Origin of the sequence: Burkholderia sp. MSMB1826, assembly GCF_001526325.1 — a bacterium.
Taxonomy (GTDB): Bacteria; Pseudomonadota; Gammaproteobacteria; order Burkholderiales; family Burkholderiaceae; genus Burkholderia.
In genome coordinates this window covers 57,672-111,716 of record NZ_LOYN01000033.1, presented here as the reverse complement: position 1 = coordinate 111,716, position 54,045 = coordinate 57,672, and the positions used below count along the sequence as shown (strand labels likewise).

Here is a 54,045-nt window from a genome sequence, read left to right as displayed (position 1 = left end):
ACTACCTGTCGCCAGCAGAGTTTGCTGCGAAACACCGAGCAACAGCGGATGCTCCCGCCGCTTTCCAGGAGCTGGTTTAAAGGGACTTTGCTAGAAGCCCATCGGCCCTATTGAAGGGGGCAGGTCAGGAACTGCAGGCTGGAATGCCGGCGCAGCATGGCTCGCGCAAAGGTTCGGCTGCCGCCTACAGTCTGAAGAGTGTCCGTCAGCAAGAGCGAGCCGTGGCTGAGCAGTCTGAGCGAACTTATCAAAGACTGTTTAACCGGTGGAAGCAGTCGCGCCCCAAATCAGACAGCGCGCCGATACGGTGGCCTGAGGCGCGAACATAGCGAACGAGCGAAGCGCGGTGCGGGACTTGTGCATTTCATCCGTCGTGTAGATAATCTTGCGCACACCCGGCGGAAACGCAAAGAACGGGATCACCCGATCCCAGGCGTTGCGCCACGCGCTGCTGACGGTCGGGAATTTCTGGCCCCACGGGCCATCCGCAAACGCATCGAGTTCGGCCTGAGCGGCTTCCGCGCTGGGCGCGGCGTAGATCGGTTTGATCGCGGCGGCCAAGCCTCGGCGGTCCTTCCAACTGGCGTAATCGAGGCTGTTGCGGATGAGGTGGACGATGCAGGTCTGCAGCGTGGTGGCCGGGAACACGGCGGCCAGCGCTTCGGGCATGCCCTTGAGCCCGTCCGTGACGGCAATCAGGATGTCGTGAACGCCGCGCGTCTTCAGATCGTTGAATACCTTCATCCAGAATTTGGCACCCTCGGTATTCTCGATCCAGAGGCCCAGGATCTCCCGCGTGCCGTCGGGCAGCACGCCCAGCGCCAGGTACACCGCCTTGTTGCGCACGACGGCGTCTTCGCGAATCTTGACGCGCAGTGCGTCGAAAAACACGACCGGATACATCGGCTCGAGCGGCCGGGCCTGCCAGGCGGTTACTTCGGCCATGACCTCGTCGGTGACCGAGCTGATGAAGTCGGGCGAGACCTCGGTGCCGTACTGTTCCAGCAAGAAGCCCTGAATCTCGCGTACGGTCATGCCTCGGGCATACATGGCAACGATCTTGTCGTCGAAGCCCGTGAAGCGCCGTTCGTGCTTGGGAATCAGGATGGGTTCGAAGCTGCCATCGCGGTCACGTGGCACCTCGATACGGATCGGACCGTCTTCGGTCAGAACCGTCTTGGCCCCTTTGCCGTTGCGCTGATTCGTGGCGTTGACCGGCTTGGCAGCACCGGGAGGGTAGCCGAGATGATGGTTCATCTCGCCGCCCAATGCCCGTTCGATCAGCGCCTTCTTGAGCGCCAGCGTCGCGGCGTTGATGGCTTCGGCCGTCATCGGACCGTTGCCGAACTGCTCGAGCAACTCGGCCGGAATCGCCGGCAGAGTCGCCGGCTGGGCTTTCGGTTTGCGAGGCATAAACTCTCCTTGGGAGCATGTTATGCCTTAAACACAAAATTTTTGACAGGCCCGTCTTACTGCTAACCGGCGAGAAACTCACATACGACGTCGGGAACCTATCATCAGACTTTTCCGGCCGAAATCCCCCGTGTTACGGATTTACATCTATCGCATTCGAGCAGGTACACAGCGGCGTACGGGGCAGCGTTTGTTGAGGCTGGATCGGTCTTTCCGATTCCGCTTGTAATGGGCGAATGCTCAGGCACGTCCTCAACTCTCTGCGCCCGTGCGTCTATAGCCCTCTTGAAAGTGGCACGCGGTTCGACCTGTCAATGCCGTCACCTTTCGTTAGCAGGCGCACTACTTCGCCGGTGGGGCTGACTGCGTATTATGGCTCGGCGCATGCTGCCATAAGGTCATTTTACTACGTAGCTTCAACAACCAAACAACCGGTCTCCCTTCCGATGCGCTCTCTGGCGAGCATCAGGGGAGACTCTTGCTTCCCCCAACTTTCATTGGAGTCACGTCATGCGAGTCCAAAGCAGAAGCAGCAGTCTTACAACTGCTTTCGCCGATCGGCAAACCGCGGGGCGCGGCATCAGCGCCACGGGCGGACCAAGCTTGAAGTCGCGCTTTTCCGGTTCGGCGAGCGCACTCCTTTCGAGTCTTAGGTCGATGGGGGCGCGACTGGCGAGGCGTTTGCTTGCAACTGCACCGATGGCTGCCAGTTCTAAGGAAGCCCCTGTTGTGGACGCTGTTCAGTGGATCAATCAGCAGCGTCGACAAGGCAATGCCCCACGCATCGGTGCTAATCGCGATGTGACGAAGTTGACTCGCGAGCAAGCAATGGTATTGAACACAGCCGTGCCGAAACGAGTTCCGCCAGCCCCGCCGACGAGCAAGAGCAGCGCAATTGTCAAGGCTAAGAAGGCCACCACAGAGTCTTTTCACGCTAGTCCGGAGACCGATTCCGACGACGATCTGTTCGAGTTGCGTTTGCCGGCCACAGACCATGCTGCGCCAAGGACGCAATTTCAGCTTTTCAACGAAGAATGCGCCTTTCTGGGGGTACCTGTGCAGAAGTCACCGCACTTCCACGCAAGCGCATCTCGACGAGGCGAGCAATGAAGTCAAAGAGGGCGGTATAGGAGCGAATCCGGTACGGAGGCGTGTGCTCGCACCGTCATACCGAGACCAATCAAATGTGACGCCTGGAGTGTCCGATGCAACTGCGATTCGCGCTGTTCAGAATCGTATTGCGAAAATGTTCGGCCAGATGCTCAAATTTCCGCGAATACTATGGCGTACAGATTCTCGCGCGACAGCGCCATGGGTGAACACTTACGCTGAATCGCGTTCTCAAGTCGGCGCTCAAACGAACCTTGAATGCCAGCTTTGTTCTAGAAGACACCGTCCCACTTCCCGACAAACATACCGGGACTGGGTAATGAGTTTGGTGAAAGTGCAGCGCGTGCATGACGCGGACGCCGTAGTCTGCGAATAGGCCGCGCACAGGAGCTGCTATGAAAAGCCATTCCGCAGTTAATCTACGCTCAATGTCAGATTCAGGCTTGAATTCTGAGAATCCGACGCGCGGCGATAACACTCACCGACGTGCGCGTGTGCGCTCTGCCGAATTCGCGTTGTCGAAGTTTGGTGCGTCCCTCGCATCGCCGTCACATCCACCGGCCGCAACTGCCGACGGACGCGGACGCGCACCAGCCAATCACTTGAAAAACCGTGGCGCGGGCGGCGGTGAGATCTTGGAGGTGGAACAGCACAGGACGCTAGGCGAACTAATGCATCAGGAGCGTCCGACGCCGGAGACGTTCGCACATATGGCGCGCCTACAACCGCGCAAGCCGGCGCATGAACTCTCAATAGTCGATTCCGGCAATAAAGCCGGCATGCGCGTGCCATCACGGATATCATCTTCGACACGCAAAAAAACGCCGGGCACGCTCGGAAAAGTCACCAAGGCACCGAAATCCAAAACCGCATCACCTGCTGCTGACCAGAATCCCGCAGGACCGCGCTCCATTCGGACAATGCCCTCAGGACCAAAGATCAACGGCATGGACAACGTGCTGATGTCGGCCTACAACCTTGAGGACGACAAACTGTCGTCCATTACCGAAGCACTTGGACTTGGGCCCGTGCACGCAGATCGGCATGAGCGCGATATGCAAATAGCAATGCTTGGACGCATACTGCGCGACGGCGTCTATCGGGGGCCGTCTGTGCCCACTGCTAATTCTATCGCACAGTTGGAGTTTGGCCGCGGTCTGCCGCCCGAACGTCTAAAGCAACTCATCGAAGTAGCTAATCGAGCTTCCTGCTTCATTACCGAGCGTCAGCAGCGCGGCAAGGACGGCGAGATGCAGCAGGTGTTGCAACTTCACTTTAAACGATCCTGCGATTCAGGTACCCAGTCCCTGGCATCGCAGCCGAATTCGGCCAACTATAAGGCTGTGAAGGCGCTGGCCAAACTGATGGCTGACCTTACCGTGCCCAGACAAGGCATGGGTATGCGACGGATTTCGATCGACTCGGTCGCCGCTAGGATGAGGGACGGCGACAGCTCGCAGGTATTCGTAGAGCACTTCGCGCAGCACACGCAGACGAGGCCGCGGCGTGTACGGCTTGCCCCGGGACGTTTCAACGAGGCGAACATCCGTAATGCCTGGCTGTTTACCGCGCTAACACCCGAGGAGAAGGAAAAGCTGGTGCATGCCTCGAGCGTGTCGCATCTTCAGTTTGAGGAGCGACGCTCTACGGCACCTAACGGGACGCGTGACGTGAAACTCAGAATTTTCTTCGGCGGAACGGAGAACTTGCGCGACGTAAGACAGGCGCTCGTCAGCGTGGCGGGTGGTATTGGAACGGTTTTTGGCGCGGTACGCGATGCCGCAGAAATCGTTGCAATGAATATTGAGCGTGCACAGCGTGAGGGATATCGAGTCGAATTCGAACACATCGCGGGTGCCTCAATGGGCGGGGCCAGTGCTCAACTTTTCACCGCGGCGCTGCTAAGCCGCGTCAACTTGCAGAAGCAACCGCCGCTCGTGCTTCTCGATCCGCAATTGCCCAATCTTGCACAATTGCGCCACGCCGTGAAGGGCGGCACGCTTGGCTACGACTATACGAAACCGCGTGGCGTTGCGGTTACGCTCGACTATCCAGCGGCCCCTCGCAAAGGCTTGATGGGGCGCATGAAGGGCCTCGGCTTCAAGTCGCCAGGCATTGTACGGCTCAAACTAGCTTTGAGTGACTACGACGGCGTCAGACTCACAAGAGACGGTGACCTCGAGACGTCGCCTCCGCGGCCAAGTGGCCCCCCGGGCATGGGTTATCACGCCGATCCCGATCTGTATCTCGCGGCGATAGATCGCTTCTCTCGCCGCGTCGAACTGAGTTGACAAGTGGCCTCGAGCATTCCGGCAAGTGCGCCGGAAAGGCGGATATAGGTAAGTCCAGCTTAAGCTTGCCCGCTACAACGCTCCCAGCAGCGGCCGCTCGAGCGGATGTACCCGGTCGTGTTCTTCGACACCTTGCGAGTCAAGACCCGCGAAGGTGTCGTGCGCAACAAGGCGATCTACCCGGCGCTGGGCGTGAGCCGCGACGGCACAAGTGACGTGTTGGGCCTTTGGATTGCGCAGACCGAGGGGGCCAAGTTCTGGCTGCGGGTGGCGAACGATCTTAAGCTACGCGGCGTGCAGGATGTCCTGATCGGCGTGGTCGACGGTGAAGAGCTTCCCGGAAGCGATCACCACGGTGTTCCCGGAAACGACGATCCAGGCGTGCATCGTTCATCTGATCCGGAACTTTCTGGACTTCGCCAGCTGGAAGGGCACGAAATCGGTCGCAGCGGAGCTCACAGAGGTCTATCGGGCACCGCCGGCCCTTCTGCAGTCGAACCTTCCGGTCATCGGCGCTCGTGCCCGGGTCGGCGAAGTCCAGCACGTCGTCGACCTCGAACATGGCGTAGGTCATGCCGTCGATCAGGAAGTCGTGCAGGTGGGTGTCTTCCCAGCCGAAGGCCGCCAGCAGGATATGGTGCAGCTTGCGCAGCGACTCGGTTCCTTCGACCTCGATCCTGCGCCAGATGGGCGGCTCGATGTGTTGAAGCTGCACGTGCAGGGTAAAGCGCTGGAACGATTTCGCCATCTGATCTCCGGGTGAACGGGAAGCCAGCGGCATTATCGCCTTACGATGCCAGGGTGGTCATGTTCCAGGGCAGCAGGTCCTCGACCCGGTTGATCGGATGGCCTGCAATGCGCGTGAGCACGGTGCGCAGATACGCCCCAGGATCGATGCCGTTGAGCTTGGCCGTACCGATCAGACTGTAGATCGCCGCCGCACGCTCGCCACCTGAGTCCGCACCGGCGAACAGGTAGTTCCGGCGCCCGATTGCCACTCCGCGCAACGCGCGCTCAACTGGCAGGTTATCGATTTCCAGACGCCCGTCGTCACAGTAGCGTGTGAGCGCTTCCCACCGGTTCAGCGCATAGAGAATCGCCCGACTCGTGTCGGATTTGCGCGAGAGCGTTTCCAGCGTGGCACTCAGCCACGCATGGAGCTGATCGAGCAAGGGCCTGCTATGTGTTTGCCGGTACGCCTGTCGCTCATCGGGCGGCTTGCCCCGGATCGCTTCCTCGATCTTGTACAACGCGCCGATACGCTCGAGCGCCTCGGTGTTCAAGGCATTCGGGCGTGCGGCGTGCAGTTCGTAGAACTGTCGCCGAGCATGTGCCCAGCAAGCTGCTTCGGTTACCCGCCCGGTTTCGTAAATCGCCTGATATCCGCCGTAGGCATCCGCCTGAAGCGTGCCGTTGAACGATTCGAGATGCTGCTGCGGATGGACGCCCTTGCGGTCGGCCGTATAGGCGAACCAGACGGCCGGCGGCGTCATGTCGCCCGAGTTCCGATCGTCGCGCACGTAGACCCACAGCCGTCCGGTTTTCGTCTTGCCATTGCCTGGCGCGAGCACAGGCACTGGCGTATCGTCGGCATGCAGTTTGGTGGCTGCCATGACGTGCCGGCGTAAGGCGTCGACCAGCGGTTGCATCAGGCTCGCGCCATGACCCACCCATTTCGCCAGCAACGAGCGATCCAGATCGACACCCTCGCGCGCATAGATCGCCGACTGGCGGTACAGCGGCAGATGGTCCGCGAACTTCGAGACCAGCACATGGGCCAGCAAGCCCGGGCCAGGCAGGCCACGCTCGATGGGGCGGCTCGGCGCAGCAGGTTGTGTAATGTGGTCGCAGCACGTGCATGCCAGTTTCGGGCGCACATGGCGGATCACGCGGAAGCTGGCCGGTACATATTCCAGCTGCTCGGAGATGTCCTCGCCGAGTTGCTTCATGGCACCGCCGCACGCCGTGCAGGTTTTGCCCGATTCCGGCCAGTACGTCAGGATCTCGCGTGGCAGATGCTCGGGGAGCGGTTTGCTCGGCGCTTGTTCCGGTGCGATACGCGGCGTCTTCGGAATCTCGATGGGGGCAGCGCCTTCGTCGGCCTCGAGCTCTTCCAGTTGCAACTCGAGCTGCTCGATCTGACGGTCGAGCTTCTCGGAGCTCCGGCCGAACTGCATGTGGCGCAGTTTCGCGATCAGCAGCTTCAGATGCTCGATCTCGGCCTTGGCAGTAGCGTTCGCCGCCTTGTGCGATTCGACAACATCTTTCAGATGCCCAATGCGCGCATCGCGCTCAAGCAGCATGGCCTTGAGCGCTTCGATGTCGTCCGGATAGACGTTTGCCGTGGTCATGCCGGCAGTCTACGCGGCGGCCGGCAGGTTTACAACGCCGATGTCGGCTCCGCCGTGCGTACAGGCTGCCGCCAGTCGATACCTTCGAGCAGCATCGACAGTTGCGCCTGGCTCAGGCACACCACGCCACCATCGGCACGTGGCCACACGAACCGACCGCGCTCCCGACGTTTCATCAGCAGACACATGCCGTCGCCGCTCCACCACAACACTTTGACCAGACCGCCACGCTTGCCGCGGAACACGAACACGTGGCCGCTGAACGGGTCTCGCTCCAGCACGGTCTGGACCTTCGCGGCCAAGCTATTGAAGCCCGAGCGCATGTCGGTCACGCCGGCGGCCAGCCAGATCTTCGAGTGGCTGGGTAGTCCGATCATGCTGTCGGTCCCGACGTGCCGCGCAACATACGGAGCACCAGCAACAGCGTGGCTTCATGCGGCGAGCCTTCGATGCGCACTCGGGTGTTGCCTACGCTGATCTCGATGGCGCCCGCCGGAGCGGCACTGGCGACCGGCGCCGGGGCCGGTTGCTCGATCTCTTGCGCCGGTGCCTCCACGGTCACGGGCAGCAAGTCCACCGGATCGTATTCGCCGGCACGCAATGCTCGACGCCATTTGAACACCAGGTTCGGATTCACCCCATGCTCCATCGCCAGACGCGCCACCGATACGTCCGGCTCGCAGGCCAGCTTGGCCAGATGCCGTCGAAATTCGATCGGGTGATTCGGAATGCCTTTGCGTGAAGTTCTCTTCGGCGTATCTGTTGCCACTTTGGTCCCCACTACTTTGGTGGGGACTACTCTGGCAACTTCCTTTCACATCGTCGAGACGGTGCTGGGGACACGCTTACATACGACCAATGCGATCGAGTCGTTGCACATGCAGCTTCGGAAGATCATTAAGGCGCGCGGCCACTTCCCGTCGGGCGAGGCTGCGCTCAAACTGATCTGGCTGGCGCTACGCAACGTCGTAGCTAAATGGACCGGCTCCCGGCACGATTGGAAGAGTGCGATGACGCAGTTCGCACTGCTTTATCCGGAACGATTCAACATTGGAGTCTGAATCTCAACCCGCCTCACACACGAAATTCCGGATACCCCCACTTTCCACGAAATCCTGGGAACTCCACTTCAAGTTCTCTTCGCTCGCCCGAGCGCTTCCAATGTTTCACGCGACTTGCAGCGTGCCCGGTGCATACGCACCTTGACTCTAGTCACCGGCCGACCGGTAATCTGCGCGATCTCAGCGACGGAATGACCGAGCACATACGCGAGTGTTATCACGAGCCGTTGCTCGACGGGCAATAGGTCAAGCGCTTTTTCCAACAGGCCGGGAAGTTCGTTTTCGTACCAGTACTGAGCTACGTATCGGAATTGTCAATGTCCAGGGCCTAAAATTGCGAGTGGCGCTGGTCACGCAATGCGCGTAGGGCCGAACGATATGCGTTACCGATGAATCACCTCGGTCGAGACCGAGAAAGCGTTCGAAACCGGTGTTGCCCCCCTGCGTACAAGCCATTTACGTCCTTGAAGAAGATACGTCCTTGAAGAAGATCGGGGACACGATGCTGTCCGCGTATGACTGCAACGTTGACCTGGAGAATAGATAGGGCTCGCCAGCTCCGGCCTCCGCTTCTCCCGGGGCACCCACAAGCGGGCAGATGTGCAGCCAAATGGCGGCTCGGGCTTGAAAGGAGGGTCTCCCACGTGCAAAACATAGCGGGGTCGAGTATAGGGGCATGAGGATTTTTTTCGTTGCGCGCAACTTTTTCCGCTTCTGGGGCAACTCATGGTCGTTCTGACCTTCTGGCGGATCGCCAGCCGAGCAATATGCCCCCGGAACCGATTGTCTCTGGTAACGTCATGCTTGACACCCGCAGCTTCGACGCAGATGATGCCGCGCTTTTGCGGCGCATCGCGGTAGCTGACAAGTCCGCGCTGGAAGAACTATATCGCCAGTATCATCGCCGACTGGTCCGATTTTTGGGTCGATTGACACGGCGCGACGATGTAATCGAGGAAGTCATTAACGACACCTTCATGATCGTATGGCGCAAGGCCGGCGAATTTCGTGGTCAGTCGCAAGTATCGACTTGGCTCATGGGCGTTGCTTATCGCGTCACTCTGAAGGCGCTGCGGAGCAACGGTTTGGTAGCCGGCTCATGTGAGTTTGGTGGTGATCGGCTGTTCACTGAGCCTTTCACCGACCATGAAACCGCCGACTGGTTACACAAGGGCATGATGAGCCTCACTCCGGAGCAGCGGATCGTGATGGAGCTGGCTTATGTAATGGGCCATTCTCTGGAGGAGATTGCAGAGATTACGAAAAGCCCTGTCAGTACCGTGAAGGCCAGGATGTTCCATGCGCGTGTCAAGCTGCGCAATAGGTTGCCGGCTCTCGCCGGAGACGATAGGAGTGGTCAATGAGCAATCCAGCTGGGAGCGAACGGGCTCACCTGGATGTATGGGAATTGTTACCGTGGATCGTCAATGGTCGGGCGTCGGACGCCGAACGTGTGCTGGTTGAGGTCCATGTGCGCGACTGCCATCGATGCCGCGCCGAGTTAGGGGCTCAACGGAAGCTGCACGACGCGATGGGGGCACGGGAGTATGCCGGACCGGATCTCGAACTCGGTCTTGCGCGTTTGTGGCAGCGCTTCGAAGAGGGGGAGCAGCGCACCGCTCGCAGCGGCACGCCAGCACCTGCCCGCGGCCACATGACCGCGCTCGCGTGCGCATTCGCCGCGTTGGTACTGCTCGAGGCCGGTGCACTAGTGACACTTGGCATCGACCGTCCCGCGGATCGATCACCGGTGAGCTATCGCACCCTGTCGGAGACGGAATCAGGCCCCCCCCGCGCGACGATCCGGCTGGTCGCCGATACTGCCATGACGTTCGGCCAGCTTCAGGCGCTGCTGCTGCCGCTGCATTTGCAAATAGTGGGGGGGCCAAGCGAAAGCGGCGTTTATTCGCTGGGGCCGGTTGTCGCGCCAGGCGATGTCGCAAAGCAGTTGGCCGTGTTGCGCGCCGCACCGGGCGTGCGATTTGCGGAGCCAGTCGACGAGGGTTCCGGCGGCCCCTGACAAGCCCAGCACGCTTTTCTCGCGTTCGGTGATCGGCTAAATGATCAACGAAGATTCTCCCGCGTTGTAGCGCGGGTCGGTGCCTGCTGATTGCTACGAATGATGCTGTTGTTTTGTTTTTGATCCACCGGATACCCGAACAACAAAATGACGTTGAGATGTGGTTTAACTGCGCATTGCAACGGTGCGTGCTCATTCGTCGGTCCGGTCTGTCGCAACCTGCAGCGCATGGCGCTGTCCGTTGCTTTTAGTGCAGTACACGGCCTGTTTTTTCTATCGCAAGACGTGCTCGCGGCAAGCGAGGATTGGCAATACGAGATCGGCCTCGCCACTGACAAGATCACGCGTGGCATCGACATCAGCTATCACCAGCCATCAGTGAACGTTGCCGCGAACTGGTATCCGGGAAATGGTTTTTTTGCTGGCGGTTCCGTATCCTCTTTCAGGTTGAATGGCCAATCGACAGCTACAGGTGCAGAGGTGGTCGCCAACGCCGGTTATGGGTGGCGTCTTGCCAGCGACTGGAGTACGCAAGCCATGCTGTCGCACTATCAGTTCCTCCGCGGTCCGTCCGCTGCGCGCTCCTCTTACGACGAGGTCGTGCTGACAGCGGGTTGGCGCGACCTCTTGTTTGTGTCGATCGCCTGGTCTCCGAACACGAGCCTCGGTCCGTCGCCCAGTTCAAAGGCGGTATCGTACGATTTGGTTGGGCGTCTACCGCTCACGCACGGCTGGACGGGCACAGCCGGAATTGGCTATTACGACCTGCATACGGTGCTGGGTCTTGGTTACATTTACGGCAATATTGGGCTGACCTGGCAGTATCGTTCGCTGCAGTTCGACGTCGTCTATATAGCGACAAACGGCGGCGCCAAGGGAGCGTTCGGCAGTCGCGCATCGAATCGGTGGATCGCTGATGCAATCTGGCATTTTTGAAGCGCGCTGTAACTTTTGTTGGCACGATGCGCACTTACGGCTATTCCAGGATTAATCTGAGCCAAATGGCTATGGCCTCTGTCCCGCATTGCGTCTTTCGTCAGCTTGACTATGCCGCTTCAGCGGCGCGGTGTCGGCTTCTGGCTGCGTTGGTACTTGCTATCAGCATGCTGCTGGAGGCATCCGGATGTGCTGTGCTTCCCGCCACGCCGGATCCATCCATCGCCGCGCAGCAGATGAAGACGCGGCCAGAGCGCATGATCGTGCTGGCGGTCGTCAATTCACCGGAAACTCTGATGTTGCGGGCGGGCACCACGGCGGCCGGCTACGGTGCTGCGGCTGGCTACGTACCTGGCGGTAGCGCCCGGGCGCAGATTGCTGCGCTTGCTGCTCAATATCGTTTGAGAATAGTATCGTCGTGGCCGATTCCGTCACTAAAGGTGCATTGCGCAATGCTCGAAATCGCTGACGATGCTCAGCGTGACGAACTGCTTGCGCGACTCTCCACCGATCCACGCGTGCGGCTCGCGCAGCCGTTGCAGACTTTCGAACTGCTCGCGGACGCGGCGCGTAGCCGCGATTACGCTGATTTGCAGCAGAGTTTCCGGGAGATCGGCGCGGACGCTGCACATCAAGTCGCGCGAGGTGATGCCGTACGCGTGGCGGTGATCGACACAGGCTTGGACACCATGCACCCGGATTTGAGCGGGCGGGTTGTCGCAATCCGAAATTTTGTCGATGAAGATTGGGATCAATTCAATAGGGATCTGCACGGCACGGCGGTTGCGGGCGTCATTGCGGCTAATCGCGCAGGGGACAGCGGCGTTAAGCCAAGTGGTATTGAAGGCGTATCGCCACACGCGAAACTAATCGCAGTCAAGGCGTGCTGGCAGAGCAGCAAACACAGGGGGCGTTCGGTATGCAATTCATTTACGCTGGCCGAGGCGATTCAGGCGGCGCTCGATGATCATGCGCAAATCATTAATCTTAGCCTTGGCGGTCCCGCCGATCCACTCCTGAAACAACTGATCGAGTTGTCGGTGAAGAAGGGAGTAATCGTGGTCGGTGCCGTGCTGCCGGATGGTGATATGAAGGCGTTTCCCGTCGGTGTGCCCGGTGTGATCGCGGTCGATTCCGCGCGCGCTCCGGGTAGCGTCACGGCGGCGAAACCGAACGCGGCCGCCGTGCTCTTTGCGCCAGGTCGGGATATCCTAACGCTCACGCCGGGCGGGCATTACGACTTCGTTTCGGGTTCGTCGTTCGCGGCAGCCAACGTGACAGGCACGATCGCATTGCTGCTCGGGCTACAGCCGGGCCTCGACGCGCAGTCAATAGGGACGCTGCTTGACCAAACGAGTGGACCGACCCCACAGCATGTTCGCGTGATAAACGCTTGCCGTGCGATTACTGCGCTTCGTCGCCCTTGTCCGGAAGGGGCAATGTGAGCGGCAAGATGACGACATCCACCACTCGTATACGCCGGCGGCATGTCATGCTTTGCCATCAAGCGCGTTTCACCCGCCCGAGTCCGCTATGCGTGTCGCGCCGACCACTGCGCGCTTGATGCAAGAGTCGGTCCACAGTGGTCTCGGGTGTGACAGCAAATTGTGCGTTTTCTGCGGCGCAAGCCTCGTTAAGAGAGCCGATCGACGAGCAGGATACCTAGTAACTTTGGCGCGATCAGCCGGTTCATGTGCCAATTGACTGGGATCGAGCCCGAGGAGTCTTCGACCCGACACCGGCACCTCGAGCTATGCTGACCGTGTAGCTCGGATTCATGTCGATAGGCTTGCTCTATGCTTGTCACACACTGAAAAAAGCTCAAGACGCGAATGCTAGGGCTTTGACCTCGATAAACGTGGCCGCATTGCTTGCAGCGGCGCGATCGAACAGCACCCCGACGTGGTCACCTATGCTTGACTGTCCCATACTTGCATTGCCACAAGAACGGTGACTTAGTCGCACAGTGTCTGCGCAAATCATTTTTTCGTAATTGGTAGCAGGCGGGCCGTCGACTGATCAGGCTGACTCGGTGAGGGTGCCGACAGCGCACGCCAACTACGGAGGATGGCCGCGATATGACGCGCGTACAGATCGCGTTCTGCCGGCGTCTCCGAGTGATAGGAGCCGATTGCTGCCCAAGTGTTGCCATACTTCTCCATCTTGCCGTGGAGGTGCCATGCCGCGATATACACGTTCTTGCATGGCTCCATTAGCGTATCGCGGTTGATGTGATAGCGCGCGAGCTCTCGCAGATGGATCGAGTTGATCTGCATTACACCGTAGTCGAACGAGCCGTTTGCGTTGAGGTGCGTGGCATCGGGATGGTTGTGAGACTCCTGCCAGGCTATGGCACGCAGAACCATTGGATTGACGTGTTGATAAGTAGCTGCGTCGTCGAAGCAATCTGCTCGTGCGGTCTGTGTCAGCAAGGCAGTGAATAGGTAGACGGCAATCGCGAATGGCGAACGATGAAGTGTGTGCTGCACGAGTAACTTCCTCGATGATCTGGCTGAATGATGAAATTCTGATCGGACTGCACGTTGATAGTGAGGAAACAACCGAAAGATTGGAGGCGCGCGCGAATTCAGTTGCGTTCAGGTGGCCGCAACCAATCACTTGCATGGGAACCGCGAGTGATTCCTTGCAAATTGTCAGAAAACTATCACGCAATTGTCACACCCATTTGCCTCGAAGAATGTTTTTCGGGTGTGAGCTAATCTATTAGTTAGCCTATGTTGGGATGATGATGCATGGAAATGGCGAACTTTGGGCGAAGAAGCTTTTCTCGGTGGGGCAGCGTGCCGATCGGCGGATAGCAATATTTGCGGGCGTCGTGCATCTGTTGCTTATCCGCGAAGCACTAACGGGTAGAGAGATATCACTCGACAAAGTCAACGACGAGTGTGGAGCGAAAGAGGCCTTCGTTTCCGCATCGGATCGCCGATATTGCCGACACAACAACAAACGAGTGACCGGACAACAAGATGTATCACTGTGTCGCCGCCACCGTCGGAGGATGTCGGCCGTAAATCGAAGCGTTGTCACTTATCTGGATGAGAATTGCCGTGAATAATGACCTCCTTTTTGCAATTGCGACAGACGATCGGATGCTCCGACGCAATCTCACCGAGTTGCTTGCCACGGACGGTATTTTCGTCGAGCATTTTTCGTGTGAGCTAGATCTATTGCGTTCAACGCGTGCCAACCGCTATGACGTCGTACTGATCGATTCGAAAAGCGAATCGATGGCAACCAGCGCGTTGCTGTCCTGGCGTAGTTGCAATGCCGACGTATGTACACCGGTGGTCGTGCTGACCAACGAGTCCAATTGGTCGAATCTGTTGCGCTGGATCGACAATGGTGCAACCGATGTGGTCAACCGTTTCGATATGGAACAGATTCGCTTTCGCACCCGCCTCGCCATGCAGCGTATTGCGCACGATAGATCGACGCACGAAATCAGAATTGGCCGCTATCTGCTGCAAAGAGATACGTGTAGTGCGACGATAGACGGGGTCGATATTCCGTTGACGGCGCGAGAATTCGCCATCGCATGGTTGTTTTTCTCGAACCCGGGGAAGTTTTTTAGCCGGGCACAGATTGCGGCGAGTGTCTGGGGTGCGACGGAGCAGATCGCGGCGCGCACCCTTGAGCAGCATATCTATAAACTTCGCAAGAAGCTAGATCTGGCGCGTACCATAGACTTGAACCTGAAGACGGTATATGCGCTCGGCTACAAACTTGATGTTGCCAAGTCAGTACAATCGAAACTCGATGCCACCCCGGGGGCTGAATTCCCGGCGCTGCAAGCCGATCTCGAGTTGAGCGTGGCGGGCGAGACGGATTGCATTCGCGAAGCCCAGCAGACGCCGCTGACTAGCGTTCTGCATGGCGGGCAAGCTGGGTTTTTGACTGCTCTCGCGAGCCAGGAAGATGCCGCATTGAATAACGCTTGAGTACCGCTTCAGCGAGGCAACCTTACTTGGTGAGGCGGTGAGGGTAACACCTGTTCGGCGTATTTGTGGGCAAGGCATATCACGAGGTGTAAAGCAATGGTATGCCAACGAAGAAACTTTAGTGTCCTGGACAGCGGCTCAAAGGCCGCTGCCTGAACTGCCAAAGAAACTGCTGGACCAGTTGATCAAGGGCTCGATGGCGCTGACGGAGGTGCACTAGTCGATGCAAACGAACAAGGCGATCATCGAGCGGTCGATCGGTGCCGAGATGAGCGTGCATCAAGGCTATTCTCCGGGCTAGCTAAAAACGCTTGGCTAGACCAACGAGCGTAACGGTGCCAACGGCCGAACCGATCATCGCCGATCGTGGACCGACCGGATCGACATCCTCGCGATCGTGAAGGCACCTTCGATCCGGTGCTGATTGCCAAGGGCGAGCGACGGCTTCACTGGCTTCGACGACACGATCATCGCGATGTACGCATGCGGCGTGAGCGTGCGGGAGATTCGGGGTTTCCTGCTGGAGAGGCACGGCGTCGAAGTAGCGCCGGACTTCATCAGCACTGTGACCGACGCGGCGATCGACGAAGTCCGTGAATGGCAGCAGGGCCGCCCGAGACGACGAATTCGATTCGTGTTATTTGACGCCTTATGCGTCAAGATCCGCAACAAGGCGATCTACCTCGTGCTGGGCGTGCGCCGCGACGGCACACGCGAGGTGCTCGGCCTTCGGATCGAGCTTACCGAGGGTGCCAACTCCTGGCTGCGGGTGGTCAACGACCTGAAGCTGCGCGGCGTGCAGGACGTCCTGATGGCCGTGGTCGGAAGGCTTGAAGGGCTTCGCGGAAGCGATCAACACCGTATTCCCGGAAACAACGGTCCAGACCCGCATCGTGCATCTGGTCCGGAATTCGCTGGGCTTCACCAGTTGGAAAGGCAGGAAATCGGTCGCTGAGGTGCCCAAGGAGGTCTCAGGGCCGCGGTCTCCCGAAGCCGCTGCCGTGACATTAGATGCGCTCGATACGAGCCCGTGGGGCACAAAACACCCCCGACCGCCGTATTCTGGCGTGGGGCCTGAGATCAGTTGATTCCGTTCTACGCCCTGGGCCCTGACATTTAATGAAGATTGACATTGAATTAGCTCGTGATCCTTTTCAGATAACGATCGTTTTCGGGAAAGAAGACAACGCGATTCTCATCGTGGCCGCTCAAAAAACGTGGACAGGCTCCTATAGTACGGCGCAAATGCAGTGAGCCTGTCATGTGCAGCGTCCGACAGGCTCACTTGCTCACACATTCATGCTGCGTCGGGGTCGTCTTCTCGATCTTCCGCATCACGAGTCTGCTGATCCTGGAAAATCTGCATCATCAGCTGCTGAGCAAACGCGTTCACGGCCGCATCCATGTCGCCCTGGCTCCCCCCCTGGTTGCTGCTGCCATCCTTCTTTTTGTCCTTGTTCTCGGTCTCGTGGGTTGACGGATGGTCCGAGGCGCTGCCACGATTGCTACCGATCTTAGTCATCTGATTCTCCAAAAATTATGTTCACGCACGGATCCACACATAGTCTCCACGTGCAAGATTCTCGAACAGATCGTCACGTGCCGCGAAGATATTGTCGCGCCAATAACGACCATGCTCGACGTAATGTTCAATCAGTTCGAGCATCCACTGACCCGTGATCTCATCACACAGTGCAACGCGTACGATCAGCACGATGCCACCGGTGTCCACTTCCAATCCGAGTTGGGCCTGATCCTGCGCGTAGACGGCGAGATTCGCTTCCAGCAGCAACCTGAACACGCGCAGAGTACGGCCAGCTGTGACAACGCCAAACTGGAACGTGACATACAGCGCGTCCAGATCTTCCTCGAAATGATCGATGGCGATATCGAAGCCGTCGATTTCCAAGATGCCATGTTCTAGCATCGCCTCCGGATCGGGTATGTCGCGAAGGGAGCAGATTTCTCGGATCAGGTCGTCGCGTCGCTCGATGCTCATCTCAATGGCCGTGGTTGTTTCGGAAACGCGATCAGCTCACCTTTCAGCCGTCCGAGCGATACAATCAGACTTCAAAAAAGCCGGTTGGAGGCCGCGAGAGACCTCCAACCGGCGCACCATGCGCGGCCCGATGGCGCGCCGGAACGCTTAGCCGACGATATCCTTCGCGGCCTTCGGCCCCATCGTCGTCAGCTTCGCGATCGTGTTAGCACGGTTGATCTCGTTCTCTTCTTCCATTGCCTGATAGATGTCAGCGATCGAGGCCCCGGTACCACCTGCAGCGGTTGCTTGTGCGGCTTTCGGCATTCTGATTCTCCTAGAAAGTAAACAGCGGATTGCATTAACATTGCTCTGCTTCATGCGGAGCGCTGGAAAATGTGCTGACCTTGCGGGTCCGGCACGACTTGCTTTCATCGCGGCACATGAACCATATGCGCCACGATGAAGGCGTTACTACACGATTGCGCTACGGCACAGTTGTGCCGCGGCGCGGAATCCGTCTACAACGATACGTCCCGCCTGTGCTTCGTTGCTTGAGATATCTGTCGAGTTCGAGGCCACGGAGTCGGCGACCATATCCAGCGCGTTCGCCAATTCGCTTACCTCGGTATGACGAGCCGGTTGTGCCAGAGCTTGCGGGAGGTCTGCCAGCACATCGATCATTCGTTCGGTCATCGCTTCGTACATTTTCGTTATCCTTAATGAATCAGATCGCGGGAAGGAATGTCTGAGAGAAAGTTCTTCGTGCCGTCGCTCGTTTCGACGTACTTCACGGTGTCTGACGACAGCGCAGAATCGACGTTGCCTGCTACGATCAGGTCATCGGTACGGTCAACGCTTACGTTGATGTTTGACACCAGCGGCCCGATATCGCTGCGAAAGCGATCGACCACATCCCGCACACTCGCCGGCCGGCGCGCAGCGCCGCTAACTTCGAGGCGCCGCTGACCTACGTATCGCACTTGCACGTTGGGCTCGTGCAGTGACTCGGCGAGTGCGTTTGCGATTTCATCACCGGTGCGCACGCTCCAATCCAGGCGATTGACGGCGAGTGCTCGAAGGGCGGCGTGCAGTGTGCGCGCGTTCGCCGTATTCGAAACGATGCCGGTCACGACGAAGCCGTCCGGCTGCTGGGTGACCGTGAGATCCGTCTCATGCATCTGTGCGATCACCTGGCGGACGTCGGAGATTGTCGGCCGCGTTTGCGGCTGGGTGGTTGTTTGCGAATTCTTGCCTGTGGGCAATGCCATGGCCGCAGCGCCCATGGATCCGACGAGCAGCGCGGCAATACCCGCACGAGCCCATGGTGAGCGACGCTCCCGATTCAGTGCGTACAAGGGAGGGGGACCGGCGGGCGCGATACCGTCTGCTTCCTCGCCGTCATACTTTCGACGTTCAACATGCGGTGAGAACATCCGTTCCATCAACTGAAAATCGGACGGCCAGCTCGCATCGAATGGTCCGGCGCATATCACGACATCACCAAAACGTTGCGGTACAAAGTCTTCCATCACGATGGCGCTGGACGGATCATTTCGCATACCAATCATCAGGGTATCCTCAGAATTTGCGACTAGCTGCATGGTGCCTTCGCTCCAATCCGTGATCAGGATGTCTACTTCTGGCTCTGCGCCGATCGACATCGCTGTTGGAATCAACTTTATCTGTGCTCCAGCATGGAAGCCGGTGAGTACGCGAATTTCTTTGGACATGAGCGAAACCCCTTGACTGTGAGAATGGCGGGAAGGAGCCCGTCGTTACCATCCGCGACCGTGCCTGATCAACGCGGCGAGGGCTGACATCCCCATTGCGCGGCCGGCTCGTGTGCGGCTGCGGCCGAGATTGAGGAGCGCAATGGGCAACAGCAGGTTCATCGATTCTTCTGCCGGCGAAAGTGGACGCAGTCCAGAGCCCGGCGCACTGCGCACGGCGATCGTTGCGTTCACTAACCGATCGCGAATTTGCGCAAGTGTTGTGTGCGACTTGCGCGCATCGGTCGGCATCCGCATGAACTCGCGCATAATGGCAAGCACGCGATAAGTTGTCTGATCGCGCGTGGATTCATCGTCGGCCGACTTCGATGTGTTGATATGCGACAGAATGTGCGACGACGGTCCGACCGACGTCTGGCCCGTTGTACGGCTCACCTGACTAGCAGCTGCTGAGGCGGCGCGGCGTGTACGCGGCGTGAGCGCTACGAGGAATGCGGTTTCGGCCAATTCGGTAGGGGATTGACTTGAGCCGTCGAGCTTGCCGCTTGCGGCCGCGTTCCAATCCCGCAACAACACTGACTCATCACGTGCATTGCGTGGCTCCAGATGCATAGGCAGTGCGCTCACCGGCAGATTCTGCTGGATGTCCGGAGAGGGAAGGTTTCCGTCAGCCTGCCCAGAAGCTGAATGTTCGTCTTGCTCAAAGCCGTGCTGGCTGCCGCGCGAGTCGCGCGTATCTACTTTCAAGGAGCCGGTTTGGTCGCGGCGCAGATGCTGGTCAAGCATCATCAGAAGTTCTTCGCTCTCGGCGGCTGGGTCATTCGCGTCCGGACTTTCCGCGTTTCGGCGTTTCCGGAGCGAAGGTCGTTTCTGACGTGCGAGTGCGTGGTGGCGATGGTGCAGGGAGATAGGTGAGTCCTGCTGCTGCAGCGCTTCCGTCTCCTGGGACAGATCTGGCTGCGTGTAGCTGCTGCCGATGCGTTGAATGCTCATGGGAACATCACTTGTACGAGCGTGCGTGCAAAATTCTGGATGGCAGCTGCCCCCCAAGGTGCGGTGACCACAATGACGATGGTCACGACGACCAACTTCATGCTTTGCGAAATGCTGGAATCTTGCAGTGAAGTGACTGCCTGAATAAAGGCGATCAGTAGACCAGTTATGGCGGCGACCGCTACGGGCGGCAATGACACCATCAAGCAAAGCGTGAGTGCCTGCGTGGTTAGATGAGTTATCGTGTCATATTCCATGGCATCACCGGTAGCTGGAGATAAGCCCGTGGATCAGAGTCGACCATCCGTCCATTGAAACGAACAGTAGCAACTTGAACGGAATCGCAACGTTGGTCGGATTGATCTGAGACAGTCCAAGCGCCATGAGAACGTTGGCGATCACGATATCGATAACTATAAATGCCAGGTACAGCAGGAAGCCCATCTTGAATGCGGCAGTCAACTCGCTCAGTGTGAACGCTGGTGCAAGCACGATCAGATCGTCCTGCTTGAGTTCGGCGGCGCGCTCTGGCGGCCAGATTTCACGTGCCGAGCGCAAGAAGAATACCTTCTCTCGCTCAGACGCATGGCTCTTCAGAAACACACGGAATGGTTCGCGCGCGGCGTCCAGCAACGGCATCACCTGTGCTCCTGAAGCAGGCTCGCCCGCGATTTGAGCGCGATGCATTGCGTCCATGCCGACCGGCGCCATGATGAAGCAAGACACCATGATCGCCACGCCATTGAGTACGGACGTTGGCGGCACCTGCTGCAATCCTAGGGCATTGCGCAGTAGGCCCAGCACCACGACGATCTTTGTGTACGACGTGACCACCATGGCGGCAAAGGGCAATATCGCGAGCGCCGCTGCGGCGACCAGTAGCGATGCGATGTCAGGAGTGCCGTTCATTTGAGCTAGCAATGTGCTGGATTTGAAGACCTAGGTTGTCTCCCACCGCAACGAGTTCGCCGAGCGCCAGGGTTTGCCCGTGGGCGACGAGGCGGATCTCGGCGTCGGCAAGCGCCAGCGGCAGCGTCAGGATATGTCCAGGCTGCAGTGCCGCAATTTGCGCGAGCGTGAGGTTGACGGTCACCACTTCGATGTGAACCGGCAACTCGACTTCGTTGAGATCGACTGGATGGTCTGCTGTCGGGACTGCACCGGAAGACTCGAAGTGGGGCGAGATAGAAAGATCGAAGTCGTGGCTCGTCATCGCTGGAATAGATTGAAGAATGATGTCGCGTCCGTCGACGCGGGCCTGCGCGCAAGCGGTGCGGCCGGTCGACGCACCCCACATCAAGCATGCATGTTCAAGCGGGCCGCCATGTGCGTATCCCCCCGCGCGCGGCCAGCCAAGCAGAACGTCGCCCACGCTCAGCGTTGCCAGCAGCGCGGCACTGCAGTGGCGACTGCGCAAACGCAGGCGGGTTGGAACGGTGAGGCTGGCAAGGTCGGCGAATGAGGCGGGAAAGGCTGTATGCGCCACACGTGCCGCGGCGATCTGACGTTCGAGCGCGATCGATGCATCCAGCAGCATCGCCTTGTGGATGCATCCCTCCTGTTCGTACTCGAAATGAAGTGCGCCGGTTACAAGGTCGTCACCGTGCTGTTCGATGTCGAGCGAGAAGTCTTGTACGACGGCTTGCGAGATTCCGTGTTCGGAGAGCATTTCGAGCGGGCCGGCGAGCCAAACGTTCGCCAGCGCGGCGCGAAGCTCGATTTCTTCTTCGAGCGAAATGGCGCGGAGTGCCGCATAACGACTAACATCGACGGCTATGCAAAAGTCACCTTGGGCGCTACCGATCCGCAAACGCGCGACGTGAGCGAAATGTCCTGCATTCGCCGCGCCGCGCGTCTGCGAGCCCCCGGCAGGCGTCGCCGTCATGCGGACGGCGGGCCGGCTGCGCGTATCGAAGAGCACGCGCGACAAGCCGGCGAGTGCCGGCGTGTAATGGCGCAGCCGATCAGCGATGCGAGTACAGCCTTCGGGCAATGACATAATCGGGATTCCTTCAGAGAACCGTTACTTCAACCGCAATATGGCCACCGAGGCGTGCTTCCAGACGGGTTTTAAGCTCGTTGATGTTGTCACAGATTAAATGCCGGCAGCGTGGATCGTGGCTATCGAAACGAAGGGCTAGAGCCAAGCCCGAAAGGCGCAAGTGCAGTTGCGTTTTCGCGAGAACGGCAGGGTCTAATTCAACCGAAACCTCCCATTGACCTGTTCGGTCGACTGCGGGACTCGTGCAAAAGCCGGCGACGTGTTCCGCTAGATGTTGCGCGAGCAGATCGCCTTCAGCGGCTCTGGCGCAGCGGCGAATCATATCGATACCAAATTGTTCGTCCGTGTCTTCGTTTGCCGAATTCCGCCGAGATTGGCTGCAGGCTGTTGAACTTGTTGAATTTCTTTCAACCACGTGCGGGCCCCACGTAGATGAGCGGAAGTTTTTGCGCAGTTGGAGAAGTGCACTCGTGAGCGGATACAGCGGCGGTAACGGTGGGACAGTCAGATATGGCGCTCGATCTATAGTCTCGGCAATATCGTCTATCGCGACCGGGCCGCCGCCCGTGTCATCCTCGCGGGTTTGTCGACTTCCACTATGTGGTTCGCCGTCAGCGGTTTGGCTCACGTGATCGTGCTTTGAGCGTTGTCGGGCAACATCATAGAAGGTGCTGAAACGGCCGGTGTCGACGTTCGCGTCGCTCATGGCAGCCGAGCACTCCTCGGTATGACGCGTTGAGCTGTTGCCGGATGGCGACGGCCACGTAATGCGGATTTCTCGTGCGGAACGAATGCGTGTCATGTACGTTCTCCGCTCAGAATGCCACGCGGCCGACCGGCTGCAAATCAACCTGATCACCCAGTTCCTGGAACGAGTAGACTTGCAACCACTTCAGGCGTTGCTCGATCATGCGCTTGAAGTAGCGACGAATATCCATCGAGGTAACGATCGCGAGGCGCTCGGTCGGGCGCGAACCAGCAAGTTCTTCGATAGTTTTGAGCAATTGCTCGACCTGTTGAGGCTCCAGCGTAAGGAAATTTCCAGCAGGTGTTTGCTTGATCGATTGCCGGATGATCTGCTCCACTTCGACGTCGAGCACGATTGCAGATAACCGGCCGGTGCCTTCCGTCGCGCGATGTGCAATGTAGCGACCCAAATCGCCGCGCACGTACTCGGTGAGCAAAAGGAGATCCTTTTCTTTTGCCCCCCAGTTCACCAGACTTTCGAAAATTGCCCGCAGGTTGCGAATCGACACCTGCTCCTCGAGCAAGCGCTTGAGCACTTCGGCAATACGCAGCACCGGCACCACCTTCTGAACCTCTGCGACGAGGCCGGGATATTCGGTGCCGATTCGCTCGAGTATCCACTGGGTTTCCTGCAGACCGAGAAAAAGATGCGCGTGCTGGCGCACGGCTTCGCCGACTGAGTTGGCGAGTGCCTCTTCCCAGCCAGCCTTGGCGGTCGGAAGTTCGATCGATGGCTGCGGGACGTCGTGCAGCAGAATCTGATACGACGTGCCCGGGACTTCGACGGCTGTCCATACGGCTGTACGGGGGAAAGGCAAGCCAAGCTCGTTGACGAGCGAGCGGCGTACCACATCGAAGGCGCGGTTTAAAGCCGCCATGTCGAGTTGGGCAGCGCATTGTGGCGCGAGACGCACCGCGAGCGGCGCAGCAAATGCAGGAGGATGCGCAGTGACGGTCGGTGCGTGGCCCTTGTAACCGTCGGTACGCAACGACGCGAGTTCGGGACCCGAGTTTGGCATCTTGTGCAGCAATTGCTTACGCAAGACGTGGCCACCTGTGAAAAGTGCGACGGCCAGCATAACGAATAGAGCAGACGGAAATCCCGGTACCAGCGCAAAGCCTCCTAGCAGCGCAGAAGCGCCGTACAGTGCACGAGAACTGGTCGACAACTGGCGCAAGATCTCCGTGCCCAGCGAACTCGGTTTGCTATGTTCGTCGGCGACGCGTGTAATGAGAATGCCAGCCGCGACCGAGATCAGTAGCGACGGAATCTGCGACACCATCGCGTCACCTATCGACAGCACGGAGAAGCGGTTCGCCGCTTCTCCGGCGGTCATCCCATGATAGCTGACCCCAATCACAATGCCGGCGAGGATATTTACCAGTGTGATCACGAGACCAGCAATCGCATCACCCTTGACGAATTTCATCGCGCCGTCCATGCCGCCGTGCAGCTGGCTCTCGATTGCCAGCATGCCGCGGCGGCGTTGCGCGTCCTCGGCGGTGATGTTGCCTGCGCGTACGTCTGCGTCGATACTCATCTGCTTGCCGGGCATTGCATCAAGCGTGAAGCGTGCGCCAACTTCAGCGACTCGCTCGGAGCCTTTCGCGATCACGATGAACTGAACTGTCGCGATGATCAGGAAAACCACCAGCCCGACCACGAGGTTTCCGCCGACGACCAACTCGCCAAAGCTTTCGATAATATGGCCGGCTTCTGCGTGTAGCAGAATAGACTTGGTGGACGCAATGTTGAGGGACAGTCGGAACAGCGTCGTAAACAGCAGCAGCGATGGAAACGAATACAACGACGTCGCGTTCGGAATGTACATCGTGACCATCAGCAAAAGCACACTGATCGTAATGTTCAAGCCGAGCAGTGCGTCGATCAAAAATGGTGGTAACGGTAGAATCATCAGAGAAATCACCGCAACGATTAGCGATGCGATCCCGACCTCGCCGCCGATCTCATTGAGGCGAACATTCTTGAACATGAATTTCTCCGTGGCGATCAGTTGGCGGCTTCTGCGCTACCGCGCCGTCCACCGATGTTGTCGACCCACGCCAGAACCGCGGCAACCGCATCAAACAGCGGCTCCGGGATCGAATCATCCAGCGCGACGCGATATAGTGCTCGTGCAAGAGGCGGATTTCCAACGATCGGGACTCCAAACCTAGAAGCTTGTTCGCGGATCGCACGTGCTTCTGCATCGACGCCTTTAGCAATCACATATGGCAAGCCGCATTCCGACGGTACATAGCGCAGGGCAACGGCGTAATGGGTCGGGTTCACTACAACCACGCTGGCGTTCTTTACTGGCTGCTGTTGACCGGACGAGGCAAACTCGCGGGCGAGCTTTCTTCGCTCGCCCTTGATATGCGGATCGCCTTCGGAGTTCTTGTGCTCGCGCTTGACCTCATCCTTCGTCATTCGATGATCGCGTATGAACAGCCAGCGCTGCACGCCGTAATCGATCACGCCGATCACGAGATAAAGGGTGCCCGCGATGGCGAGGATTTTGCATAATGTGCCCCACGCGATGTCCACAATCGCATCGATCGGTTCGTAGACGACGCCGAGCATCGACGGTATGAGAAGCACGATGGTCTTCCACATCACGGCCGAAATCACGATCGCCTTGACAACGGTCTTCGCCAGGTCGATGAGCGAGCGCAGCGAAAAAATGCGCTTCAGGCCGGATCCGGGGTTGATCGCATCGAACTTAGGTTCCAGCGGCTTGGTTGAGACCTGCAAGCCAACTTGTGAGGCAAGTGCTGCGACGCCCGTTATTGCCGCCGCGACGGCGATTGGCAACACCAGCGTCAGCGCGCGGAAGCCTGCCTCGACCAGCAGGTCGTGCAAGGGCATATCGGGCGACTTTATCCGAGCGATGTCGAGACCACGCTGCATCACGAGCTTTAACTGCTCAGCCATGTGCGACCCGGCCACCGTAAACCCGATCGAAGCGACCAGCAGGATGGCTGCGAACGGAAGATCCGTGCTTTTCACGGTTTCACCGTCACGACGCGCATCCTGCAGTTTCTTTTCGGTGGGTTCTTCGGTCTTCTCCTCGGCCATCGCGAAGTACCTTGCGGAGTTGGATTGGGTAATTGTCGCGACATCCTCAGAGGCGACGGGTCGGTGCCGCGAATGTGTGAGTCTGGTAGCGAAGTGTCGGCCAATCGTAGCTAAGATCGATAATCGCGGTTCAATCGAAGGAAGCGAATTGGGGCCGATGCGAAATGGCGAACGACGGCTTTCGTTCGCTGCGCTTGGGCTTCGCTGCAATGCGCCGCGCCCGCAGTGCTTGGACGGTACGTTTCGACCAGCGTCGGCTATCGCGAGGGGTTTGTCAGATCGGCAAACACGCGGTCACGGGCGTTTGATCTAAAAGGAGTGCACCATGTCCCTGACGAAATGTAGTAACCGGCTTGTATCCGCACTGATCGAGGCGCTGATGTTTGGCGCCAAGCAAGGCTATATTGACCAATCGGAGCGACTGCTCGCCGCACTTCATATATTGCGTCCCGGCTTTGTGGAGTTGCATGCGTACGATGCTTGGATGATGATCCGCCGACGCGACTTCACCTCGGCAGTGCGCTTGTTGCGTACGCTCGAACAGCGCGACCTGCGCGGATCGTTCGGCCCATATGTTTCGGCACTGCTTGCGGTTTCGCTGTGCGGGCTCGATGATCCGAGCTGGCGAGTCTATGCGAACGAAGTAGCGACCCGTAATGAAGATCCCGATTCCGTCGAACTCGTGATGACACTTTTGGGAAAACAACCAGCGCCCGTTACTGCCGAGGCACAGATCGACAGCGGAGCGTTGCAGCAGCTGATGCAGAACCGCCATCTGCGCGCATAGCCAGGAGAGGTTGATGAATTCGATGATTCCACCATTGCCGCCGCTCGACCGAGTCTCTACCCTTGCGCGCGACCAAAGCGTGAGCCGCCCAGCAGCCGGTAGCCAGCCCGGCAGCGTCGTACCGGCGCCTCGATCCGAGTTAGTCGACTTGTTTCGCAGCAAGCTTGATGCGGCGAGTCTTGCTCCGCCAAGTGCTCCGCATGGGCACGGCCCTTCGGCGTTGACGGAACTGGTGACCCAGGAAGACCATGCGCTGGCAGACCTACGCGGCGATATCGATCGTTTTGCTGGCGACGCGGCTCTGATGTCGCCGCAGGAAGCAACCGCGCAGTCGATCAAAGTGCAAATGCAAGTGTCGGAGATGGTCGGCAAGCTGTACGTTGGCGAGGCGGTTGCTCAGGGAGCGAAGGGGTCGGTCCAGACGTTGATGAAGAACCAGTAGCGCGCGAATACAACAACAGGACGATTCGAGATGGCTTCATACCTCAAGCTGGCGCGCATGGTCGCGATGCTGTGTATTGTTGCCGGGCTGATGGCTGGGTGCAGCAAGCAGTTATTTGCGCAACTGTCCGAGAGCGACGCCAACGACATGCTTGCAGTATTGCTCGATGCCCATGTTGATTCCAGCAAGCAGAGCGACGACGGCGGAAAGACATGGAGTGTGGTGGTGACCGGAGACCAGTTTGCCCGCGCCATGGACGTGCTACGTGCGCATGGCCTCCCGCGCCAGCGCTTCCAGAATCTCGGCGACATGTTCAAGAAGGACGGCTTGATCTCGACCCCGACCGAGGAACGGGTGCGTTTCATCTACGGTGTTTCGCAGCAGCTATCTGAAGTGTTGTCGCGGATAGACGGTGTCGCGTATGCGAATGTACAAATCGTTCTGCCGAACAATGATCCACTCGCGACGACGGTCAAACCTGCGTCTGCGGCCGTTTTCATCAAATATTTACCGGGCACTGACATCACTGCGCTTACACCGAATTTGAAGAATTTGGTCGTGCATGCGGTAGAAGGGCTCACTTACGACAACGTTAGCGTGACGATGGTGCCGGGTACGGCAGCCCCAGAGCCGCCGCCAGTTGAGCCGCGCGTTTCGCGCGGATGGGTGTGGGCGGGCGGCATTGTTGTTATCGCAGTGCTGGCCGGTGCACTCGGGTGGCTTCTGTGGCGATTTGGCCCGAGGTTGAAAGGCATGGGCTTGAGGTTCGGAAAGCGCGCAAACGGAGCAGCTACATGAGCGTGATCCGTGAATCATCATCTGGAAACGCCAATGAGCCGGCTGTGTCTCGGTTGCTTGTTTGGTTAAGCGCCTACGAGGCGCGCGTCGGCGAGGCTGCGTCGCGTGGGGCCGCGTGGCAGTGCCGGCAATGGGGTGTGCCGTGCGGAAGAAGCGCAATCCGCGCTTGGTATATCGCACGCGATGTCTGGCTTGGGCCGCCGGAGCCCATCAGCGCTTTCATGGGCGGAGCTAATCGTCTTGCGCTGCTTGACAGTATGAATTTGCGTCGGGTGCTTGTCGGGCGCACGCTCTATGCGTCGCGTGCTGTGCTTCGCAAACTTGTCACTGGATCGGTGCGCCGAGCGCTATGCGACGTGGTGGGTGAGCACGTGGTGTCCATGCTTACGCAACAGGGTGTCAACGCACCCTCCGCGAACGCATTGCATCCTGCGGATTTTGTCACCCATCTGCTCGCAGATCACGCTGCACAAAATATGGCGCGTGCGGGAATGAAGCTGTTCGAGCATGACGCTGTATTCACGCTGGCGCACGCGCGGACCTTGATCGAATTTTCATTAGATCAGGACGATAGTTACACCGTGACGCCACCAACAGCCGGAGCCTGGCCCGATCAACCGAATGATCCGCGTGAATCGGCGGATTTTTTGCTAGCGGCTGGCATGTTGTTTCCGGAGCTGAAATGGTTATTTGGCTAAGAATGCCGCACGGCGGTGTCGGTATCGATAAGGACGTGCTGAGTACGTCGGAATTTGCAAAGCTGCATGAACTTGATCGCGCGTCGGAGCACTTCGAGCGGCGTGCTGATGAGTTGTTGGCGGCTGCGCACCGCGATGCTGACGCAATCCGGCAAGCCGCATCCACCGAAAGCGAGCGTGTCCTGCAAGCGGCTCAGACGAAATATGACAATGCAGCACGGCTCGGTTACCAAGCAGGTCATCGCCGTGCCTTGTGCGAAGCGCAGGAGTCGCTTCTGAAGCGCACTGCTGACGAGAGGGAACTGCTGATGACACTGCGCGAGCGCATTGCCAACGTGATACTGCACACGGTTACGCGTGTGCTCGGGGACGCTGATCGCGAAACCCTGTTCGCGCAGATTGCGACGACGCTTTCGCGCAGTCTCGACGGCACTTCGTTTCTTACCGTCCGCGTTGCGACCGCGGATGTCAGCGACGCGACCCACGCATTTCGCCGAATCTGCGAAGAACATCGATGGCCGATCAATCCAGAAGTGGTGGGCGACACATCGGTCGAACCGGGTAGATGTGTGTGCGAGTGGGACCATGGTTTGATTGAAGCCGGCTTGCCTGCGCAGTTGCATGCGATCGGTTGCGCGATTCGACGTGCCGTGGCGAAATACGACAGGGATGATGCGGAGGATGTTCATTCTTCCAGTAGCGGAGTGCGGGCATGAACGAAGTCATCGAGTTCGTCGACGCTTTGAGTAAGGAGTTAGCGCTTGCCGACGGCAACGTTTGTCACGGCAAGGTCGTCGAGGCTGTCGGAACGCTACTGAAAGTAGGCGGACTTGCCGCGACGCTAGGCGAGCAGTGCGAATTACGCGATGAGCGTGGTGCGTTGTTGCAACGCGCAGAAGTTGTCGGCTTCACGCGTCAATTCACATTGCTGGCGCCATTTGGCAGTGTAGCTGGTTTGGCACGTACCACCCGCGTCGTCGGTCTTGGACGCCCACTGTCGGTACCGGTCGGGGAGGCGTTGCTCGGCCGTATCCTCGACGGACTTGGCGAACCGATGGACGGCGCTGGCCCTATATGCTGCGAAGTGCCGCGCCCCGTTATGTCCTCCGCTCCTGATCCACTGACGCGACGCATGGTGGAGATACCGTTGCATACCGGTGTGCGTGTAATAGACGGGCTGATGACAGTAGGTGAGGGACAGCGGGTAGGCATCTTTGCGCCAGCAGGCGTTGGCAAGAGTACGTTGCTTGGCATGCTGGCACGCGGCGCGGCCTGCGACGTGAATGTGATCGTGTTGATCGGCGAACGCGGTCGCGAGGTTCGCGAATTCATCGAGTTGATACTCGGTGAAGAAGGCATGGCCCGTAGCGTTGTGGTATGCGCGACTTCGGATCGCTCTTCAATCGAGCGTGCAAAGGCCGCGTATGTCGGCACTGCGATTGCCGAGTACTTCCGCGATTGCGGTTTGCGGGTGCTGCTCATGATGGATTCGCTGACACGCTTCGCACGAGCGCAGCGCGAGATCGGTTTGTCGGCCGGCGAGCCGCCGACGCGACGTGGATTTCCACCATCCATCTTTGCTGAATTGCCGCGCTTGCTCGAACGCGCAGGTATGGGGCCTTATGGTTCGATCACGGCATTCTATACGGTGCTCGCGGAAGACGAAGAAGGTAGCGATCCTATCAGCGAGGAGGTGCGGGGTATTCTTGATGGACACCTCGTGTTGTCGCGTGCAATTGCGGCGCGTAACCGTTATCCGGCCATAGACGTGTTACACAGTCTGAGCCGGGTGATGACTCTAGTTGCGAGGCCAGAGCATTGCGATGGCGCAGCGCGCATACGTAAGCTGCTGGCGAAATACGACGATATCGAACTGCTGCTGCAAATGGGCGAATACGAGCAGGGTACCGATCCGCTTGCCGACGATGCGCTCGCACAGCGCGATACCATTGATGCGTTCCTCAGCCAGCGTACCGACGAGTTTTCGGATGGAGATGCAACTCATGCATTTGTTGCCGGCTTCGCAGAATAATGACGACGCCTGGAGTCCGAAAATGGCGTGTCATTGTCGCGGCGAAGCAACGGCGTCGCGAACGTATCGAGTCTGACCTCACGCGTGAACGTCAGCTTCTTGCTGAGCGCGAGGCCGTACTGCGCGATGCCGTGGAGTTGCGCACGCGAGCGCAGACCGAGCAGGTTGAGCACGAGGCGCAGATAGTTGCGCTGCTTGACGGTACGGAGCGCTTCGCCACTTCTCAGTATCTGTTGCATGACGCGTGGAGAATTCCGCTCAAGGAAGCGCTTGATGAAGCTCGCGCTGTCGAACGTAATAGCCGAACTGCGCTCGAGCGCCAGCAAGCCAAGGTTGCGGAATTGCAGGCCGCGTTGTTGCGTGCCGAAGGTTCCGTTGATGAATGTCGCCGCAAACTCGATACGTTGTTGTGCGCCGCTGCGGTTGCAGCGGAATGTGCCGCAGACGAAGAGGCTGCCGAAAACATTCTGGCGCGTCGCTACGCAAGATAATCGATCGGAAGGAGGCTTATGACACCTTTTCACACATGGGCCGAGGCGCTTCTAGGCTGGTTCGATGCGTATCACAATCTGATCGTGATGATGATCCTGGCGGGAATCCGGATCATGGTGATGTTCATTTTGCTTCCTGCCACAAGCGACACCGTTTTGCCGGGCACCGCGCGCAACGGCATCGTCTATGTGTTGACGATGTTCGCCGCTGCGGGGCAGACCCCGCAATCGTTCGAATCGTTTTCCAGCGGGATGCTCGTGGTACTTGCGTGTAAGGAGGCATTTCTCGGCTTCGCCCTTGGATATAGCGCTGCACCCGTGTTCTGGATCGCGCAATCGCTCGGTACCCTGATAGATGACCTCGCGGGTTTCAACAATGTCCAAATGACTAACCCTTTGCGTGGCGATCAAAGCACCCCTATTTCGACGCTATTGCTGCAACTCGTGGTGACGTTGTTCTACGCGGGCGGCGGAATGTTGTTCATATTGGGTATTTTGTTCCGGTCGTACAAGTGGTGGCCACCTTATTTGCTCTATCCGTCGCTCGCGAATACTGCTCAAACATTTCTGATTCAGCGCACTGATACCATATGGACGGCGCTTGCGAGACTTGGCACACCGGTGATGCTGGTTCTGATATTGGTCGATATCGGTCTTGGCATCGTTGCGCGTGCGGCAGACCGGCTCGAACCCACCTCGCTTAGCCAACCGTTGCGCGGCGTTATAGGTTTGCTGATGTTGATCGCACTCGTGGTCGTATTTGCTTCCCAGGTCGTCACGGATGTACAGCTTGGTACCCTGTCCGATGCGTTGACAAAAGGGATGGTCGGAAACCTGGCGCAGTGAAAATTGTTGTGGAGTGTTGTGTGGATTGTTGAGAATTTGGTGGTTTGATGTCTCTACCATGGTCTCGTTGTCGGTGATCCTACGGCAACTAAGGTGTTGCAAGACGGGACCGCTCGCCCGCCCCATTGGACATACCATGAAGGGATATCATCATGTTCTCAACGGTCTATTTTGCTCTGCTGTCGGGGTTCGCTCATAAAAATCAACTGCCTGCATATGCGGAGGCTATGCTCGAGGGTGCCTCGGAGCGAGCATACTGTCTGGTTGACGACGTGCTGGAAAGACCGGCACATAAGCTGGTGAATTCGGATGATGCACGTCTCGTAGCGGTCGCTGATGCTTCTTTGCTTCTCGGTTATGATCAGGATGCCGAAGAAATGTACCGAAGAGCACAGAAGCTTAATGTCGGTGAAGATGGCCGTCTGAGAGTGTTGTCATGTCGAAATGCCGGGTGGCAGCTGATGATGCGCGATCGTTATGGGGCCACTGCCAAATGTTTTGCGCGCATCGTTCACGATGAAGCTGCATCAGTGGCCGATGTTCTGGAAGCACATATTGCGTTAGCGTTGGTGCACCACCAGGTGGGGCGCCAGCGTGACGCCGATGATGCGTTGCTGACAGCGGCCGAGCTTGCCGACACGCACGAGGAGCCAGGGTGGCGTCTGGTGATCGCACTGCTAGCGAGAGAGTTCGATGTGCAGTTGCGTATTCGAACGGCAACGACGCTGAATGATCACGCATTCTGGACGTCTGCGCATCTGGCCAGAGCACAGAGTGCCGGTGATCGTGAGGAGATCACGCGTAAACTTACCGAAATAAATATTTTGTCGCCGATGCCGGTGCTACTCGTGCAACGATACGAATATCTCGAACGTCTCGCGATGATGGCGAATGGCGAGCGTGGTGTCGTTTCTCCCCTTGTGGAACTCGTTAGTCAACCGAGGCATTTTCGTGGTTCTGGTCAGGCTTTTTTGGCAAAAATCGATATCGTTCTCGCCAGTCTCGCAGGCGGACTCGATGACGTTGCCGATTGTGTGCTTGCCAAGATAAGTCGCGACGAGGCTGATACTGGCACGCGCCGCTTCAATTTCGACTACCTATATTGTGTATCGAAGCTGGCGGTGTGGCGCGGCAATCCTGCCGAGGCTCTCAAGCTTTACGCGAACTACGCTTCGGAGGCGCTGCGCTGCCTACGCTGTGAGGCGCACGGAATTGGGGTGACACAATCGGCCGCGAGTCGCGCGTTGCCTGCCGACGATATTTCTGCTCGTCTGACTGTCAAATACCGTCGTGCTTATCGGTACATCATTGAAAATCTTGACCGAGCTGATTTGAATACCCGCGAAATCGCGTCGCACATTGACGTCACCGAGCGTGCTCTGCAACTTGCCTTCAAGCGTTCCATCGGAATGTCTCCGCATGCACTAATCCGCAAGCTTCGGCTCGAAAGTATCCGTAACGACCTGTTGAACGACGAACGAAACCAAGGCTCAATCTTCGATACCGCGAGCCGTTGGGGCCTGAAAAGTCGCTCCGCACTGGCGAAGGGCTATCGGCGTGAGTTCAACGAATCACCGTCGGAAACTATCCAACGCTAAGCGGGGACAGTATGAATGCTATGGTTTGCGTGTGCCGCGGCGTGGGTTTTCGAGTACGTTTTCTATGCGCGACACTGGCTGTAGCTGGCACGTTCGCCACGACCCCGGTTTACGCTGAAATGGTTGCTTGGCGCGGCGTGCGTTTTGAATATGTTGCGGACCACAAGGATTTGAAGGACGTATTGCGTGATTTTGGTGCAAGCCAACATGTCATGACATGGATTTCCCCGCAGGTAGAGGGCACGGTGACTGGCCGCTTTGACTCAGTACCGCAACGCTTTCTCGATCAAATGGCCGGATCGTTTGGAATACTATGGTATTTTGATGGATCGGTGCTACGCATCTACGGTGCGAATGAAGCGCGCAGCGCAACGCTCGGTCTCAATCACGTAAGCACCGACGAGTTGCGGAAAGCGCTCGGTCGGCTTCAGATAGAGGATACGCGTTTTCCGGTGCGCTACGACGGCGTCACCCGCACGGCTGTAGTGGCCGGTCCGCCACGTTTTGTGGAGCTGGTGACGGACGTGGCGCATCTGATCGACCACGATTCGGTCCCCGGGGCAAAGATCGTAGTGCAACGCTTCCCGTTGCACTATGCCTGGGCGACCGACCGCAGCATCGCGGTCAACGGCCGAAATGTTACGGTACGTGGCGTCGCTTCGCTGTTGCATGCTTTGTACGGTGAAGGTGTGCCGGCCGGTGGGGGGGAAGCGCTGGGAGACGCGCCACCTGCGCGGCGCGACGCGTATCGTGTTCCCAGTGTGCGTGAGATGTCGGACGAGGGAATGGCAACTCGTGCAAGCCGTGCAACTGGCAGTCGTCCGCCGCCGTTGCCGATGCTGCCAAGTCTTGGTTCTGGTTCGCAATATGGTAGCGGTGATGGGGTGGTGCCACCCCCCCCTGGTGGTATGGCCGACTCCGGCGCGACATCCTACGCGTCGCGTGATGGTGGTTTGGTATCCACGGCCGAACGTGGCAAGGCACAGCCCATATCAGGCACACCAGCCATCGAAGCCGACTCGCGCAGCAATTCGATACTGGTGCGCGATCGAGCCGAAAACATGGCTGCCTTCGGGGCGTTGATTGAGTCGCTGGATACGCGTCCGGGCATCCTGGAGATCGATGCCAACATCATTGAGATCACCGATAACGCATTACAGGAGCTCGGTGTCGACTGGAGATTGCATTCGAGCCATGTTGATTTTCAGAGTGGTAACGGGCAGCGGTCGCAGACGGGAAATCCGGGGTCGCTCGATCCGCAGGGCTTCAACAACCCGTTCGACTCCGCTAGTGCAGGTGTACTTGCGACGCCGGCTGGCGGGGTACTGACTGCCGTGATCGGAGGCGCGGGACGCTATCTCCTTACGCGGATTAGTGCGATGCAGCAGACGGATCAGGCGCGTATCACGGCGAGCCCGAAAGTGGAGACCCTTGACAACGTCGAAGCGCTGATGGACAACAAGCAGACATTCTATATTCAGGTTGCGGGTTATCAGTCCGCAGATCTGTACAGCGTGTCGGCTGGAGTGTCGTTGCGGGTGCTGCCGTCAATCGTGAGTTCGGCGGGCGGTGAGCAGATTCGTATGGATGTGCACATCGAGGACGGCAAGCTGACGGATCAGCAGGTGGGGCAGTTGCCCGTAGTGAGCAACAGCACGATCGACACGCAAGCGCTCATCAACGAAGGCGACAGTCTCCTCATCGCCGGATATTCGGTGGATCAGGACGATAATACGCAAACTGCGGTACCTCTACTGTCCAAGATTCCGCTGATCGGTGGACTGTTTAGATACCGGAAACACCAAGGGCAGCGTTTTCAGCGATTGTTTTTGTTGACGCCGCGCGTGATTTCGCCGGCAAGTGGCAGTACTAGTGCTGCAAATAATGACTCAAGCGCCATGAATGCCAAGAACGGTCCGGTCGCTTTGAGCGGCAATTCGGTTACGTCAGCACACGTTGAAACGCCCGGACTAGTTGGTGTCGCTCGCGTTCCAGTGCCGGCGCAATAAATTGCGGCCCGCACAATGTGCGGGCCGCATGTTCATACGTCCATCTGCTCGCCCGGGAGGAGCTTCAATCAGTACGCCGGTGGTTGTCTGCGAGATAGCTGAGCAGCAGCGTATCGAGTACCGGCGGAGCCGACCCTGCCCGTTTGCCGTCCTGACCCTTGTCGCTATCGTTCTTGTCTTTCGACTTGTCCTTGTCGTCCGACTTCTCCGTTCCCTTCGGCCCGTTGCCGCTGGTCGCTTCGTCCTCGTTCTTCTTGCCGACCGCGCTTTTGGGCTCGTCGTCGGCGACGAATTTCTCCTTGTTCTTCTGACCAGAGACGCCGTTCAATCCGTCTCCGCTTGCCAATTTTTCGTCGCCTTTCCCACCAATCGAGTCGCCTGATTTGCCGGTACGGGCCGAGCGGCGTGCACCCGATGCCGAGCCCATCGCACCGAGCGCGAGAAGGGTGCCTCCGGCAGCCGTTGCGGTGTCCGGGTCAGTATGCGCGATGGCCTTGCCGGCAAGTTCCTGCACGTGCTGGCTCACTTCCGTCTCGCCTACTGCCTTGACGACCTGGCCGATGCCGCCGTGCATGGCGCCTGCGATCGCGTTGTCAAGCGCCGCGCTGCCGATATGGGCCGCCGCCAGCGTCGAGGCCGCCACCGTTGCTGTGAGTCCTTCGGGCGTCAGGTCAGCGGCGACTTCCAGAGCGTCCTCGCCGACCTTGGTGAGATCGCCCATCATCGCACCGAAGTTGCCATGCGCGAGGTCTTTGACCGCATTGACAGAGCCAGCGATGACTCCTTCCACTGACGACACCAGGTCTTGCACTGCGGCGTCGACCCCCTTGTTGACATCGTTCTGGACGCTTTTAACACCCTTTTCCACGCCCGCGAGGGCCTTGTCCAGCCCTTTGCCGAGATGCAGTTCCTGCAAGCCCTGGAGCGTCGCAAGGGTGGCTGAGGTCTCGACGTCCGTTGCGGTCTTAACCACATCATCGGCGGTCTTGAGCAAGTCCTGCATGGCGAGCTTCATATTGCCTACCATTAGCGCTTCTGTCATCGCGAGCGCGTCCTGTAAGACTTTTTTGATGTCGTGCTCTAGCGTATGAGCGACCTGCTCGACGCCATGCACGACTGCTTTTCCGACTTTTTCAATATCGTGCCCAAGATGCTGGAACGCATGCTTGATTTTTGAAAATATGCTCATGAGGTGCTCCTGATGCGCCCGCTCACCGCGAACCGCAGCGTTCGGATAGAAGGTGCAGTTCACGGCGAGCGGGCGGGGCGGTATGGATGGCGTGCTTTAGGCGTTCTGCGTTTGCTCTTGCGATGCCTTGTTCAACATAGGCAGCAGTTGTGCAAGCAGCTTGAGCAGTTCGTTTGTGAGAGCGCTCGGGTCGGTGGCGCCGTTGGTGTTGCCCGGGGCGGTGGCACCGCCCGCACCGCTCGCGCTGCTAGGGTCGCCGGCACCGCCGTCGCCGCCGTCTGCGCTGCCGGTGTTGTCGGAGCCGCTGGTCTGCGAGCCTTGCAGCTGTTGAAGGAGCTCGATGATGTCAGAGAGCAACGCTTGGATCTGCGATGTCGGGTCGCCGCCAGCAGCGCTACCGCTACCGCCAGTGGTGGTGCCTCCAGGCTGGCTGCCGCCCGCTTGACCGCCGCCTTGGGAACCTTCAATTTGCTGAAGCAGTTGCAGCAGATCGTCAATGATTTGTCCGGTTTGCTGGTCGAGCCCCTGGCCGCTTTGGGACGACTGCTGGAGCATCTGCAGAATCTCCTGAAGCAGCGAAGCAATCTGGCTCTGCAAGTCGTTCGAGCCACCAGCCGGATCTGCGCCGTTGTCGTTCGACGCGCCTTGCGTCGTATCCGGGCTTTGCGTCGAATCAGGTGCCGCGGTAGAGCCGCCGCCATCACCGGCGTTGTTGTTGGGGCCGGCGCCTTGTGAACCGCCACTCAATTTTTGCTCGATGATGGCGAGAATCAGTTCAAGCAGTTTTTCAATATCATTGTTACCGAGCTTGCCGCCGCCTTTTAAGTCGGATTCCAACTGCTGGATATCGGCCTGAATGTTGGCGCTGCCCACGGCGTTGTTGATGGCGCTCATGAAAATCCTCTTAACTTGTGCGATGAGAAATACGCAGCAGAGTCGGACTCGCTACGCGTCTATATGAATCTTGATGGCCGCGCGACGGCCGCCTGTCGGCCACCGTCTCATAGCGAAGCGTAAGAGAACCTAGGTATTGGCCTGTGTCCGAAAGCGAAACATCTGGCGTGACGGCGAATGAGTTTTCGTGCGCGTTTCCGGTTGCTACGCCTGCGATCAGTGGGTTGGCTCGTCGTCTTTGGTGAAGCATCCCGGACGTAGGCGAGCACGTTCGGTTGTCGAAGGCGAAATGCATTGGTGACGTGCGGTGAAGTGAGGAGGGACGCCAAGAACCTACGCGCACGAGTCGTGGAGTCGACCCTGTAATCCCGGACACGGCATCCCACTAAGGTTGCTGAGTTCATCGAGCGCCGGAAATCGCAAGGCGCACGGTACTTCAGCACGTTATGGGGATGCTTCTCGTCAGAGGCTGTTCCAACCACTAATTATAGGAATCGGTTGCCCGGACGGATATGCTTGGCGATAAGCCAACCGGTACGATTGCGTCGTTCAGCTCATTAGTGCGCCGTCCTGCATCCTGTTTGCTCCGCGTGTGAGCGGCATGGACCTGATCTCCGCGTATTGCCGCCACCGACACATCCGATCCTAGCGAAGCGTGAAGGTGGCATCTTTAGATCGTCTTGTTCCACTCGAAACCGTTTAAGATCCCGCACGCCGAAGTTTGGCTCGCCGAGAGAGGCAAGCTACCATTCGAGCGGTCTTCGTGATGCCTGGCAGCCGGTTCATATCGATCGCCTCGAGCGTTGCGGCGTTATCTGTGTGACTGACCCTTGAGAATTCAGCCGCATGGTCGATCGTCATCCGCATGGGAGCGCTTCGCCATCGTCGCCAAATTTTCGCTTGCACCGGCAGTTTTGCATGCGCGGCTCGTTCATCGTAGCGGGAGGAGTGCTGACTGCGTTTCTTTGACGGTCTATATCGTTATTACTTCACTCTATCCTGTAGACGGAGCCGATGTGCTTACTAAAGTCCGGTCACGCAGCTTGACATCGAACACCGCGGCCGCGACACAGACGCCGGCATCCGAACCTTCAACTTCGTCCGTCAACAATCGTAGCCGCTCGCGAACGTTTGGCGGCTTCGGCATATTTTCGTGTTTTGGGGGAACTCGTTCGAACAGAAGGGAAAGAGCCGGTAGCAAGGTCGCCAACACGGTTGAAATAGTGCAGACACAGCCGCTATTTGCTAACGCCCAAAGATCGCCACACGAGCTGCCGCGGTCCAAGGCGTTGCGTGAAGGAGGTGGCTTGGCCGGATCCGACACGGAATCGCGGGCGACGGCACTTTACGGTGCTGTCCTGCAGCGCGCAAACAGCGCGCCGGAGGTGAGTCGCCAGCGAATGCCGCCTTTCGCGGCGCGCCCGCTTGCGCCTCGCGAGCACATCTCCCTCAACGCTACGTTACAGTCGTCCGCTGACGACAACGGTGGTGCGAACGCGTTTATCCAGTCCGCCCCCGACGCTCCGTACGCGGACATGCTTCAATACAAAAAGCCCCCCGGCTCGCGGCTATGGTTGCCGGTCACGCCGATGGATAACGAGCCCACCGGAAGCGATGATGTGTCCCTGAGCGATATCCTGCCGCGAGATGGCCAACTTTTTATTTCGCAGTCCAACGATGCCATTCACGAGCAAGATGACCCGTGTTCTCTATGCCAGTCCGAAATGGATGATACGGCCACCGGTTCCTCCCGGCGCGGCCGGGTACCATCGGACCACACGCACTCGCCCAAAGACAATTCAAACACAGTGCCCGACGACGTACGCAAGCTCGTCCAACAGATTGCCTCAGAGGCCGGCCTTCCCCCCCCGACATCTGAGTCTTCGGAACGCGGAAATATTTCATCCCACTTCGACGCGAGCGTCGACCTGTCGCCCGAACGTAGCACGGGTCTGGGTGATAGCGAGATATCGGACGAGAGAGAGCCTGATAGAGACGCTGGCGACGAGGATAGCGACGGCTCACGCGAACGCAGCTCGTCGCACCGCGATCCGACGTTGATCGATCGCGGCGATAGACCACTAACGCACACCGCTCCCGACCGGAAAAATCCAGCCGACTTGCTGATTTTTCAACATGAATTCAAGAACACGAATCGCTTCTCGTCCAATACCGAAACGACAATCCTTGGCGTTTACTCGAAGTCACAACCACCGCGTCCGTTGACGTTGGGCAATTCGGGCCCGAGATTGACCACCGTGCCCCAACCCGAACCAGCTGCAGCCGGTTCGGTCGACCCGCCGCCATCCGCACGAGCAGAGGGCGGCATGAAGAAGGACCGCAAACTACGTGCCCTTAGGGCGTTTTCGTGCATGCTGATGCCCGCAGCAATGATCGGCTCGGAGTCGACTCCGGCGATGCGCGGTAAAGCCCGCCTCAGTCAACTCGTGCCCGCGTTGACAACAACTGCCGATCTGGAAGCACGGACTGCGTTGCTGTTCCCGAACAGCAATGACGATCACATAGCGCTGGCCGCTCTGTTGCGAACGGCGCTTGGGGCGTCCGGACCGGAGGTGATGCCAATCAGCAACCGGACCGAACTGACTTTCACGCACCACCAGATGATTGCCGAATGCCTCGCACGTGCGACGGGTGGTGACGTAGCACGTGCGCTGCGTGCATTCACCGCACTTCAGCGGGGCGAGTTCCTGCCGTTTTCGTCGATCAACTCGGGAGATAGCATACCGCCGATTCGGCTCAAAGAACTGCTTACGCTGCCACCCGACCGGTCCTCGCGCGCGCAGCCCCAACTCGACGCACTCAACGTGGCCGCCAGTCTCGCTTCGTCGCCCATTGGCTTCGAGGGATTGTTGCGTGCGTTGAAACCGGCCTTGCCAGAAGACCGCCAGCCACACCTCAAGCGCCTGCTGGAAGCGGTTGACAAGGTTGCGACGGAACGCGGAGCGCCTGGCGATATCGCGAATCACCTGATAACGGCGCGTAGCGCAATGGAAACAGGCCAGGCGACCCTCGCACAGCACGTGCTGCACATCGAAAGCCGTGCGCTCGAACATTTCGGTCTCGATACGCATGCGACATTGAGTCCGGAAGACAAAGCCGCTGTGTTTTCGTGGGACAACGGCTTTCGAGACCGTGGTCCAGGTACCGAGTTGGCCAAGGTGCAAGGCAGGCTCGCGAAAATGGGTAAGTACGTACAGCGCGCGAAACATTTGCAGGATTTACGCAACGTAAAGTTCGACGGCCGCAATCCGGTGCGCTCGACCGCGAAAGTGATCGAGGCGAGAGCGCGCATCTTGGCAATGCGCGCTCAGCAGACGGTCGGCCGGAAAAAGTCCCCGCTCACCGGCTTGCGGCGGTTCGGCGCAAACAATAACCTGCTGAAACATCCCGATGAGGATCCCGCGGTTTTGGACGCGAATACCATTGCGGCCGTGAAGATGGTGCATACGCAGTACGCGTCCGCCGTCGATCGCTACAGCGGCTTCGACGTGAAGCTGCAGGATCCGCGCGAGAAGGCACTCCCTGAGCCAGTGCTCATCGAGGCACTGCTTGCACACTGGCAGTCTCGTATCGAGGAAGGAGGTATGCGTCCAATAGGTTTGAAGCTGGATGCTGAAGCGCTAAATTCGATTGCACAATATATCGCGACCCGTCATGGCGTTGACACGCCGGCGACCCGCGAACTGATCCGAGAGCGTTTGCACAGATGGACCACGTCGACCCATAAGGGCTGGACATTGCGGCGTGGAGGCGACCGCGAATTAACGCTGCGCGATCTGGAAAAGTGGGCCGTCGATATGGGCATGCCAACTCGTGCGTTCACGCCGCTAGGCAAGATCATCGCGGGGGGCACGCCTCCCCGCCAAGCGCTTGCTTCTTCTGCAGTCGTGCCGGAGCCGGATACCGAAGGCAGTTCATCCCGTTCGGCTGTGGCGGACGGCTCGCCGACTTACATCGAGGAGACGGAGTTCGGCACAGCCCTGCGCAAGGCACTCAATATTGTCGATTCATCGGTGGTGCGGCCCGATGATTTGACACCGGATGGACTGCACCGTTTCACGCGAATGTACCTGCTGGAACACCCGTGGGGTAATCCGCTCGTGGCGTCCAACGGCGGTAGTGCTGGAATCAACACCTCCGCCGTTGCTCTATCGATCCATAAGGTTGCCGAAAAGTTCATGCCCCTTAGCGTCACACCGATCCTCGATCTGCGACTGTCGCGCTCCAATAATGCGATACTGAGCATAGGTTCTACCACTCACGGCGGCGAGATATTCCTGGGAACACAGCGGCAAATCGCCGGATCGGTTGGTGGAGGTCTCTTCGGCAGCATCGGCCCTAAGGCCCTCAGGAAGATTCTGGGGCAGGGCACGGGCAGCGCCCAGCTGACACCACTCGCAGTCGAGTCAGTGAAGACGCGTGGCGTAATGGTACGCGCGCTGCGGCCTCAGAATCCCGACGGCAGCGGCCACGACACAGGTGCCGCGCGGACCGAGCTTGTCCAGTTCAATGACCTGATGTGGTCGGTTGCAAAGGGAGAGCACGGTGACCTTGAACCCGCGGCGATATGGGAACTGATCGCTGATCGCTTCTTTGGCAGCGACACGCTTTCCATCGGCTGGCAGGATCAGGAAGCGAGCACCGTACGCCATGCGTTCAGCGCGTCTGTCGGGCTCCGTGGCGGTCATAGCATCGGTAGGAAGATCGCCGGCGCCTTCAGTAATTTAGAGACAGAACGCGTAGGACTGTCAGCCGGCATCGCGACGGATTTGACGACGCTCGGAGCGAATAGACGCAACGAACGGACCGGGCGCAACCGCATGATGCGAGCGAACTACCTGTGGCGGTTTCAGGCCAATGCCACGCTCGCAGCCACGCAGACAAATCCGCCGATTCCAGCAAGTCATGCGGTAGGTCCAAACACCGCTTCGATTGCGAGCGGACCATCGTCGATCACACGTACATTCGCACTAGATGATCGAGGCTTCAACGCGACGTTTCGCACGATCATGAAGTCCGGAAAACTTTCCGAACCGTTCACGCTTCGTGAGTTCGAAGAACGCGACGCGAAGCAGTTTGCGGCAGCAATGACCCGGCCGGAGCGACGCGCGCAGTTGCTGCAGATGTTCAAGGCGAGTTACGGACACGATAGCGGCGAGCAGCAACTCGACAATTTCCTCACAAAAATCAGAAACTGGGCTGGTGCAGGACAGCACTACGTGATTCGCTACCGGATGCGCGCCGAGGACCGCAAGACGCTCGACGAACTTGCCGCCTATGCGCATTTGGTCGCAAGACGGGACCCCAGCGATCCTGTTCTCGCTAACATCGAGCGCGCGATGAAAGAGCGCCTGGAGGACGAAGACACATGGATTCCGATACAAACGTTTTCGCTCGAAGGGCAAACGGCACGAGAAGCACTTGGTATCAATCTCGGTGTCCAATTCGGTGCACAGAGCATCGTTGCGAGTGACCGAGAATTGGCTGCAGTCGTTGTACCGCTGCCGATCGCAGATCAGTGGACGCAGATTCGGCGCAACGAGCACCACTCCGAGCGATATCCGTGGGCGACTACAGAAGAAAGCGGTGCTGAAGATCGACGTGCAGGAACTTGATAGCAAGGTAGCTGATCGTCTATTTTTTTGCTTTCGGCAGCAAAGCCACCCGTTCCGTGGCCTACGTCGCTCGTGTTGACCCCAAGGTCTCCGGATGTCACCGCCACCCGTGTTTCACTGCGCGAAACATCAAGAGCTGTGGTGGCAGTCGTCGGTGTGTCGACGCGGGCAGACACTCGCTGGATCAGTTAACGATGGGATGCCATCCTTCATGTCGGGTCCCATATCTAGGAGGCGTCCATGTTCACTTTTTCGGACAATGTCTCCTGTCAGATTGTCACGAAGTTGGACCCAGACGGCACCCGGGTACCAGATCGCGGGCGGCGCGACATGGGTGTCGTTCGTCAACGACCACCCAGAGCGTTTTCTGTTCGGTTTCAATGTGTAGACTCATGAAGTCAAGGATACGTGGCTTGCGCCCGTCCAACGAGGAATGTATCAACACGGGCCCGGACATGACCTTCGAAGCACTAAGCGATGCGTGACGAAGCGCATGCAAGCGGCGACCTGGATGTATTTGGATGTCCAGTCGACAAGATCTTACACACAGAATCGGAAGCGATCGTCGTTGCGTACACGGTAGCCGCCGTGAAGACGAAGTAGAAATCGCGCCTGGCTGGCGCGTTTTCTATTTCCTCAAAGGCAAGGAGAGTCTGCGAGGCAACTGATGACCGAGTGCTTACGCCTCGCGGTCCGATTCGTCGGAGTTTGCTTCGTTGCGCGCAACAAGCACTTGCAATGCATTGTGATAGGCCGTCTCTAGTTCGATCAGCGCGGCCCGATTGCCATTTTCGTTCGATTCCAGACGGCGCTTCTGAAATCTGTAGCCGAGCGTCACGAGTTCCAGTGTCGAGTGCTGCTCCGAGACACCGAGCACTTGGTGCCACGGACGAGGCGATGTCATCGTGGCAGCATGCTCACCGACGGCGCCCTGGTGCGAATCTTGCGGCCCAACACCGTGAGGCCAGGCGGTCGGTAACTGCCACGGTGCGGCAGGTTGCGACACGGGAGGCGGCCCTGCACGCATGTAGCCGCTTTGTGTCTGGACGAAGAATGGTCGCGACGCACTCGGCCGGGTTCCGAAGTGCAGCGTGCGAAAGCGCCCATTGAAATGGAAGCCGACGTGCATCTGTTCTCCGGTCGGTCCATCGCCGAAGCCGTAACAGAAACCGAACCGGCTGTTCGCGCCGACCACGTGGCTATGATAAGACGGAGTGTTCCAGTTGTGGGACGGTACCTGCCACCTTTGCAGCGGCTGGGTGTACGCGGCATAACCGTGGGGCGAAAAGGTCGATCCACCGGCGGTGTGCGGATGCGGGTAATGTTGTGTGCGGGGGTAATTTGGCGCGGAGGGGAGAGGCGCCCAACTATGCATATGCGGCACATATGGGCTATACGAGTACGGTGGATGCGGGGCCAAATATGGTACGGCATAGGGATAAGCAACGCCTGAGCTTTGCTGGCCTTGCCGCTCGCTGAGCGGCGGCCGTTGCAGGTTTGCGCTCTGCGCTTGATTTCTGGGTGGTTCAACCTCTTCGGCCTCGCGCGAACTCACGCTCGAGGTTCTGAGCAACGCAAGGGGTGGCGCTGCCTGGTCGTTCTGGAAGCGCCGCGAAAACGCTGCGACGCGGTCTGTCAGGTCGCTGCGCGACAAGGTTCGGCGCAGACGCTGCGTCACTGACGCGCCATGCTCTCGTCGCGACAGCGTTTGCGTACCGCTTGCGCCGCTTTCAAATGCGCGTGAAGGCCGGCGATTCGGCGCTGCGGTGTGGTTCGAGGTTGGGGTGCTGTCGGACCGGTCTATCGGCAGGACGCTGGAGGAAGACGGAATTCGTTCGGGCATTGGACGCTCCTGTACCGAGTGTGTGCGCTCGCGCGGCAAATGCGCTGTCGGTGTGCCGGCTTGCACGGATAGTTTCAGCATACGCACGCCAATGGGGTGTTCCGCGAGTGCTGGCGATGCACTGCGTCCTGCAGCGAAACCATCTGACGGCTTCGCCGCTGTCGCTATGCTTTCGCCATACGCTTAAGCCGTGGAGTGCCCGAGTCGATAACGTTGGGGGCATTGATAAAACAATCAATTCCGCCGACTACGGAAAAGTGAGGCTCAATGACACCGCTGATCGAAACCAGCACGGACGCGTTTCTCGCCACGATCCGCCGGCGAGTTGCCGAGGCTGCGCAGACGGCCAGCATCGCGGCGCGATATGAAGCGATTTTCGATGTGGTGCCTGCGTTGAAGATGCAGGCCGATGAGTTGCTTGCGACCGATGCAGCCGCCGGTCGACGAGCTGAGGCCTGCCTCAGTGATGCTTTCGAATCGTTCAAGCGGGATCACGCAATTGCGCGCCTGCCATACTCGCCGCAACTAGATGCGCGTTATCCATATCGCGACGAGTCGTTGAACCCGGTGCTGATTTCTGAGCTGAGCGACCCGTTACAGATCCGGGACCCATACGCGCAGTCGCGCGTCAGCGCCGTGATGCCGTACATCGATCCAGCCATGAGCGATCAGCGTCGGGCGGATGCTTACGCTAGTACCGTGCTTTGCCGGACGATCGGTGCTGACGATCTACGCGACCCGCGGGAGCACGTGCTGATTGGCCAGCGCGGTGCGTTTGCGGCACGGCTGATTCGGCGCGGCGAATGCATCGGCGTGTACGGCGGCCGCTTGATGACCGCAGCAATGTTCTTTTCGTGTACTGAAGAATCCTTCGTGATCAGCGCAAGTTCTGGTTACGCGGTCGCTTTTGTCGATGGAGAGAATGTTTTGGCCATGGCAAATACGTCGCTCGCTTACGATGCTGACGGCGTCCCGGTTGCGCAGGCGGAGGATGGCTACAACCTTGAAGCTGCATTATTCGATGCCCAATCGCGCTGCGGGCGGCGCTTCTCGATTCGGGCATTTTTCGCGCGACACGATATCGAACCGGGCGCGGAATTGCGGTGGAACTATCGGTACTCGCCCGAACTGGTTCGCCGTGTTTGCTGGGAGGCTTACGGTCGAGGGCGGTAAGGCGGCATCGGTCCGCATCCGCAAGCTCACGATGTTCAACGAACGATAGCGATATTGCTTCACCGAAGGGGCATGCCATATCGCGGCTTTTCCAAGTTAAGTGGAGAACGACACATGATGAATACCAATCGCCTCAGTCAGGACGTCGCGGCACTGATCCGCGACCTGAGTCACTTTGATTCTAAACATGCCGGAAACCCATCGACAGATGCCTCGATCGGGCAGATCGAAGCACAGTTGGAGAAGGTGCTCAAGCAGTTGACAGGGAACGGATCCGATCAGCAGACGCAAGCCGGGGGAAGGGGCGCGCATCACTCTCATCGAGCCGGTCATCATACTCACGAAGACGATGGCCACGCAGAGGGTAGTGGCGATCGTTTTTGCGATCCAATGCCTAAGGGTGCCGAGCCAAAGCACGATGCCGGTTCGATGCATCGTGACCCGGGTTCTGATAGTTCCACCGGTAGTGCCGGCAAGACGAAGCCGTCGAAGGTCGGCGCCGCAGGTGTGCCGAGCAACGTCGGTTACCCTGCTGTCGCTCCCTCGGGTGCGCCAGCTCCCGTGACGACGAAGCCCGCAAGCGGCTCGTCCGCAGGCGGTGACCGTTCCCGTGAAACGCTGGCTGCCGGGCATGGCTGGGGCGCAGCCAACGGCGGCGTGACGGGCGGTTCGAAGGCGGATCCGGCACACGTATACACGGTAACTAACCGTGCGCAACTGCTTGCCGCGCTCGGCGGCAACAACGCGACCAACGGCTCGAATGCCATCCCAAAAATCATTCAGATCAAAGGCAATATCGACCTGAACACCAACGATGCTGGTAAAGAGTTGAGCAAGAGTGATTTCGCCAACGAGAACGCCCAACTCGCCCACGACATGCTAACCGTGGGATCAAATACGACGATCATTGGGCTGGGTAGCGACGCTGGCATTAGCGGCGGTGGCTTCAACCTCAACAATTCCAAGAATGTCGCGGTTCGGAACCTTACCATGACGTCACCGTTCGATTTCTTCCCGGGCAAGGACGCGGAGGGGAATCCGCATGGCCGAGTGTACAGTATCGAAGCGAAGGGTAGCCAGAACGTGTGGATCGACCACAACACGTTCAAGGATGGAAACGTGCCACCGGGAGCGATCAGCGGAGACCAGGTCGATTTTACCGACGGCGCAAACTATGCGACCATCTCGAACAACCAGTTTCTCAGTCACAACAAATCCATTCTCATTGGGTCGAGCGACAGTATGACGAGCGACGCCGGCAAGCTGAAAGTGACGATCGACCACAATCTTTTCGCCGGCGTTTCACAGCGGGATCCGCGCGTCCGGTTCGGTGATGTGGAGGTGGCGAACAATCTGTATCAGGACAGTTCGTCGCAAGCCAACCGGTTTCAATACAATCTCGGCGTCGGCGTCGATGCGAATATCACTTCGCAAAACAACGCGTTCGAGACGCAAGGTATCAGCGAATCGAGTCTCGTGAAGCGGTTTGGTGGGTCCGGTCACCTTACCGATTCAGGGTCGCTGGTCAACGGAAATGCCGCTGATCTTTCGTCGGCGCCGACCGGAGGCGGCCCCGGTGCTGGCGGTATCGCTCATCTTGACGCAACAGCGAACGTCGCTGCAATCGTGCTTGCGCAGTCGGGCGCCGGCAAGCTTGGATTGGGCGATTGAAGTCAGCGAAAATCCGATGCGCTGGCGTTCACTGTTATCGAGCTAAATCCGCTATCCGGCCTTGCGTGATGCAGGGCCGGGTGCGACGTCGTGATTCACGCTCTCTGTGACGCTTCAATAGGTTGTATCGAAGGTTTATCCGGACTGAGTCTGGGGGACTGGAGGTCACTAAACACCAGACCTTCCAGAAACCCGGCCGGATGGCCATCCATAAGAATGCTCAACTCATTTTCGCGCATTGGGCTCGACATGGTTCAGGAGATTGGCGAATTCGGTTCGAGTGTGCCTCAGGCCTCAGTCGATCATGACGCGACAGCGCAGGCTGCGTGCATATGGTTGAATTCGCCATCTAGTCGCTGGTGCGACAGCGCTGGCTGACCGTTCGTCGTGTTGGCGCGCTCCCCACGTTCAATCGCTGTGGCGGCCTTACTGATCGCGGAATTCGCGTCAGCAGCGCCTACTTCAACGCCAGATTACCCCGACAGGCACGTGTGTTGGACTCGACCATCGGCCGCGTACCGGACTATCTCGGTTGAGCAACCTGCAATCGCGCGGATCTATTTAGCACGACAAACATGAGGCGCAGGGCGAATTACTGCGCATCGGCGTCAAGGATGCTCGGCCGTATCGCGCGTCCCGGCCATCGCGTTACTGGTAGTCGGCTCGATACGGCACGACGGCGTGGGCTCGGAGTATCTATTCGTCGGTGCGGACGGACGTACCAGACCTCGGCCCATCGCATTGAAGCCTTGGCGAGTTGGCAGCAACATTACAACTGGCGTAGCGTTCATAGCGCGATCGGGGAGTTGTACCGATGGCGAGACTTCTTGCCTCGAGAGAACACTCTGATGTCTCAAAGCTAGACGCCGATGTCCCGCCCGCGCATTGGGCGCCGGAGGAACCCGGGACGCGCCCATTGGTATTGGTCAGACAAATTGGTTTCTACTGCAAGTTGACCAGTTGCTGGGAGACGTGGAGCTGCATGACGATGGCCTCGAGTAGCACGCAGTTCTACAAAGCTGGGAAATATTGTCGCCATTTGTAGATATTTTTTGCCGTAGCATCCTCTGTGCCAACGGGTGTTTAGGTGTGTTGCGCGGTTTATCACTCGTAGGCTTATCGAGCTCCTGCTTCTCTTGCCGAGCGACCGACAGCCGCCGTCGGTTCGTTCGGCCGGCAAGTCGCGCGCAACAGAATGAGGAAGGCGAATAGTGGCACATCTCTTGGACGAGACGCGCATCTTCTGGTCGAGTTCGTCGGGCCACCCCGTACCTGCGGGAATCACGCGTTACGGCGCGCAGGCACTCAGATTCGCTCATCTGATCGAAGATCCATCGCCGGCGGTAGTATTCATCGACTGCGCCAGCATCGATACAGACGCTACGGCTGAAATAGAAAAACTTCGGGGCAGAAACGGCGACGGGCACTATCTGATTCCGGTGCTTCGCGAACTTTCGGACGAGTATGTCGTTTCACTCATCGCCCACGGCGCTCACGACACGGCGAATACTGAAGACTTACTGAACCCAGACCCAATCATTCAACGGGCGCGCGCGCATACGAAACTGCTATCGTATGCGCGTGGCGGTGTCGCCGAATTCTCAACGCTGCAAACGCACGCTGATGGCATGGTGTCCCCGGTCTTCTTCAAGGACGCGAATGGTCTGTACACCGGATGCAATGACGGTTTCGAACGCTTTCTTGGTATCGACCGGGGCGGCATTCTGGGTAAGACTGTTTATGACGTGGCAGCATCTGATCTCGCGCTTTTATATCATAAAGCCGATCTCGATCTTTTGGCCGATGGCGGCGTCCAAAGCTATATGGCCGGCGTGCGCAGAGGAGATGGCAGCGTACGAACCGTACGTTTTTACAAGAGCATCGTTTGCGGTCAGGACGGACGCATTGCGGGCATTGTTGGCGCGATGCACGACGTTGGCGATCTGCGCGGGCACGCAATCGCGTGCCAGGAGATTGACGAAGTCACGCGGGAAGTGTCAGCGGGCCTTCCCGCACGCGAGCGCTTCGCAATCACCGATCACGATCGCTTTTTGCTCGAACGGGTAGCAGCGAGCGATGCATCGGCGCTGGCCCGATTGTACCGGCTCTACCATCGGCGGCTCGCACGCTTCCTCACCCGGTTGACTTGGCGCAACGAGGTGATCGAGGAAATCATTAACGATACCTTCATGGTGGTCTGGAAGCGTGCTGGTGACTTTCGCGGTGAGTCGACGGTTTCGACCTGGATCATCGGCATTGCATACCGCTTGGCGCTACGAGCGCTGCGCGATCAGCGCCGTTCGCAATTTGAGTTGTTGGACATTGAACATGCCGATATGGTGACTCAGTACTGGCATGATCATGAACTGCCGGACCTTTTGGAAAAGGCGCTGGATTTGTTACCCGTCGAGCAGCGGATAGTGATGTCACTAGCATATGTGCTTGGACATTCCGTGTCGGAGATTGCAGAGATCACCGGTTGCCCGGTGACCACCGTCAAGGCGCGCATGCACCGAGCACGCTGCAAATTGCGAGAGACATTGGATACGCTGGGGCGTGGCAGATGCGATTGACGCGTTAAGTGTTATCTATTTCATAACGGTTTGCGCGCGACAACTGTCGGGAATAGGCATGCGCGATCGTCGATGAACTCGATGTCCACGAAGCCTGCGTCGCTCAGTTGGCTGCGCGTCTGTGCGTGAGTGCGGAATGCGTTCCATTGTGCTTCAATGATTCGCACGAAGAGCAAATGCTGTATAGCTAGCACTTCTCGGTCGATATTTTCCATGTCCCATGGTGACTCCGGCGACAGCGTAGGGGGCGGTGTCAAAAAACTGGTGACGAGTGTCCCGCCCGGTTTCAGCGTATCTAAAAACGAACGATACAACGCGACGACACGACCGTCGTCGGGCTCGTAAATGTTCAGACCGTTGCTGGTCAATATGTCGAAGTCGGCTTGCACACCCACGGACCATGCGTCTCTGCGACGCAGCGATACCCGCGCGGCAAGGCCTTGCTCCTCTGCGAGCATGGCAGCGCAATCCAGTGCGTCCTGATCAAGGTCCACACCGACAATTTCGATGTCGTCCAGTCCCGTATAATCGAGCAACAGCAACTCTCCCATCACACCGCACGGAATCGACGCGAGCCTCATGCCCGGCGCGAGCAACGCCTGAAGTGTGCGACGGAAGATACCGAAGCGTTCGCGGGTCGCCAGCACGGCGGGGAGGGCATTAAAGATTCTGGACTCAAGCGCGCTCATCGGGGTGGACGTCGCCTCGTTCGTTTGAAATGTCACCAGTCGGTGGGTCCAGTAAGCGTTCAATCCACGGTGCTCGAGCAGGAATTTGCCCAGCGGGAAACTGGACAATTCATTTGCAAGCGCAATCTGTTGCTCGACGGTGAAGCCATGCGCGTCTCCCGAGCCGCGCAATCTTTCGACAACTTTCCGCAGTCTCTCTTCATAGCCGTTCGTCGTATTGCTGTGGTGAGAGATTAGTCGGCCAGTGGCGCCGGTTGCAATTTCGATTTGATCTGCTTTCTTCATTATTTTCCTATAAAAACAAGGTTGAGTATGACATGCCGTCATGCCGACGGATGCCGCTGGCTTCGCACTTTATCGTAGTTTCGTGACTCATCGATAACGGAAAATTAACAAAGGCACTGCCGATAAGTCCGTTGCGAACCTGTCTATGCTGGAAAGGTAAGATTGTAGAATTTGAGGAAACATCAAGTAGAATCGGCGGCTTCTATCAGTGAGGTGATGGGGTTTTGCGATGCCAGATCAAAGAGATGTGGGGGCGTTATTGATTAATTTTCTTAATTATGGGTGATTTAAAAAATAATGAGGAGATGTTGCGCAAAGGTAGGGGTGGAATATATTTTTGACGTTGGGCGACTAAAATTGCGGAATTCGACTTCCGTTGTCGTTGAATATTAAATGGATTCGTGTCGCATGAGTTTCGTTGGAGGGATCGGTTGAAAACAATTGGAGGGACGACCAATATCTCCGGTGGACCTGGAATCATAGGTGACGCTAAGTTACCACTGTGATGTAGCCGGATATCTGCGCAAGTGGCTCGCGACAATTGTCCTCGACGCTAGCTGAAACAGCGATTCAGTCTGTCATCGAGGCCTTATTTTTGTCGAGTGTCGGCGCACCCCGGGCAGGGATGCTGGGCTGCTGCCATTCGACGTCGACCAAACTGGCTCACCACCACGACCGGCAGCAAGATGCGTTTCATACGAACGTCGCGCAGATTCGACGGCATCGTAATGTTCGCGTGACCAATCTATCAAAGCCATAACCGGAATCATCAATGTGTGACCGAGTGACGTAAGTTCGTATTCGACGCGTAGCGGAATGGTCGGATACATCGTTCGTAATACCAACCCATCCTTTTCAAGGCTCTTGAGCGTCAACGTCAACATGCGTTGTGAGATCTGCCCGATCGTTCGCTTAAGTTCATTGAAACGCATGGGCCCGTGTGCAAGGTGAGCGACGATCAGGATGCTCCATTTTTCTCCGACACGACTCAGCAGCTCACGGGTGAATGGGGTGCAGTTCGGTGTTTCTCGCGTGTGACTAGGTTTCATGGATGTGCCTTCTTGCGATGCATTGCGCAGTACGTAAACTAGCGGTATTTAAAAAACTGTACCACTTGTCGATGCTGTTAACAAAGGAGAATTTATCGTGAGTGATCATTTGAAAAATTTATTCTCACCTTATCGACTCGGCTCTGTCGAAATTAAGAACCGCATGGTGATGGCACCGATGACCCGCTGCCGCGCGGTAGGAGGCAATTTGGTCCATCCATTGGCTCCGATCTATTACGCGCAGAGGGCGACCGCAGGGCTCATGGTTTCAGAAGCGACTCAGGTCAGTGAGCAAGGAGTTGGCTACGTCCGTACGCCGGGGATCCACTCTCCAGAACAGATTGCTGCATGGCACCGCGTAACAGACGCTGTTCACGCAGTTGGTGGCGTCATTTTTGCTCAACTATGGCATGTCGGTCGGGTCTCACACCCAGCGTTCCACAATGGCGCGATGCCGGTGGCCCCGTCTGCACTTAACGCCGATGCCAACGTCTTCCTGTCAAACGGGCCTGCGCTCACACCAGTGCCGCGCGCTCTCGATTGCGAAGAAATATCCGACATAGTCGACCAATTTCGTAGAGCTGCTAAGAACGCCGACGCTGCCGGTTTTGATGGTGTGGAGATTCACGGTAGCTCGGGATATCTGCTTGACCAATTCCTTCGAGATGGTTCAAACATTCGCACTGATCGATACGGCGGCTCAATCGAAAATCGCGCTCGTTTCCCGCTAGAGGTAGCGGCTGCAGCGGTTGATATTCTTGGCGGAGAACGCGTTGGCTATCGTGTAGGCCCCAGCATGACACTGCATGCGATGAGCGATTCGACGCCCATCGAGACTTTCAGCTATCTCGCAGTAGAACTCGACCGACTTGGGATAGCGTATCTTCACGTGACCGAAGGCGTTGCCGGACCAGACGCACCGCCACCAGGCATCGAACGAGTTGCGCCATATTTGCGCAAGGCGTTCTCGCGCTGCTTGATCTTGAACGGCGGATTTGACTCCTATCTCGGTGAGAAGGCTATCGCGCGAGGAGAAGCAGACCTCATTTCATACGGTGTTCCTTTCCTTGCGAATCCCGATCTTCCCGAGCGCTATCGGCTCGATGCGCCGATGAATACACCGGACTATACAAGTTTCTATGAGCCTGGAGAGGACGACGCCGTCGGCTATATCGACTATCCCGCACTTCATTCAAGCGTTGCCTGATGGTATCTGATCCGCTTTAGGAATCGTGGAACGATCCGAGCGCGAGTTTTATGGAAAACGTCACTCTGAACCAGGAGGTGGTTTGTCATGAAGCGGAAACGTTTTTCGATCGTGCAGATTGTGGCGGTGCTGAAGCAATCCAAGTGGTTCAGCACCCCGGTAAAAGACATATTCGACTGTCCGAGTTTGCTGGTTCCCCCCTCCCCCTCGGTATATTTCGCCGCATTCGCTGGATTTTCGCTTTTCGACACATGATTCGCGCTGACACGCCGCATGATGCGAGTGCGTTCTGTTATCAGCGCGCTATTTCTCATTCTCGCCGCAACCGAACTTGCCGTTCACCATCGTCCGTGTAGGCGGCGGTAACGGATGGTCATGATCAATGTCCTGCGCGTGGTTTCGCCGCAGCCAGACGTTCATGGCATGCAGGTGCATGCCGCGACGGATATGGGTAATCAATGT

The 54,045-nt window shown here is 58.2% G+C and carries 48 protein-coding genes and 5 pseudogenes; 29 read left to right on the top strand and 24 right to left on the bottom strand.

What is annotated here, in order from left to right; translation table 11 throughout:
* Positions 1-128 precede the first annotated feature (128 nt).
* Positions 129-329, top strand: a pseudogene (locus tag WS95_RS36195) (IS110 family transposase); the annotation flags it as partial.
* A gap of 7 nt (positions 330-336) precedes the next feature.
* Here WS95_RS36195 and WS95_RS21875 read toward each other — a convergent pair.
* Positions 337-1,413, bottom strand: a pseudogene (locus tag WS95_RS21875) (IS256 family transposase); the annotation flags it as partial.
* Between the two features lie 510 nt (positions 1,414-1,923).
* On the opposite strand from WS95_RS21875, the gene WS95_RS35105 reads away from it, so the two are divergent.
* From WS95_RS35105 to WS95_RS35100, 3 genes and pseudogenes are all read left to right on the top strand, one after another.
* Positions 1,924-2,523 (top strand): hypothetical protein, encoded by a 600-nt coding sequence (locus WS95_RS35105; protein WP_156444561.1) that lies wholly within the window; start codon positions 1,924-1,926, stop codon positions 2,521-2,523.
* Between the two features lie 395 nt (positions 2,524-2,918).
* On the top strand, positions 2,919-4,814 hold the full coding sequence (locus WS95_RS21870; RefSeq protein WP_156444560.1) for a type III effector protein: 1,896 nt from the start codon (positions 2,919-2,921) through the stop codon (positions 4,812-4,814).
* An 84-nt stretch (positions 4,815-4,898) separates the two neighbouring features.
* Positions 4,899-5,298: pseudogene (locus WS95_RS35100) on the top strand (IS256 family transposase); the annotation flags it as partial.
* On the opposite strand, the pseudogene WS95_RS35095 reads toward WS95_RS35100, so the two are convergent.
* From WS95_RS35095 to tnpA, 4 genes and pseudogenes are all read right to left on the bottom strand, one after another.
* Positions 5,299-5,562: pseudogene (locus WS95_RS35095) on the bottom strand (plasmid pRiA4b ORF-3 family protein); the annotation flags it as partial.
* Between the two features lie 40 nt (positions 5,563-5,602).
* The gene (gene tnpC, locus WS95_RS21860) at positions 5,603-7,165 is read right to left on the bottom strand and encodes an IS66 family transposase (protein ID WP_059825857.1); all 1,563 of its coding nucleotides are present in this window, start codon (positions 7,163-7,165) and stop codon (positions 5,603-5,605) included.
* A 29-nt stretch (positions 7,166-7,194) separates the two neighbouring features.
* Entirely contained in the window at positions 7,195-7,542 is a 348-nt protein-coding gene (gene tnpB / locus WS95_RS21855; RefSeq protein WP_059825853.1) for an IS66 family insertion sequence element accessory protein TnpB, read from the bottom strand.
* Positions 7,539-7,946: an IS66-like element accessory protein TnpA gene (tnpA, locus tag WS95_RS21850; RefSeq protein ID WP_048984163.1), complete on the bottom strand. Its 408-nt coding sequence runs from the start codon at positions 7,944-7,946 to the stop codon at positions 7,539-7,541. The genes tnpB and tnpA overlap by 4 nt, the downstream gene beginning before the upstream one ends.
* Between tnpA and WS95_RS36040 the strand changes: the two genes are divergently transcribed.
* Positions 7,894-8,226 (top strand): transposase, encoded by a 333-nt coding sequence (locus WS95_RS36040; RefSeq protein WP_306454120.1) that lies wholly within the window; start codon positions 7,894-7,896, stop codon positions 8,224-8,226. The genes tnpA and WS95_RS36040 overlap by 53 nt on opposite strands.
* Before the next feature lie 68 nt (positions 8,227-8,294).
* Here the strand turns inward: WS95_RS36040 and WS95_RS36145 are convergent, their stop codons facing one another.
* A complete protein-coding gene (locus WS95_RS36145; RefSeq protein ID WP_179950220.1) occupies positions 8,295-8,489 on the bottom strand; it encodes an RNA polymerase sigma factor in 195 nt (64 codons plus the stop codon).
* Between the two features lie 429 nt (positions 8,490-8,918).
* Here WS95_RS36145 and WS95_RS21840 point away from each other — a divergent pair, with 429 nt between their 5' ends.
* The 4 genes from WS95_RS21840 to WS95_RS33925 all read left to right on the top strand — a co-directional run bounded on the left by WS95_RS21840 (position 8,919) and on the right by WS95_RS33925 (position 12,627).
* Positions 8,919-9,590 carry an RNA polymerase sigma factor gene (locus tag WS95_RS21840; RefSeq protein WP_257139926.1) on the top strand — a complete coding sequence of 224 codons (672 nt, stop codon included), beginning with the start codon at positions 8,919-8,921 and terminating at the stop codon, positions 9,588-9,590.
* The gene (locus WS95_RS21835) at positions 9,587-10,246 is read left to right on the top strand and encodes a zf-HC2 domain-containing protein (protein ID WP_156444559.1); all 660 of its coding nucleotides are present in this window, start codon (positions 9,587-9,589) and stop codon (positions 10,244-10,246) included. Before WS95_RS21840 ends, WS95_RS21835 begins: the two co-directional genes overlap by 4 nt.
* A 228-nt stretch (positions 10,247-10,474) precedes the next feature.
* Positions 10,475-11,182 (top strand): TorF family putative porin, encoded by a 708-nt coding sequence (locus WS95_RS21830; protein WP_059825846.1) that lies wholly within the window; start codon positions 10,475-10,477, stop codon positions 11,180-11,182.
* A 26-nt stretch (positions 11,183-11,208) separates the two neighbouring features.
* Complete coding sequence (locus WS95_RS33925; RefSeq protein WP_082746989.1) at positions 11,209-12,627, top strand: S8 family peptidase; 1,419 nt, start codon at positions 11,209-11,211, stop codon at positions 12,625-12,627.
* Between the two features lie 534 nt (positions 12,628-13,161).
* Here WS95_RS33925 and WS95_RS21820 read toward each other — a convergent pair.
* Entirely contained in the window at positions 13,162-13,638 is a 477-nt protein-coding gene (locus WS95_RS21820; protein ID WP_059825875.1) for a lytic transglycosylase domain-containing protein, read from the bottom strand.
* 612 nt (positions 13,639-14,250) lie between these two features.
* On the opposite strand from WS95_RS21820, the gene WS95_RS21815 reads away from it, so the two are divergent.
* The 3 genes from WS95_RS21815 (at position 14,251) to WS95_RS35850 (ending at position 16,229) form a co-directional block, all read left to right on the top strand.
* Complete coding sequence (locus tag WS95_RS21815) at positions 14,251-15,141, top strand: response regulator transcription factor (RefSeq protein ID WP_179950219.1); 891 nt, start codon at positions 14,251-14,253, stop codon at positions 15,139-15,141.
* Between the two features lie 424 nt (positions 15,142-15,565).
* A complete protein-coding gene (locus WS95_RS35855) occupies positions 15,566-16,096 on the top strand; it encodes an IS256 family transposase (RefSeq protein ID WP_059825839.1) in 531 nt (176 codons plus the stop codon).
* Positions 16,035-16,229 (top strand): hypothetical protein, encoded by a 195-nt coding sequence (locus WS95_RS35850; protein ID WP_373557162.1) that lies wholly within the window; start codon positions 16,035-16,037, stop codon positions 16,227-16,229. Before WS95_RS35855 ends, WS95_RS35850 begins: the two co-directional genes overlap by 62 nt.
* Positions 16,230-16,438: 209 nt before the next feature.
* Here the strand turns inward: WS95_RS35850 and WS95_RS21805 are convergent, their stop codons facing one another.
* The 12 genes from WS95_RS21805 to sctU form a co-directional block, all read right to left on the bottom strand.
* Positions 16,439-16,663 (bottom strand): hypothetical protein, encoded by a 225-nt coding sequence (locus tag WS95_RS21805; protein WP_059825836.1) that lies wholly within the window; start codon positions 16,661-16,663, stop codon positions 16,439-16,441.
* A 21-nt stretch (positions 16,664-16,684) separates the two neighbouring features.
* Positions 16,685-17,140, bottom strand: a complete 456-nt coding sequence (locus WS95_RS21800; protein WP_059825833.1) for a CesT family type III secretion system chaperone — start codon at positions 17,138-17,140, stop codon at positions 16,685-16,687.
* 147 nt (positions 17,141-17,287) lie between these two features.
* Entirely contained in the window at positions 17,288-17,446 is a 159-nt protein-coding gene (locus WS95_RS35385) for a hypothetical protein (RefSeq protein ID WP_179950218.1), read from the bottom strand.
* A gap of 147 nt (positions 17,447-17,593) precedes the next feature.
* Positions 17,594-17,827, bottom strand: coding sequence for a hypothetical protein (locus WS95_RS21795; RefSeq protein ID WP_059825829.1), 234 nt, complete (start codon positions 17,825-17,827; stop codon positions 17,594-17,596).
* Between the two features lie 11 nt (positions 17,828-17,838).
* Positions 17,839-18,852: an HrpD5 family protein gene (gene hrpD5 / locus WS95_RS21790; protein WP_156444558.1), complete on the bottom strand. Its 1,014-nt coding sequence runs from the start codon at positions 18,850-18,852 to the stop codon at positions 17,839-17,841.
* Positions 18,853-18,897: 45 nt separating this feature from the next.
* On the bottom strand, positions 18,898-19,845 hold the full coding sequence (locus tag WS95_RS35090) for a hypothetical protein (RefSeq protein ID WP_156444557.1): 948 nt from the start codon (positions 19,843-19,845) through the stop codon (positions 18,898-18,900).
* Positions 19,842-20,102 (bottom strand): type III secretion system export apparatus subunit SctS, encoded by a 261-nt coding sequence (sctS, locus tag WS95_RS21780; protein ID WP_059825821.1) that lies wholly within the window; start codon positions 20,100-20,102, stop codon positions 19,842-19,844. The genes WS95_RS35090 and sctS overlap by 4 nt, the downstream gene beginning before the upstream one ends.
* Before the next feature lie 4 nt (positions 20,103-20,106).
* The gene (gene sctR / locus WS95_RS21775) at positions 20,107-20,754 is read right to left on the bottom strand and encodes a type III secretion system export apparatus subunit SctR (RefSeq protein WP_059825816.1); all 648 of its coding nucleotides are present in this window, start codon (positions 20,752-20,754) and stop codon (positions 20,107-20,109) included.
* The gene (gene sctQ / locus WS95_RS21770; RefSeq protein WP_082746987.1) at positions 20,738-21,844 is read right to left on the bottom strand and encodes a type III secretion system cytoplasmic ring protein SctQ; all 1,107 of its coding nucleotides are present in this window, start codon (positions 21,842-21,844) and stop codon (positions 20,738-20,740) included. The genes sctR and sctQ overlap by 17 nt, the downstream gene beginning before the upstream one ends.
* Positions 21,845-21,857: 13 nt before the next feature.
* The gene (gene sctP, locus WS95_RS33920; protein ID WP_179950217.1) at positions 21,858-22,553 is read right to left on the bottom strand and encodes a type III secretion system protein SctP; all 696 of its coding nucleotides are present in this window, start codon (positions 22,551-22,553) and stop codon (positions 21,858-21,860) included.
* 109 nt (positions 22,554-22,662) lie between these two features.
* A complete protein-coding gene (locus tag WS95_RS21765) occupies positions 22,663-24,588 on the bottom strand; it encodes an FHIPEP family type III secretion protein (RefSeq protein WP_059825811.1) in 1,926 nt (641 codons plus the stop codon).
* A gap of 17 nt (positions 24,589-24,605) precedes the next feature.
* Entirely contained in the window at positions 24,606-25,673 is a 1,068-nt protein-coding gene (sctU, locus tag WS95_RS21760; RefSeq protein ID WP_059825809.1) for a type III secretion system export apparatus subunit SctU, read from the bottom strand.
* A 325-nt stretch (positions 25,674-25,998) separates the two neighbouring features.
* Here sctU and WS95_RS21755 point away from each other — a divergent pair, with 325 nt between their 5' ends.
* From WS95_RS21755 to sctC, 10 genes are all read left to right on the top strand, one after another.
* Positions 25,999-26,460 carry an HrpB1 family type III secretion system apparatus protein gene (locus tag WS95_RS21755; RefSeq protein WP_059825807.1) on the top strand — a complete coding sequence of 154 codons (462 nt, stop codon included), beginning with the start codon at positions 25,999-26,001 and terminating at the stop codon, positions 26,458-26,460.
* A gap of 13 nt (positions 26,461-26,473) precedes the next feature.
* A complete protein-coding gene (locus tag WS95_RS33915) occupies positions 26,474-26,902 on the top strand; it encodes a hypothetical protein (protein ID WP_082746985.1) in 429 nt (142 codons plus the stop codon).
* 30 nt (positions 26,903-26,932) lie between these two features.
* On the top strand, positions 26,933-27,700 hold the full coding sequence (sctJ, locus tag WS95_RS21745) for a type III secretion system inner membrane ring lipoprotein SctJ (RefSeq protein ID WP_059825803.1): 768 nt from the start codon (positions 26,933-26,935) through the stop codon (positions 27,698-27,700).
* On the top strand, positions 27,697-28,398 hold the full coding sequence (locus WS95_RS33910; protein WP_179950216.1) for a type III secretion protein HrpB4: 702 nt from the start codon (positions 27,697-27,699) through the stop codon (positions 28,396-28,398). The genes sctJ and WS95_RS33910 overlap by 4 nt, the downstream gene beginning before the upstream one ends.
* Entirely contained in the window at positions 28,383-29,114 is a 732-nt protein-coding gene (gene sctL / locus WS95_RS33905; protein ID WP_082746983.1) for a type III secretion system stator protein SctL, read from the top strand. Before WS95_RS33910 ends, sctL begins: the two co-directional genes overlap by 16 nt.
* Positions 29,111-30,430 (top strand): FliI/YscN family ATPase, encoded by a 1,320-nt coding sequence (locus tag WS95_RS21730; protein ID WP_059825794.1) that lies wholly within the window; start codon positions 29,111-29,113, stop codon positions 30,428-30,430. The genes sctL and WS95_RS21730 overlap by 4 nt, the downstream gene beginning before the upstream one ends.
* The gene (locus WS95_RS21725; RefSeq protein WP_059825791.1) at positions 30,430-30,921 is read left to right on the top strand and encodes a hypothetical protein; all 492 of its coding nucleotides are present in this window, start codon (positions 30,430-30,432) and stop codon (positions 30,919-30,921) included. Before WS95_RS21730 ends, WS95_RS21725 begins: the two co-directional genes overlap by 1 nt.
* An 18-nt stretch (positions 30,922-30,939) precedes the next feature.
* On the top strand, positions 30,940-31,767 hold the full coding sequence (sctT, locus tag WS95_RS21720; RefSeq protein WP_059825789.1) for a type III secretion system export apparatus subunit SctT: 828 nt from the start codon (positions 30,940-30,942) through the stop codon (positions 31,765-31,767).
* Between the two features lie 152 nt (positions 31,768-31,919).
* The gene (locus tag WS95_RS21715) at positions 31,920-33,365 is read left to right on the top strand and encodes a helix-turn-helix transcriptional regulator (protein ID WP_063890174.1); all 1,446 of its coding nucleotides are present in this window, start codon (positions 31,920-31,922) and stop codon (positions 33,363-33,365) included.
* Positions 33,366-33,376: 11 nt separating this feature from the next.
* A complete protein-coding gene (sctC, locus tag WS95_RS33900) occupies positions 33,377-35,374 on the top strand; it encodes a type III secretion system outer membrane ring subunit SctC (RefSeq protein WP_257139925.1) in 1,998 nt (665 codons plus the stop codon).
* Positions 35,375-35,438: 64 nt separating this feature from the next.
* Here sctC and WS95_RS21705 read toward each other — a convergent pair whose 3' ends face one another.
* Together WS95_RS21705 and WS95_RS21700 are read right to left on the bottom strand one after the other, a co-directional pair.
* Positions 35,439-36,563: a hypothetical protein gene (locus WS95_RS21705; protein ID WP_156444556.1), complete on the bottom strand. Its 1,125-nt coding sequence runs from the start codon at positions 36,561-36,563 to the stop codon at positions 35,439-35,441.
* A 96-nt stretch (positions 36,564-36,659) separates the two neighbouring features.
* Positions 36,660-37,457, bottom strand: coding sequence for a hypothetical protein (locus WS95_RS21700; protein ID WP_059825781.1), 798 nt, complete (start codon positions 37,455-37,457; stop codon positions 36,660-36,662).
* Positions 37,458-38,992: 1,535 nt separating this feature from the next.
* Between WS95_RS21700 and WS95_RS21695 the strand changes: the two genes are divergently transcribed.
* Positions 38,993-43,093, top strand: coding sequence for a hypothetical protein (locus WS95_RS21695; protein WP_156444554.1), 4,101 nt, complete (start codon positions 38,993-38,995; stop codon positions 43,091-43,093).
* A 679-nt stretch (positions 43,094-43,772) separates the two neighbouring features.
* Here the strand turns inward: WS95_RS21695 and WS95_RS35080 are convergent.
* Positions 43,773-44,936: a hypothetical protein gene (locus WS95_RS35080; RefSeq protein ID WP_156444553.1), complete on the bottom strand. Its 1,164-nt coding sequence runs from the start codon at positions 44,934-44,936 to the stop codon at positions 43,773-43,775.
* Positions 44,937-45,203: 267 nt separating this feature from the next.
* Between WS95_RS35080 and WS95_RS21685 the strand changes: the two genes are divergently transcribed.
* The 4 genes and pseudogenes from WS95_RS21685 to WS95_RS35380 all read left to right on the top strand — a co-directional run bounded on the left by WS95_RS21685 (position 45,204) and on the right by WS95_RS35380 (position 50,353).
* The gene (locus WS95_RS21685; protein WP_059825772.1) at positions 45,204-46,109 is read left to right on the top strand and encodes a hypothetical protein; all 906 of its coding nucleotides are present in this window, start codon (positions 45,204-45,206) and stop codon (positions 46,107-46,109) included.
* Positions 46,110-46,223: 114 nt separating this feature from the next.
* Positions 46,224-47,780 carry a pectate lyase family protein gene (locus WS95_RS33895; protein WP_179950215.1) on the top strand — a complete coding sequence of 519 codons (1,557 nt, stop codon included), beginning with the start codon at positions 46,224-46,226 and terminating at the stop codon, positions 47,778-47,780.
* A 200-nt stretch (positions 47,781-47,980) separates the two neighbouring features.
* Positions 47,981-48,624, top strand: a pseudogene (locus tag WS95_RS33890) (IS481 family transposase); the annotation flags it as partial.
* A gap of 367 nt (positions 48,625-48,991) precedes the next feature.
* Positions 48,992-50,353, top strand: a complete 1,362-nt coding sequence (locus tag WS95_RS35380) for an RNA polymerase sigma factor (RefSeq protein ID WP_179950214.1) — start codon at positions 48,992-48,994, stop codon at positions 50,351-50,353.
* 20 nt (positions 50,354-50,373) lie between these two features.
* On the opposite strand, the gene WS95_RS21665 is transcribed toward WS95_RS35380, so the two are convergent.
* Both WS95_RS21665 and WS95_RS33885 read right to left on the bottom strand, forming a co-directional pair.
* On the bottom strand, positions 50,374-51,327 hold the full coding sequence (locus WS95_RS21665) for an SAM-dependent methyltransferase (RefSeq protein WP_059825764.1): 954 nt from the start codon (positions 51,325-51,327) through the stop codon (positions 50,374-50,376).
* A gap of 578 nt (positions 51,328-51,905) precedes the next feature.
* Positions 51,906-52,376, bottom strand: a complete 471-nt coding sequence (locus WS95_RS33885; RefSeq protein WP_082746980.1) for a winged helix-turn-helix transcriptional regulator — start codon at positions 52,374-52,376, stop codon at positions 51,906-51,908.
* Positions 52,377-52,473: 97 nt separating this feature from the next.
* Here WS95_RS33885 and WS95_RS33880 point away from each other — a divergent pair, with 97 nt between their 5' ends.
* On the top strand, positions 52,474-53,583 hold the full coding sequence (locus tag WS95_RS33880; protein ID WP_082746979.1) for an alkene reductase: 1,110 nt from the start codon (positions 52,474-52,476) through the stop codon (positions 53,581-53,583).
* Between the two features lie 87 nt (positions 53,584-53,670).
* The gene (locus WS95_RS35075; protein WP_156444552.1) at positions 53,671-53,838 is read left to right on the top strand and encodes a hypothetical protein; all 168 of its coding nucleotides are present in this window, start codon (positions 53,671-53,673) and stop codon (positions 53,836-53,838) included.
* The last annotated feature ends 207 nt before the right edge of the window (positions 53,839-54,045 follow it).

What these genes read in the sequence shown, in the direction of transcription:
- WS95_RS35105 (WP_156444561.1), top strand. Translation starts at nt 1,924, where the DNA reads ATGCGAGTCCAAAGCAGAAGCAGCAGTCTTACAACTGCTTTCGCCGAT.
- WS95_RS21870 (WP_156444560.1), top strand. Translation starts at nt 2,919, where the DNA reads ATGAAAAGCCATTCCGCAGTTAATCTACGCTCAATGTCAGATTCAGGC.
- tnpC (WP_059825857.1), bottom strand. Translation starts at nt 7,165, where the DNA reads ATGACCACGGCAAACGTCTATCCGGACGACATCGAAGCGCTCAAGGCC.
- tnpB (WP_059825853.1), bottom strand. Translation starts at nt 7,542, where the DNA reads ATGATCGGACTACCCAGCCACTCGAAGATCTGGCTGGCCGCCGGCGTG.
- WS95_RS36040 (WP_306454120.1), top strand. Translation starts at nt 7,894, where the DNA reads ATGCCTTTGCGTGAAGTTCTCTTCGGCGTATCTGTTGCCACTTTGGTC.
- WS95_RS21835 (WP_156444559.1), top strand. Translation starts at nt 9,587, where the DNA reads ATGAGCAATCCAGCTGGGAGCGAACGGGCTCACCTGGATGTATGGGAA.
- WS95_RS21830 (WP_059825846.1), top strand. Translation starts at nt 10,475, where the DNA reads ATGGCGCTGTCCGTTGCTTTTAGTGCAGTACACGGCCTGTTTTTTCTA.
- WS95_RS33925 (WP_082746989.1), top strand. Translation starts at nt 11,209, where the DNA reads ATGCGCACTTACGGCTATTCCAGGATTAATCTGAGCCAAATGGCTATG.
- WS95_RS21805 (WP_059825836.1), bottom strand. Translation starts at nt 16,663, where the DNA reads ATGACTAAGATCGGTAGCAATCGTGGCAGCGCCTCGGACCATCCGTCA.
- WS95_RS21800 (WP_059825833.1), bottom strand. Translation starts at nt 17,140, where the DNA reads ATGAGCATCGAGCGACGCGACGACCTGATCCGAGAAATCTGCTCCCTT.
- WS95_RS35385 (WP_179950218.1), bottom strand. Translation starts at nt 17,446, where the DNA reads ATGCCGAAAGCCGCACAAGCAACCGCTGCAGGTGGTACCGGGGCCTCG.
- WS95_RS21795 (WP_059825829.1), bottom strand. Translation starts at nt 17,827, where the DNA reads ATGTACGAAGCGATGACCGAACGAATGATCGATGTGCTGGCAGACCTC.
- hrpD5 (WP_156444558.1), bottom strand. Translation starts at nt 18,852, where the DNA reads ATGTCCAAAGAAATTCGCGTACTCACCGGCTTCCATGCTGGAGCACAG.
- WS95_RS35090 (WP_156444557.1), bottom strand. Translation starts at nt 19,845, where the DNA reads ATGAGCATTCAACGCATCGGCAGCAGCTACACGCAGCCAGATCTGTCC.
- sctS (WP_059825821.1), bottom strand. Translation starts at nt 20,102, where the DNA reads ATGGAATATGACACGATAACTCATCTAACCACGCAGGCACTCACGCTT.
- sctR (WP_059825816.1), bottom strand. Translation starts at nt 20,754, where the DNA reads ATGAACGGCACTCCTGACATCGCATCGCTACTGGTCGCCGCAGCGGCG.
- sctQ (WP_082746987.1), bottom strand. Translation starts at nt 21,844, where the DNA reads ATGTCATTGCCCGAAGGCTGTACTCGCATCGCTGATCGGCTGCGCCAT.
- sctP (WP_179950217.1), bottom strand. Translation starts at nt 22,553, where the DNA reads ATGAGCGACGCGAACGTCGACACCGGCCGTTTCAGCACCTTCTATGAT.
- WS95_RS21765 (WP_059825811.1), bottom strand. Translation starts at nt 24,588, where the DNA reads ATGTTCAAGAATGTTCGCCTCAATGAGATCGGCGGCGAGGTCGGGATC.
- sctU (WP_059825809.1), bottom strand. Translation starts at nt 25,673, where the DNA reads ATGGCCGAGGAGAAGACCGAAGAACCCACCGAAAAGAAACTGCAGGAT.
- WS95_RS21755 (WP_059825807.1), top strand. Translation starts at nt 25,999, where the DNA reads ATGTCCCTGACGAAATGTAGTAACCGGCTTGTATCCGCACTGATCGAG.
- WS95_RS33915 (WP_082746985.1), top strand. Translation starts at nt 26,474, where the DNA reads ATGAATTCGATGATTCCACCATTGCCGCCGCTCGACCGAGTCTCTACC.
- sctJ (WP_059825803.1), top strand. Translation starts at nt 26,933, where the DNA reads ATGGCTTCATACCTCAAGCTGGCGCGCATGGTCGCGATGCTGTGTATT.
- WS95_RS33910 (WP_179950216.1), top strand. Translation starts at nt 27,697, where the DNA reads ATGAGCGTGATCCGTGAATCATCATCTGGAAACGCCAATGAGCCGGCT.
- sctL (WP_082746983.1), top strand. Translation starts at nt 28,383, where the DNA reads ATGGTTATTTGGCTAAGAATGCCGCACGGCGGTGTCGGTATCGATAAG.
- WS95_RS21730 (WP_059825794.1), top strand. Translation starts at nt 29,111, where the DNA reads ATGAACGAAGTCATCGAGTTCGTCGACGCTTTGAGTAAGGAGTTAGCG.
- WS95_RS21725 (WP_059825791.1), top strand. Translation starts at nt 30,430, where the DNA reads ATGACGACGCCTGGAGTCCGAAAATGGCGTGTCATTGTCGCGGCGAAG.
- sctT (WP_059825789.1), top strand. Translation starts at nt 30,940, where the DNA reads ATGACACCTTTTCACACATGGGCCGAGGCGCTTCTAGGCTGGTTCGAT.
- WS95_RS21715 (WP_063890174.1), top strand. Translation starts at nt 31,920, where the DNA reads ATGTTCTCAACGGTCTATTTTGCTCTGCTGTCGGGGTTCGCTCATAAA.
- sctC (WP_257139925.1), top strand. Translation starts at nt 33,377, where the DNA reads ATGAATGCTATGGTTTGCGTGTGCCGCGGCGTGGGTTTTCGAGTACGT.
- WS95_RS21705 (WP_156444556.1), bottom strand. Translation starts at nt 36,563, where the DNA reads ATGAGCATATTTTCAAAAATCAAGCATGCGTTCCAGCATCTTGGGCAC.
- WS95_RS21700 (WP_059825781.1), bottom strand. Translation starts at nt 37,457, where the DNA reads ATGAGCGCCATCAACAACGCCGTGGGCAGCGCCAACATTCAGGCCGAT.
- WS95_RS21695 (WP_156444554.1), top strand. Translation starts at nt 38,993, where the DNA reads ATGCTTCAATACAAAAAGCCCCCCGGCTCGCGGCTATGGTTGCCGGTC.
- WS95_RS35080 (WP_156444553.1), bottom strand. Translation starts at nt 44,936, where the DNA reads ATGCCCGAACGAATTCCGTCTTCCTCCAGCGTCCTGCCGATAGACCGG.
- WS95_RS21685 (WP_059825772.1), top strand. Translation starts at nt 45,204, where the DNA reads ATGACACCGCTGATCGAAACCAGCACGGACGCGTTTCTCGCCACGATC.
- WS95_RS33895 (WP_179950215.1), top strand. Translation starts at nt 46,224, where the DNA reads ATGATGAATACCAATCGCCTCAGTCAGGACGTCGCGGCACTGATCCGC.
- WS95_RS21665 (WP_059825764.1), bottom strand. Translation starts at nt 51,327, where the DNA reads ATGAAGAAAGCAGATCAAATCGAAATTGCAACCGGCGCCACTGGCCGA.
- WS95_RS33885 (WP_082746980.1), bottom strand. Translation starts at nt 52,376, where the DNA reads ATGAAACCTAGTCACACGCGAGAAACACCGAACTGCACCCCATTCACC.
- WS95_RS35075 (WP_156444552.1), top strand. Translation starts at nt 53,671, where the DNA reads ATGAAGCGGAAACGTTTTTCGATCGTGCAGATTGTGGCGGTGCTGAAG.